Annotated in this window: 45 protein-coding genes (1 of these 45 running past the window's edge); 26 read left to right on the plus strand and 19 right to left on the minus strand. The window is 73.5% G+C overall.

The genetic code is table 11. The features are described from left to right. Positions 1-44 precede the first annotated feature (44 nt). Positions 45-1331 carry an ISL3 family transposase gene (locus tag QOZ88_RS00005; protein ID WP_305997790.1) on the minus strand — a complete coding sequence of 429 codons (1287 nt, stop codon included), beginning with the start codon at positions 1329-1331 and terminating at the stop codon, positions 45-47. Positions 1332-1709: 378 nt separating this feature from the next. Here QOZ88_RS00005 and QOZ88_RS00010 point away from each other — a divergent pair, with 378 nt between their 5' ends. From QOZ88_RS00010 to QOZ88_RS00020, 3 genes are all read left to right on the plus strand, one after another. Further along, the gene (locus QOZ88_RS00010) at positions 1710-3266 is read left to right on the plus strand and encodes a methyl-accepting chemotaxis protein (RefSeq protein ID WP_319946861.1); all 1557 of its coding nucleotides are present in this window, start codon (positions 1710-1712) and stop codon (positions 3264-3266) included. Positions 3267-3586: 320 nt separating this feature from the next. Continuing rightward, positions 3587-5188, plus strand: a complete 1602-nt coding sequence (locus tag QOZ88_RS00015; protein WP_305997792.1) for a methyl-accepting chemotaxis protein — start codon at positions 3587-3589, stop codon at positions 5186-5188. A 178-nt stretch (positions 5189-5366) separates the two neighbouring features. Further along, the gene (locus tag QOZ88_RS00020) at positions 5367-7616 is read left to right on the plus strand and encodes an EAL domain-containing protein (protein WP_305998274.1); all 2250 of its coding nucleotides are present in this window, start codon (positions 5367-5369) and stop codon (positions 7614-7616) included. 140 nt (positions 7617-7756) lie between these two features. Here QOZ88_RS00020 and QOZ88_RS00025 read toward each other — a convergent pair whose 3' ends face one another. Continuing rightward, a complete protein-coding gene (locus tag QOZ88_RS00025) occupies positions 7757-9547 on the minus strand; it encodes a putative bifunctional diguanylate cyclase/phosphodiesterase (RefSeq protein WP_305997793.1) in 1791 nt (596 codons plus the stop codon). 291 nt (positions 9548-9838) lie between these two features. Here QOZ88_RS00025 and QOZ88_RS00030 point away from each other — a divergent pair, with 291 nt between their 5' ends. From QOZ88_RS00030 to QOZ88_RS00085, 12 genes are all read left to right on the plus strand, one after another. Beyond that, complete coding sequence (locus QOZ88_RS00030) at positions 9839-10024, plus strand: hypothetical protein (protein WP_319946862.1); 186 nt, start codon at positions 9839-9841, stop codon at positions 10022-10024. 287 nt (positions 10025-10311) lie between these two features. Beyond that, entirely contained in the window at positions 10312-11973 is a 1662-nt protein-coding gene (locus QOZ88_RS00035; protein ID WP_305997794.1) for a methyl-accepting chemotaxis protein, read from the plus strand. Between the two features lie 299 nt (positions 11974-12272). Beyond that, positions 12273-13886, plus strand: coding sequence for a methyl-accepting chemotaxis protein (locus tag QOZ88_RS00040; RefSeq protein ID WP_305997795.1), 1614 nt, complete (start codon positions 12273-12275; stop codon positions 13884-13886). 239 nt (positions 13887-14125) lie between these two features. Then, a complete protein-coding gene (locus tag QOZ88_RS00045; RefSeq protein ID WP_305997796.1) occupies positions 14126-16600 on the plus strand; it encodes a chemotaxis protein CheW in 2475 nt (824 codons plus the stop codon). Between the two features lies 1 nt (position 16601). Continuing rightward, positions 16602-17054: a chemotaxis protein CheW gene (locus tag QOZ88_RS00050; RefSeq protein ID WP_305997797.1), complete on the plus strand. Its 453-nt coding sequence runs from the start codon at positions 16602-16604 to the stop codon at positions 17052-17054. 464 nt (positions 17055-17518) lie between these two features. Continuing rightward, positions 17519-18421, plus strand: coding sequence for a hypothetical protein (locus tag QOZ88_RS00055; RefSeq protein ID WP_305997798.1), 903 nt, complete (start codon positions 17519-17521; stop codon positions 18419-18421). 484 nt (positions 18422-18905) lie between these two features. Beyond that, positions 18906-20018, plus strand: a complete 1113-nt coding sequence (locus QOZ88_RS00060) for a protein-glutamate methylesterase/protein-glutamine glutaminase (protein ID WP_305997799.1) — start codon at positions 18906-18908, stop codon at positions 20016-20018. After that, positions 20015-20839: a CheR family methyltransferase gene (locus tag QOZ88_RS00065; RefSeq protein WP_305997800.1), complete on the plus strand. Its 825-nt coding sequence runs from the start codon at positions 20015-20017 to the stop codon at positions 20837-20839. Before QOZ88_RS00060 ends, QOZ88_RS00065 begins: the two co-directional genes overlap by 4 nt. A 1-nt stretch (position 20840) precedes the next feature. Further along, positions 20841-21224, plus strand: a complete 384-nt coding sequence (locus tag QOZ88_RS00070; protein WP_305997801.1) for a response regulator — start codon at positions 20841-20843, stop codon at positions 21222-21224. Beyond that, positions 21221-21760, plus strand: a complete 540-nt coding sequence (locus tag QOZ88_RS00075) for a chemotaxis protein CheX (RefSeq protein ID WP_305997802.1) — start codon at positions 21221-21223, stop codon at positions 21758-21760. The genes QOZ88_RS00070 and QOZ88_RS00075 overlap by 4 nt, the downstream gene beginning before the upstream one ends. Then, complete coding sequence (locus QOZ88_RS00080) at positions 21761-22123, plus strand: response regulator (protein ID WP_305997803.1); 363 nt, start codon at positions 21761-21763, stop codon at positions 22121-22123. Beyond that, positions 22120-22614 carry a hypothetical protein gene (locus QOZ88_RS00085; RefSeq protein WP_305997804.1) on the plus strand — a complete coding sequence of 165 codons (495 nt, stop codon included), beginning with the start codon at positions 22120-22122 and terminating at the stop codon, positions 22612-22614. The genes QOZ88_RS00080 and QOZ88_RS00085 overlap by 4 nt, the downstream gene beginning before the upstream one ends. A 337-nt stretch (positions 22615-22951) precedes the next feature. Here QOZ88_RS00085 and QOZ88_RS00090 read toward each other — a convergent pair whose 3' ends face one another. From QOZ88_RS00090 to QOZ88_RS00100, 3 genes are all read right to left on the minus strand, one after another. Next, a complete protein-coding gene (locus tag QOZ88_RS00090) occupies positions 22952-23407 on the minus strand; it encodes an ATP-binding protein (RefSeq protein WP_305997805.1) in 456 nt (151 codons plus the stop codon). 311 nt (positions 23408-23718) lie between these two features. Continuing rightward, the gene (locus QOZ88_RS00095; protein ID WP_305997806.1) at positions 23719-24912 is read right to left on the minus strand and encodes an ATP-binding protein; all 1194 of its coding nucleotides are present in this window, start codon (positions 24910-24912) and stop codon (positions 23719-23721) included. A gap of 74 nt (positions 24913-24986) precedes the next feature. Continuing rightward, positions 24987-25436: a hypothetical protein gene (locus QOZ88_RS00100; protein WP_305997807.1), complete on the minus strand. Its 450-nt coding sequence runs from the start codon at positions 25434-25436 to the stop codon at positions 24987-24989. 114 nt (positions 25437-25550) lie between these two features. Between QOZ88_RS00100 and QOZ88_RS00105 the strand changes: the two genes are divergently transcribed. The 4 genes from QOZ88_RS00105 to QOZ88_RS00120 all read left to right on the plus strand — a co-directional run bounded on the left by QOZ88_RS00105 (position 25551) and on the right by QOZ88_RS00120 (position 34404). After that, positions 25551-25922 carry a phage holin family protein gene (locus tag QOZ88_RS00105; RefSeq protein WP_091935039.1) on the plus strand — a complete coding sequence of 124 codons (372 nt, stop codon included), beginning with the start codon at positions 25551-25553 and terminating at the stop codon, positions 25920-25922. A gap of 71 nt (positions 25923-25993) precedes the next feature. Further along, complete coding sequence (locus QOZ88_RS00110; RefSeq protein WP_305997808.1) at positions 25994-31024, plus strand: NAD-glutamate dehydrogenase; 5031 nt, start codon at positions 25994-25996, stop codon at positions 31022-31024. A gap of 153 nt (positions 31025-31177) precedes the next feature. After that, on the plus strand, positions 31178-33037 hold the full coding sequence (locus tag QOZ88_RS00115; protein ID WP_305997809.1) for a glycoside hydrolase family 15 protein: 1860 nt from the start codon (positions 31178-31180) through the stop codon (positions 33035-33037). Next, positions 33034-34404 carry a glucose-6-phosphate dehydrogenase gene (locus tag QOZ88_RS00120; RefSeq protein ID WP_305997810.1) on the plus strand — a complete coding sequence of 457 codons (1371 nt, stop codon included), beginning with the start codon at positions 33034-33036 and terminating at the stop codon, positions 34402-34404. The genes QOZ88_RS00115 and QOZ88_RS00120 overlap by 4 nt, the downstream gene beginning before the upstream one ends. 183 nt (positions 34405-34587) lie before the next feature. Here the strand turns inward: QOZ88_RS00120 and QOZ88_RS00125 are convergent, their stop codons facing one another. Further along, positions 34588-36006, minus strand: a complete 1419-nt coding sequence (locus QOZ88_RS00125) for an amidase (protein ID WP_305997811.1) — start codon at positions 36004-36006, stop codon at positions 34588-34590. A gap of 63 nt (positions 36007-36069) precedes the next feature. On the opposite strand from QOZ88_RS00125, the gene QOZ88_RS00130 reads away from it, so the two are divergent. Next, on the plus strand, positions 36070-37797 hold the full coding sequence (locus QOZ88_RS00130) for a DEAD/DEAH box helicase (protein WP_305997812.1): 1728 nt from the start codon (positions 36070-36072) through the stop codon (positions 37795-37797). A gap of 12 nt (positions 37798-37809) precedes the next feature. Here QOZ88_RS00130 and QOZ88_RS00135 read toward each other — a convergent pair whose 3' ends face one another. The 5 genes from QOZ88_RS00135 to QOZ88_RS00155 form a co-directional block, all read right to left on the minus strand. After that, positions 37810-40410: a SpoIIE family protein phosphatase gene (locus QOZ88_RS00135; RefSeq protein WP_305997813.1), complete on the minus strand. Its 2601-nt coding sequence runs from the start codon at positions 40408-40410 to the stop codon at positions 37810-37812. A 141-nt stretch (positions 40411-40551) separates the two neighbouring features. Continuing rightward, the gene (yaaA, locus tag QOZ88_RS00140; protein WP_305997814.1) at positions 40552-41298 is read right to left on the minus strand and encodes a peroxide stress protein YaaA; all 747 of its coding nucleotides are present in this window, start codon (positions 41296-41298) and stop codon (positions 40552-40554) included. A gap of 89 nt (positions 41299-41387) precedes the next feature. Further along, positions 41388-41942, minus strand: a complete 555-nt coding sequence (locus tag QOZ88_RS00145) for a PIN domain-containing protein (protein ID WP_305997815.1) — start codon at positions 41940-41942, stop codon at positions 41388-41390. Between the two features lies 1 nt (position 41943). Beyond that, positions 41944-42402: a helix-turn-helix domain-containing protein gene (locus QOZ88_RS00150; protein ID WP_305997816.1), complete on the minus strand. Its 459-nt coding sequence runs from the start codon at positions 42400-42402 to the stop codon at positions 41944-41946. A gap of 368 nt (positions 42403-42770) precedes the next feature. Beyond that, positions 42771-43559: an exodeoxyribonuclease III gene (locus QOZ88_RS00155; protein WP_305997817.1), complete on the minus strand. Its 789-nt coding sequence runs from the start codon at positions 43557-43559 to the stop codon at positions 42771-42773. Positions 43560-43721: 162 nt separating this feature from the next. Here QOZ88_RS00155 and QOZ88_RS00160 point away from each other — a divergent pair, with 162 nt between their 5' ends. Then, positions 43722-45260 carry an LCP family protein gene (locus QOZ88_RS00160; protein ID WP_305997818.1) on the plus strand — a complete coding sequence of 513 codons (1539 nt, stop codon included), beginning with the start codon at positions 43722-43724 and terminating at the stop codon, positions 45258-45260. A gap of 44 nt (positions 45261-45304) precedes the next feature. After that, on the plus strand, positions 45305-45823 hold the full coding sequence (locus tag QOZ88_RS00165) for a GNAT family N-acetyltransferase (RefSeq protein ID WP_305997819.1): 519 nt from the start codon (positions 45305-45307) through the stop codon (positions 45821-45823). Positions 45824-45857: 34 nt separating this feature from the next. Here the strand turns inward: QOZ88_RS00165 and QOZ88_RS00170 are convergent, their stop codons facing one another. Next, entirely contained in the window at positions 45858-46808 is a 951-nt protein-coding gene (locus QOZ88_RS00170; RefSeq protein ID WP_305997820.1) for an acyl-ACP desaturase, read from the minus strand. A gap of 132 nt (positions 46809-46940) precedes the next feature. Here QOZ88_RS00170 and QOZ88_RS00175 point away from each other — a divergent pair, with 132 nt between their 5' ends. Next, positions 46941-47156, plus strand: a complete 216-nt coding sequence (locus QOZ88_RS00175) for a hypothetical protein (RefSeq protein ID WP_305997821.1) — start codon at positions 46941-46943, stop codon at positions 47154-47156. Positions 47157-47242: 86 nt separating this feature from the next. On the opposite strand, the gene QOZ88_RS00180 is transcribed toward QOZ88_RS00175, so the two are convergent. Together QOZ88_RS00180 and QOZ88_RS00185 are read right to left on the minus strand one after the other, a co-directional pair. Then, the gene (locus tag QOZ88_RS00180) at positions 47243-48661 is read right to left on the minus strand and encodes a hypothetical protein (RefSeq protein WP_305997822.1); all 1419 of its coding nucleotides are present in this window, start codon (positions 48659-48661) and stop codon (positions 47243-47245) included. Between the two features lies 1 nt (position 48662). After that, a complete protein-coding gene (locus QOZ88_RS00185; RefSeq protein ID WP_305997823.1) occupies positions 48663-49199 on the minus strand; it encodes a SigE family RNA polymerase sigma factor in 537 nt (178 codons plus the stop codon). A 165-nt stretch (positions 49200-49364) separates the two neighbouring features. Between QOZ88_RS00185 and QOZ88_RS00190 the strand changes: the two genes are divergently transcribed. Then, positions 49365-49565, plus strand: coding sequence for a hypothetical protein (locus tag QOZ88_RS00190; protein WP_091935101.1), 201 nt, complete (start codon positions 49365-49367; stop codon positions 49563-49565). Positions 49566-49693: 128 nt separating this feature from the next. Here QOZ88_RS00190 and QOZ88_RS00195 read toward each other — a convergent pair whose 3' ends face one another. The 5 genes from QOZ88_RS00195 to QOZ88_RS00215 all read right to left on the minus strand — a co-directional run bounded on the left by QOZ88_RS00195 (position 49694) and on the right by QOZ88_RS00215 (position 56503). Next, the gene (locus QOZ88_RS00195) at positions 49694-50905 is read right to left on the minus strand and encodes an acyl-CoA dehydrogenase family protein (protein ID WP_305997824.1); all 1212 of its coding nucleotides are present in this window, start codon (positions 50903-50905) and stop codon (positions 49694-49696) included. Between the two features lie 149 nt (positions 50906-51054). After that, positions 51055-51498, minus strand: a complete 444-nt coding sequence (locus QOZ88_RS00200; RefSeq protein WP_305997825.1) for a DUF4383 domain-containing protein — start codon at positions 51496-51498, stop codon at positions 51055-51057. 145 nt (positions 51499-51643) lie between these two features. Beyond that, complete coding sequence (locus QOZ88_RS00205) at positions 51644-53299, minus strand: carbamoyltransferase family protein (protein ID WP_305997826.1); 1656 nt, start codon at positions 53297-53299, stop codon at positions 51644-51646. 117 nt (positions 53300-53416) lie between these two features. Then, entirely contained in the window at positions 53417-55129 is a 1713-nt protein-coding gene (locus QOZ88_RS00210; protein ID WP_305997827.1) for a RecQ family ATP-dependent DNA helicase, read from the minus strand. A gap of 150 nt (positions 55130-55279) precedes the next feature. Further along, complete coding sequence (locus tag QOZ88_RS00215) at positions 55280-56503, minus strand: DUF2786 domain-containing protein (RefSeq protein ID WP_305997828.1); 1224 nt, start codon at positions 56501-56503, stop codon at positions 55280-55282. An 89-nt stretch (positions 56504-56592) separates the two neighbouring features. Between QOZ88_RS00215 and QOZ88_RS00220 the strand changes: the two genes are divergently transcribed. Further along, positions 56593-56985, plus strand: a complete 393-nt coding sequence (locus QOZ88_RS00220) for a TOBE domain-containing protein (protein ID WP_305997829.1) — start codon at positions 56593-56595, stop codon at positions 56983-56985. 103 nt (positions 56986-57088) lie between these two features. Further along, positions 57089-57671, plus strand: the 5' portion of a protein-coding gene (modA, locus tag QOZ88_RS00225) for a molybdate ABC transporter substrate-binding protein (protein ID WP_305997830.1). 188 nt of this gene lie beyond the right edge of the window; 583 of the gene's 771 nt are visible here — the first part of the coding sequence; it begins with the start codon at positions 57089-57091; its stop codon lies beyond the right edge, outside the window.

Consider the following 57671-nt stretch of genomic DNA (forward strand, 5'->3'; position numbering starts at 1 on the left):
GGCTTTTCCCGGTTCCTGGTGAACGGTGTCGCTGAGAAGGGTGTTCACGCTGCCGTCCGGGCGGCGCTGGCGAGCAGGATACGAGTGCGGTAGTTGGCAGCGTTCCGGTAGCCGCGCCCGGTGCGCTTGATCTGCTTGATGCCGGTGTTCGCAGCCTCGGTGCGGGCGTTGGTGACGCCGGTGACGACGAGCACCTCGATGGCGTCCCACCAGGCGTCGATGGTCGCCCAGAGCCGGTCGGTCTCGGGCATGTTGGCGGCGAGCACGAAGACGCCGAGCCGCATCTTGTGCTCGTGGGCTTCGGCCAGGGAGCCGCTGGTCAGCAGCCGGCGCAGGGCCTCCTTGACGCCCCAGGCAGCGCCGATCTCATCGGTCGGGTCATCGGTGCGCAAGGTCGCCTTCAGCCGGGCCAGCGCCCGCGGGCCGAGCGTGTCGCCGGCGCGCAGCAGCAGCCGTCGGTTGGCCCAGGCCGGGTCGATGCCGCGGCCGCGGCGGCCCTTGCGGTCGCGGACGACCCGCTGCCGCACGGCGGTGACCATGTCGTTGGCCAGCTTGACCAGGTGGAACGGGTCGACGCTGACCGCCGCGTGCGGCAGCTGCTCGCGCAGCGCCTTACGGAACGCCGCTGACGGATCGATCGCCACCACCTCCACGGCATCCCGCCAGGCGCAGCTGCGGGCGGCCAGCCAGGCGCCGACGCCGGCGGAGTCGCGGCCGTCGACCACGCCGAGCACCCGGCCGGTGTCGGCATCGACCAGGGTGGTCATCCACGGCTCGTAGCGCCGCCAGCCACCGTCGGGGTCACGGAAGAAGCGGACCGAGCGGTAGCGGTGCTCATCGACCCCGAGCCGGCGCACCAGCACGTCATCGGGGTCGCCGATCAGGTCGGCGGCCGCGGTGAGCATCGACTGCACCAGCCACCACGACACCCGATGCGCGCGGGCGACCTCGCTGGCCGCCCGGCCGGAGACCACGACCGCGGCGACCAGCGCCTGACACAGTCGGGCGGTCGAGCGGGCGAACGCCGGCACCTGGTCGGTGACCTCGCTGAACGTCCCCCGCGGACATCGGGCCTGGTCGCAGAACCAGCGACGCTTGAGCCACACCACCTCGGTCGGGCCGGCGACCGGCAGGTCCCGCAACGCCTGCCGGCGGCGCGAGTGCACCCGGACCGCGAGCACCCCGCAGACCGGGCAGCCGGGTGGATCGCTGGACTCCACCTCGACCCGGCGCACGCCGTCGCCCACGTCGGCGGCGCTCAGGACGCGGTAGTCGGGCAGGTTGAAGATCGCGCTCGCAGCATCACGCTGCGAGCCCGTAGGCTCGAACACGGCTCGTGGACCTCACTGGTGCGGATGTCTAGGCAACACCCATCCCAGCAGGACCACGGGCCCTCAACGTCTCCGGCCCAGCCTCACGATCTCCGGCTCACGCCTCGCCATCACCAGGAACCGCGAAGAGCCCGCATGGGCCGGTCGACATGTCGGCCGGCCCAAGAATGGCGACCAGCCAAATTTGACCGATGTCAGCGACACGTACTTCCTCAGCGCTAAGGAATGCTCGCAGCAGGACACGATCCTGGTGTCCGAGCACCATTCCGGAAAGCACGGGCCGGACCATCGGCCCACCCGCTCGAGAACGGGGAACACCGCATGTCCGCACCACGGCTCTGGTATCGCGATCGCGGGATCGGAACACGCATCTTCGCGGTGAGCGCCGCCCTCCTCATGGGGATCGTGGCCGCCACGGTCACCGGCATCAACGGCACCCAGCGCGTCGCCGAACTGCACGCCGAGGCCCGGGACGCCGTCGCCGCCCAGCGCGCCGTGGAGGCGGCCCGCTACGACCTGCTCTGGGCCGCTAACTGGCAGAACATCACCGCCTGGAAGGCCCGTGTCGAGGGCGGGGCCACCGCTGCCGCGCCCGACGGGGACAACGTGGCCGCCTACCGCGACGGCGCCGCCGGCTTCGAGGCGCTGTTCGACATCGACCGCAGCCTGCTCGACGCCGGTGCGCGGGAGAGCCTCGACGTCATCCAGCAGAACTGGACCGTCATGAGCGACTACAACGAGGAGATCTTCCAGCTGTGGGCGCAGGGCCGGCTCGACGAGGGCGACGCGCTCTCCACCGGTGAGAAGTGGGACGTCTTCTACGTCCTGGACCAGGCCGTGGTCGAGCTCGTGGAGTCGGTCGACGCCCGCGTCGCCGCCACGGAGGCGGCGGTCGCCGACGCCCGCAGCGAGACCCGCCTCGTGTCGGTGCTCGTCGCGCTCGCCGCGGCGCTGCTGGGCGCCGGCCTTGCTTTCCTGGTCTCCCGCGGCATCGTCCGCGGCATCCGCGAGGTGCAGGGTGCGCTTCAGCGGCTGGCGGACAACGACCTCACCGTCCGACTGCCCGTCCGCGGGCGGGACGAGGTGGGCCAGATGGCCGAGGCGCTGAACACGGCGGCGGGCGGCATGGCCGACACCGTGGCCCAGATCGTGGGTTCGGCCGGTGCCGTGGCGGCGTCGGCGGAGGAGCTGAGCGCCTCCTCGGCGCAGATCGCGACGTCGGCGGAGGAGACCAGCGCGCAGTCCGGCGTGGTGTCCTCGGCGGCCGACGAGGTCTCGCGCAGCGTCGCGACGGTCGCGGCGGGTGCGGAGCAGATGGGTGCCTCGATCCGGGAGATCTCGCAGAATGCGGCCGAGGCCTCCGAGGTGGCCGCCCGCGCGGTGACCGCCGCGGAGACCACGACGGCCACGGTGGCGAAGCTGGGGGAGTCCTCGGCGGAGATCGGCAACGTCGTCAAGGTCATCACCAGCATCGCCGAGCAGACCAACCTGCTGGCGCTGAACGCCACGATCGAGGCCGCGCGTGCCGGTGAGGCCGGCAAGGGCTTCGCCGTCGTCGCCAACGAGGTGAAGGAGTTGGCGCAGGAGACGGCGAAGGCGACCGAGGACATCGCCAAGCGCGTCCTGGCCATCCAGGGCGACACCACCGCCGCCGTCTCGGCGATCGAGGAGATCAGCTCGATCGTCGCGCAGATCTCCGACCGGCAGACCACCATCGCCAGCGCGGTGGAGGAGCAGACGGCGACCACCAGCGAGATGTCCCGCTCCGTGCAGGAGGCCGCGGGTGGTACCACGCAGATCGCGGAGAACATCACCAGCGTCTCCACGGCGGCCGGCACGACGACCGAGGTGCTGACCCAGACCCGCACCGCCGTCGACGAGCTCTCCCGGATGGCCGCCGACCTGCGCACCACCGTCGGGAGGTTCAGCTACTGACGACCGCGCGCCCGGGCGCACGGACGGGGCGTCCGACCTGCTGGTCGGGCGCCCCTGCCGTCTCCACCCCGCGGCGGTGAATGCCGTTGTCGACATGCAGCGGTAGGCGACCGCCATTCCGTCGTCGACACGTCAACTCGGTTTCCAAATTGTTGTCCTGAGCCATTCCGCGACACTCCGGAGAAGGTCGACAGGGCCCCGGCGGGCCCTTAGGTTCAGCGCCGGCGCCGGCGCCGGGTTCACGACACCGGTGGCAGAAACTGCGACGACCCGTTGCTATCGGGCACGCACACATTCCTCTTCGAGAACGGACTCCACCAGTGGCACTCAGCGCGCGGCGCGCGATCGGCGGGATGTCGGTATCCGGCAAGATCCTCAGCTCTGTCTCCGTGGCGGTCCTCGCCGGCGTCGCGGTCGGCACCGTGGGCGCGGTTTCGCTCGGCGACGCCGCCGGGAAGGCCGATGCCAGCTACCGGCAGAGCACCCAGGCGCTGGTGCAGGCCGAGGAGATGCGGTCCCAGCTGCTCACCATCCAGCTCAACCAGACCGCAGGACTGCTGTCCAACACCAGTGCCGAGAACCGCGCAGCGTGGGCGGCCGGCGCAACGGAGGCCGCGGAGGCGTTCAGCGCCGCGGGCGAGGCCTACCTGGCGACCGAGCCCACGGCCGGGCAGGAGCGGCTCGCCGAGCAGGCGCTCGCCAGCTACGAGTCCTGGACCGAGGTCTACGGCGAGACCACCCGGGCGTTCGCCGCCGGCGACATCGCCACGGCCGGCGCTGCGTACGTCGAGTCGCAGAAGATCATGGAGACGTTGACCGGCGAGATCAGCCAGCTCCTCGACTCGGAGATGACCGAGGCCCGTACCTCCGCCGAGGACGTCAGCACCACCAACGACCGGGGGCGCACGCTGCTCATCGCGCTGCTGGCCATCGGCTCCGCCGTCGCCCTGACCGTGGGGTACCTGGTGGCGCGCAACATCCGGCGCAATCTGCAGAAGGTGCAGCACGTCGTCCAGGGGCTCGCCGAGGGCGACCTCACCCGGCAGACCGGTATCGAGCAGGACGACGAGATCGGCGCCATGGCCACGGCCCTGGACGCCGCGCAGGAGAGCCTGCGCACCGTGATGGCCTCGGTCGTCGCCTCGGCGGACGCGGTGGCGGCCTCCTCGGAGGAGCTGAGCGCGTCGTCGGCCGAGATCTCCTCGTCGGCGCAGGAGACCTCGGCGCAGTCCGGGGTCGTCGCCTCGGCGGCCGACGAGGTGTCGCGCAACGTGCAGACCGTCGCGGCCGGTGCGGAGCAGATGGGTGCCTCGATCCGGGAGATCGCGAGCAACGCCGCGGAGGCCAGCGAGGTGGCGGCGCGTGCGGTGACGGCGGCGGAGACGACGACGGCGACGGTGGCGAAGCTGGGGGAGTCCAGCGCGGAGATCGGCAACGTGGTGAAGGTGATCACGAGCATCGCGGAGCAGACGAACCTGCTGGCGTTGAACGCCACGATCGAGGCGGCGCGGGCCGGTGAGGCGGGGAAGGGTTTCGCGGTGGTGGCCAACGAGGTCAAGGAGCTGGCGCAGGAGACGGCGAAGGCCACCGAGGACATCGCCAAGCGCGTCCTGGCCATCCAGGGCGACACCACCGCCGCCGTCTCGGCGATCGAGGAGATCAGCACGATCGTCGCGCAGATCTCCGACCGCCAGACCACCATCGCCTCGGCGGTCGAGGAGCAGACGGCGACCACCAACGAGATGAGCCGATCGGTGCAGGAGGCCGCGGACGGGACCGGCCAGATCGCGGCCAACATCTCCAACGTGTCGGGTGCGGCGGACTCGACCACGCAGTCGCTGACCCAGACCCGCCAGGCCGTGGACGAGCTGTCGCGGATGGCCGCCGACCTGCGCACCACCGTGGGCAGGTTCAGCTACTGACCGATCCGCGGCTCGGGCAGCCGCGTACCCGACCGAGAGCGCACGGCTGCCAGCCGTGCGCTCTCGGCGTCTCCCCCTCCGGCCCGCCACGTACCGGTTCCGTCCGCAGGCGGCCTGCCCTCACGACCGATCCTGATCCCGCGCGGGCTGCTGAGGCCCGTGACAGGCTCTCGGCGTGATGCCGCCGGATGCGCGCGTGCCTTCCGTGCGATCGGTCTACCAGCCGATCGTCGATCTGTGGGACGGCTCGCTCGTGGCTGTGGAGGCGTTGTCCCGAGGTGGGCCTGGCGGGGGCGGGGCGCCGGCGGAGTTGTTCGCGCGCGCGGCCGAGACCGGGACGGTGGACCTGCTGGACGTGGCATGCCTGCGCGCGGCACTGCGCGGAGTGCACCAGGTGAGCGATCCCCTCACGCTGTTCCTGAACATCGAACCGGGAACGCTCTCGGGATGGAGTTCCCACGGGCTGCGTGAGCTGAGCGAACTGGCACCTGACCACGTGCAGGTCGTGCTCGAGGTCACCGAACGGGACCTGCTCGAACGACCGGCAGATCTGGTCCGTGGCCTGCGCGGCGTCCGGGAGATGGGATGGGGTGTCGCCCTGGACGACGTCGGCGCGGCACCGGCTGGTGTCGCGCTGATGTCGTTCGTGCAGCCGGACGTGATCAAGCTGGACCTCGCGCTGGTGCGCGAGCACACGACGCTGCAGGCCGCGGCCGTCATCAACGCGGTGCGGGCAGAGGCGGAACGCTCCGGCGCCGTCATCCTCGCGGAGGGCATCGAGACCGATCAGCACCTCGAGCGTGCGCTGGCCATGGGAGCGCAGCTCGGCCAAGGATGGATGTTCGGTGGCCCCGGCGCTCTCGTCGCCACCGGTATGCGCGCTTTCCGGTGTCCACCGCGCCCCCCGGGCAACTCCGGGAAGCCGCCTCTCACGCCGTTCGAAGCGCTCAGCGCAGCATCGCCGGTGCGACGCGCGGCCGTGCCGCTGCTCGCCTCGATGACCCGTCAGCTGGAGCGTCAGGCGCTGCTGCTGGACGAGCAGACCGTCGTACTGGCGAACTTCCAGCACGTGCAGGTGATGAGTTCCCGGACGAGACGCCGGTACGAGTCACTGGCAGCCGTCACCGCACTCACCGCTGTGACCGGCGTCGGGATGCCCGACGAGCCGGCGCCCGGAGTCCACGGGACGGCTCTGAGCGCCGACGATCCGATGACCGAGGAGTGGGTGGTCACCGTCATCAGCCCCCACTTCGCTGCCGCACTGGCCGCGCGCGATGTCGTGGACGACCGCGACCGTGATCGAGGAGGAGCTGCCGGGCCGGTGAGCGCCGGCGCCCGGCGACTGGACTACGTGCTGACCTACGACCGGGCTCGTGTGCTGGACGCCGCGGGCCTGCTGCTGGAGAAGGTCCGCGCGCAGTCGCCTCCCCTTCCCCCTCCCCCGCCCCCGGTGGTCGCCGGGGACTCGTCGGTGCGAGCGCTCGAGGGTCTTCCCGTCGACGACCTGCCGGATCTCCTCCTGCGCGCCATCGCGACCGCGAGCAACGGCATCGTGATCGCGGACGCGCGGCGCCCCGACCTGCCGCTCGTCTACGCGAACACGGCGTTCCTGCGCATCACCGGATACCCCCGGGAAGAGGTTCTGGGCCGCAACTGCCGCTTCTTGCAGGGGCCCGGTACGGACGCGAGCTCGGTGCAACCGATCCGGCGGCGGATCCTCGCCGGCCGGGACGTCCACACGGTGCTGCGCAACTACCGGCGCGACGGCACACCGTTCTGGAACGAGCTCCACATCAGCGCCGTACGGAACGACCTCGGCGAGATCACCCACTACATCGGCAACCAGGTGGACGTCACGAGGCGTGTCGAACGCGAGCGACGAACGCTGCATCTCGCCTACAACGACGAGCTGACCGCACTGCCGAACAGAGCGCACATCTTCGACCACCTCGATCTGGAACTGCGTCGAGCCGAGCGGAGCGGCATGAGTGTCGCCACGATCCTGCTCGACCTCGATGGCTTCAAGGCCGTGAACGACCGATTCGGTCACGCGACCGGCGACTCCGCGCTCGCGTGGACCGCGCACCGACTGCGATCCGCGATCCGCGCGGGGGACCTGCTGGGCCGTCTGGGTGGCGACGAGTTCCTCGTCGTCCTCGCCGCACTCCCCCCTACCTCCAGGGCGCGAGCAGCGGTCGATCCGGAAGCGGCCGGTGAGCCCACGGCCGCGGAGGAGATCGTCCGTCGGGTGCAAGAGCACCTGCGATCGGCGTTGGACGAGCCCTACCTCGTCAACGGCAGCCGCGTCACGATCCGCGCCAGCTCCGGCGCAGCCATATTCCCTCGTGATGCCGGCGGGCCGGCGGAACTCGTCGCCCGCGCCGACGCCGCCATGTATCTCCAGAAGAGGCGCGTGGGCCGATCATGACGACGGTGTCGCAGGTGGGCTCCTGCAGGTAGCCGGTGGGCGCCGGGTGCACGAGGCGACCCCGGCGGTGGGCATCGGCTCGCCACCTCGCCGCCGGGCCGCGGGGCTGCGGGGCTGCGTCCCGGCCCCGACCGCCCGGCTCAGGCGCGCAGCAGCTCAGCGGTCGGCAGCCTCGTCGGGGCGGGGCCCGGCCGGGCGAAGAGGTACCCCTGGGCGTACCTGCAGCCGAGCTGCCGCAGCACGTCGGCCTGCTCCACCCGCTCGACGCCCTCGACCACCACGTCGAGCCCGAGATCGCGGCCCAGGGCCAGCAGCGCGCGCATGAACCGTTCCGTGACCGGGTTGGTGTCCAGGTCACCCGTGAAGCCGCGGTCGATCTTCAGGTACTGCAGGGGGATCTGGCGCAGGTGCACCAGCGAGGAGTACCCGGTGCCGAAGTCGTCCAGCGCCAGGCCCGCACCCAGGCTCCGGAGGCGGCCGGCCACCGCCCGGGCGACGGTCAGGTCCGCCAGCAGCGAGTCCTCCGTGATCTCCAGGACCAGCTGTTCCGGGGCGAGCGCGTACCGGGAGATGACGCCGGCCACGGCGTCGGGGAAGGTCGGATCGGCGATGATCGCCGGCGAGATGTTGACGCTCATCCTCAGCGAGCGGTGGCCGACCTCCACCGACCAGCGGGCCAGCTGGGCGGCTGCGACCTCCAGCACGTGGGCCGTGAGCGCGGGCAGCAGATCGGCTCGGGCCGCCATGGGCACGAACACGTCCGGAGGGATGTCCTCGCCATCGTACCGCCACCGGGCGAGCGCTTCGAAGGCGACGGGCGCACCGCTGCGCAGATCGATGATCGGCTGGTAGACCACGCCGATCTCGCCGGCGCCGATGGCTCGCTGGAGCGGGGTGCGCAGCGCCAGGTCCCGCGCGCCGGGCAACGTCATGACCGGGTCGTAGCGCGCGATGCGGTGCTTGCCCGCCCCCTTCGCGGAGTACATGGCGATGTCGGCGTGGCTGAGCAGCACCTCGGCGGCAACGGGTTCGTCGTGGCCGGCCAGGTCCGCGATGCCCATGCTCACCGCGGCGGCGATCTGCGCACTGCCCTGGGCGATCACGAACGGCTCACGCATGCTGTCCAGGATCCGCCGGCCGGTGGCCAGCGGATCGCCGCCGTCCTCGAGCAGCACGGCGAACTCGTCCCCGCTGAGCCGAGCCAGGGTGTCCCCCGAACGCAGGGCGCCCAGGACGCGTCCTCCCACGCTCGCGAGCAGGTCGTCACCCGCGGCGTGGCCCAGGCGGTCGTTCACCGCCTTGAAATCGTCCAGGTCGAACAGCAGGACGGCCACCGGCCGGTGGTCCCGTCGGTGCAGCTCCACCGCATGCTGCAGGCGGTCCAGGAACATCGCCCGGTTGGGCAGGCCCGTGAGCTGGTCGTGCAGGGCGAGCCGGCGCAGCTCGAACGACCGGTCCTCGGCTTCCGCCCGGAGGGTCTGGGCCTCCAGCACCCGGCCGAGCAGATCAGCGAGGAGCCGGAGCACGGGCGCGTGATCGACCAGGCTCGCGGGCTGGATCTCCGGGTCCAGCCCGCAGATGGTGCCGAAGAGGCTGCCGTCGCCCGCGCGGATGGGGACGCCGATGTAGGCCCCGATCTGCAGCTCGCGCGTGACGCCGGCGGCCGCGAACCGGGGGACGGCCATCGCGTCGGGTGCGATCTGGGGCGCCTCCCCGGTCACCATGAACTGGCAGTAGGAGTCGGACCAGCTGTGCGAATCGCCGACCGTCCGGCCGTACACGTCGTCCTGCACCGAGACGTAGACCTGCCGTCCGTCCTCCTGCCGGCTGACCGACCAGAACCCGAGCGGGATGTTCGCCTTGAGGTAGCGGACGACCTCCGCGGACGCTTCGTCGAAGTCCATCAGCGGCAGTGACGCTTCCAGCCGCACGGCGCTCTCCCCTGTCATCGGGATCCGGGGACATCCCGCCTCCGGAACGGATTCGTCCTCGAGGGGTGACCTCTTGAGCGTGACCACCCCGGGAGAGGGAGCCGCGCAGACGGACTGTTCCGAGTGGTCGCCGTCCCGTGCGCCGCCACGAGGCCGTGGTGAACCTGCGGTCGGTGCTGGCGACGGTGGTGTCCTCGGCGGATGCGGTGGCGGCCTCGTCGGAGGAGCTGTCGGCGTCCTCGGCGCAGATCTCGGCGGGTGCGGAGGAGACCGCGGCGCAGTCGGGTGTGGTTGAGCTGTCGCGGTCGGTGCAGGAAGCGGCTCCTGGGCAGCGGGCAGATCGCCGAGAACATCACGGGGGTCTCTGCCGCGGCGGACTCCACCACCCAGGCGTTGACGCAGACCCGCGTGGCCGTCGACGAACTGTCGCGGATGGCCGCCGACCTGCACGCCTCGGTCGGGAAGTTCACCTACTGATCCGCCGCGGCCACCGGGCCGCACGCGAGGAGAGCGCACGGCCGCACCGGCCGTGCGCTCTCCTGCATTCCGGCCCCGGCACGGTCATCGCCATTTCGTGAGCGCCATGTCGACATTCCTCGAGCGGTCATCGATTCTTTCTCGGGACCCTGCGCAACACGCGCGAAGAGCGGTGTGATAGCGGCTCCCCTCCGTGCATATTTCCCCCGGATGCAGCTGTTGCTCCTGAGCTGCCGTGGCCGTGTCGGTCGACGGTGTGCGACCAGACGAAAGGAAAGGGGGCCGTCATGAAGCGGCCGATCAAGCAGTCGACGGTCACGCGCATCAGCGCCGCGGGCCTGTTCGTCCTCGCCCTGGGCACCTTCGGGAGCGTCCAGTTCAGCCAGGGAGCCACCAGCGACCTCCAGGACGCCGTGGCGAAGGCCGACATCTCGAAGGAGGCCGGAGCCCAGGTCTCGGCGTCGTCCGCCCTGCTCTCCGACCGCGTGCGGGAGTACGCGATCACGCTCGACCCGGCCGACCTCGATGCGTACTGGACCGAGGTCCTCGAGACCAAGTCGCAGGCCGCGGCCATCGAGGCCCTCGAGGCGGTCGGGACACCGGCCGAGGAACTCGCCCTTGTCGAGGAGAGCGTGGCCCTGTCGGCGTCGCTGGCCGCGATCGAGACGCGCGCGATGCGGCTGCTGGTGGAGGCGCAGGGATTGCCGGTCCAGGCGATGCCCGGGCCGGTGGCACAGCTGGCGCTGCCCGAAGCGGAGGCCGCCCTCGATGCCCCGGCGAAGCGCGCGCTCGCGACCGATCTGGTCTTCGACGCCGCCTACGAGGCGGAGGTCGCGAAGATCATGGCCCCGATCGGCGAGTTCCAGGAACGGCTCAACGAACGGGTCGACGAGCAGGTGGCCGACGCCAGCAGTCAGGCCGAGCTCGCAGGCATGCTCCAGATCGTTCTCGCGGTGCTCGTCGTCGTCTCGACGGTGACCCTGCTCTGGGTGTTCCACTCCAAGCTCGGAGCGGTCGTCGCCGGATACACCCGGGCGTTGCGCGAGCGTGACCCCAACGACCTGCGGTTCCGCCTCGAGGCGCGGGGCGTCCGAGAGCTTCACGAGCTCGCCGGCGCCTTCAACACGCAGAACGAGCAGCTCGCGCAGACCATGGTGACCGTGGCGGCCAACGCCGACGCGGTGGCCGCCTCGTCGGAGGAGCTGTCGGCGTCCTCGGCGCAGATCTCGGCGGGTGCGGAGGAGACCGCGGCGCAGTCGGGTGTGGTGTCCGGTGCGGCGGAGGAGGTCAGCCGCAGCGTGCAGACGGTGGCCGCGGGTGCCGAGCAGATGGGTGCCTCGATCCGGGAGATCGCCACGAACGCCGCGGAGGCCTCGGAGGTGGCGGCGCGTGCGGTGACGGCGGCCGAGACGACGACGGCGACGGTGGCGAAGCTGGGGGAGTCCAGCGCCGAGATCGGCAACGTGGTGAAGGTGATCACGAGCATCGCGGAGCAGACGAACCTGCTGGCGTTGAACGCCACGATCGAGGCGGCGCGGGCCGGTGAGGCGGGGAAGGGCTTCGCGGTGGTGGCCAACGAGGTGAAGGAGTTGGCGCAGGAGACGGCGAAGGCGACCGAGGACATCGCCAAGCGCGTGCTGGCGATTCAGGGTGACACGACGGCGGCGGTGGCCGCGATCGGGGAGATCTCCCAGATCGTCGCGCAGATCTCCGACCGGCAGACCACCATCGCCAGCGCGGTGGAGGAGCAGACGGCGACGACGAACGAGATGTCGCGGTCGGTGCAGGAGGCCGCGGGTGGCACGACGCAGATCGCGGAGAACATCTCCGGGGTGTCCACCGCCGCGGACTCCACCACCCAGGCGCTGACCCAGACCCGCACCGCCGTGGACGAGTTGTCCCGGATGGCCGCGGAGCTGCGCACCACGGTGGGCCGCTTCACCTACTGATCACCCCCAGCGCCACCGCGACGCCGGTGGTGACCGTTCCCCGGTCACCATCGGCGTTCGCATTTCTGCAGGTGGAGTCACCCGGAATGGCGGCATGTCGACACGAGAAAATGCGGTCGCCGACACTTCTTTCCCGCAGGCGCCGACACGCCGCCATTTCGGACGGTTCCGGCCCATTCGCCTTCTAAGTTTCTGCCCGTCGCGCCCGACGTGCGCGATGAGGCAGGAGTGACAGGCGTCATCGCGGACGCACCCGAAACCGATCCACCTCGTACGAATCCATTCCCTGGAGAACCACCATGACCGTCCCCGCACACACCACCCGCTCCGGGCGGGCAGGCTGGTTCGCCGATCGCCCGGTCGGTGTGAAGATCGGCGCCGCGGTCGCGGTGCTGGCCATCGTCGCGATCGGCCTCACCGGGCTGGCCGTCCAGCGGATCGGCACCCTCGCCGACGCCGGTGACACGCTGTACGAGGACTCCATCGTCCCGCTCGAGCGGCTGGGTGAGGCCCAGCGCACGTTCCAGGGCATCCGTGCGCGCAACAACGTGTACGGGCTGTCCGACGCCGCGACCCAGCAGAGCCTGCGGGCCGACCTGGCGGCCCGTCAGGAGCAGTTCGCCGCCGAGGTGCAGGTCTACGTCGACACGCTGGGCAACCCGAGCGACTTCGCGCCGGTCCAGGAGGCCGCCGACGCCTACTTCGCCGTGGTGGAGGGGCAGCTGTACCCGGTCACCGCCACCGGCGACGCCGCTGCTGCCCTGCAGGTGGTCAGCGGTCCGCTCGCCGACACCGGGCGGGCTCTCTCGGACGCCTTCGGTGCCGAGCAGGCCCGCCAGGGGGAGGACGCCAAGGCAGACGCCGCGGCCGGCCAGGACCTCGCCTCGACGGCGCGGTTCACCCTCTGGATCGCGCTCGCGGCGGGCATCGGTGCGGCCGCGGCGCTGGCGCTGCTCGTGATCCGCGGGATCGTCACCACGGTGCGGTCGGTGCAGACGTCCGTGGACGCCCTGGCCGCCGGTGACCTGACCATCACGCCCGAGGTTCGCTCGAACGACGAGCTGGGCCGCATGGCTGCCTCCCTCGGCACGGCGCAGAAGAACCTGCGGACGGTCCTCGGGACGGTCGCGTCCTCGGCGGATGCGGTGGCGGCCAGCAGCGAGGAGCTGTCGGCTTCGTCGGCGCAGATCTCGGCGGGTGCGGAGGAGACCGCGGCGCAGTCGGGTGTGGTCTCGGGTGCCGCGGAGGAGGTCAGCCGGAGCGTGCAGACGGTGGCCGCGGGTGCCGAGCAGATGGGTGCCTCGATCCGGGAGATCGCCAGCAACGCTGCGGAGGCCTCCGAGGTGGCCGCCCGTGCCGTGACCGCCGCGGAGACCACGACGGCGACGGTGGCGAAGCTGGGGGAGTCCTCGGCGGAGATCGGCAACGTGGTGAAGGTGATCACGAGCATCGCGGAGCAGACGAACCTGCTGGCGTTGAACGCCACGATCGAGGCCGCCCGGGCCGGTGAGGCGGGGAAGGGTTTCGCGGTGGTGGCCAACGAGGTCAAGGAGTTGGCGCAGGAGACGGCGAAGGCGACCGAGGACATCGCCAAGCGGGTCCAGGCGATCCAGGGCGACACCACCGCGGCGGTGGCCGCGATCGGGGAGATCTCCCAGATCGTCGCGCAGATCTCCGACCGGCAGACCACCATCGCCTCGGCGGTGGAGGAGCAGACGGCGACGACGAACGAGATGTCGCGGTCGGTGCAGGAGGCCGCGGGTGGCACGACGCAGATCGCGGAGAACATCTCCGGGGTCTCCACCGCCGCGGACTCCACGACCCAGGCGCTGACCCAGACCCGCACCGCCGTCGACGAGCTGTCCCGGATGGCCGCCGACCTGCGCACCACCGTCGGCAACTTCACGTACTAGGAGGACGCCCGTCCCCTCACCCCTCGCAATCCCGGGGTGACCCTCTGGACGGGGGCTTGCGCCGGGCCGGCCACCGCGCCGGCCCGGCGCCGCCCCCGACCGGGGGTCGGTTGCGGACGGCGGACTGCCGATAACACGGCCGACGGGCGTCCGCGCGGATTCACCTTGACTCCGGCGACCACCCGCCGATGACCCAACGGGGCCACCTGTGCCCCGTCGCGATGAGAGAGAAGGCAGCAGTGGACGGTCTGGACGACATCGTCGAGGAGTTCCTCGTCGAGAGCCACGAGAACCTGGATCAGCTCGACACCGACCTGGTCGCGCTCGAGCAGGAGCCCAACTCCCGCGAGCGGCTGTCCAGCATCTTCCGGACCATCCACACCATCAAGGGCACCAGCGGCTTCCTGGCGTTCAACCGCCTGGAGGAGGTTACCCACGTCGGCGAGAACATGCTGTCCCGCCTGCGCGACGGCGAGCTCGCCCTGACCCCGCACCGCACCAGCGTGCTGCTGCAGATGGTGGACACGGTGCGCTCGCTGCTCACCTCCATCGAGGCCTCCGGTGGTGAGGGGTCGGTCGACGTCTCCGCCGTCGTCGCCGAGATCAGCGCCGCCATGGAGGACGGCCCGGCACCGGTGGCCGAGGCCCCCGTGGCCGAGGAGGCCGCGCCCGCGGCACCCGCGCAGGAGGCCCCCGCGCAGGAGGCTCCTGCGAGGAAGGCTCCTGCGAGGAAGGCTCCTGCGAGGAAGGCTCCGGCGAAGAAGGCCCCCGTGAAGAAGGCTCCCGTGACGAGGGCCCCCGCCAAGCGCGCGCCGCGCGCCGAGGCCGTCCCCGCTCCCGTCGTCGAGGAGCTGCCCGAGACCCCGCAGGAGGACCTGCGGGCCGACCTGCCCGAGGAGCCGGTCGCCCCGGCTCCCGTCGCCGAGGAGCACCCGGTGCCCGAGCCCGCCGTCGCCGACCACCCCGAGGGAGACGTCGTCGCGAGCGACGCCGCCGGTGGTCAGGTCCGCCGAGCCGTCGCCGACAGCACGATCCGGGTCGACGTCGACCTGCTCGACGAGCTCATGCTGCTCGTCGGCGAACTGGTGCTCACCCGCAACCAGATCGTGCAGAACGTCGCGCGCCAGACCGACACCGACCTCATCCGCGCCTCCCAGCGGCTCAACCTGATCGCCAGCGAGCTGCAGGAGGGCGTCATGAAGACGCGCATGCAGCCGATCGACCACATCTGGTCCAAGCTGCCGCGCGTCGTCCGCGACCTCGGCCTCCAGCTGAAGAAGTCGATCCGCCTGGAGATGGAGGGCCGCGACACCGAGCTGGACAAGACCCTGCTCGAGGCGGTCAAGGACCCGCTGACCCACCTGGTCCGCAACTCCGTCGACCACGGCATCGAGGCCCCTGAGGACCGGAAGAAGGCCGGCAAGCCGGCCGAGGGCGTCCTCACCCTGCGCGCCCGGCACGAGAGCGGGCAGGTCGTGGTCGAGGTCGCCGACGACGGCGCCGGGATCGACCCGGCCAAGCTCGGCGCCAAGGCCGTGCAGCGCGGGCTGCTCACGCAGGAGGCGCTGAACCGGATGAGCCCGGCCGACGTCCTGCAGCTGATCTTCCTGCCCGGCTTCTCCACCGCCGCCGCGGTCACCAACGTCTCCGGCCGGGGCGTCGGGATGGACGTCGTCAAGACGAACATCGAGTCGATCGGCGGCACCATCGAGGTCGAGTCCGACGCGGGCGTGGGCACCGTCTGCCGGCTCCGCATCCCGCTGACCCTGGCGATCGTCCCTGCGCTGACCGTCGAGTGCGCCTCCGACCGGTACGCGATCCCGCAGATCAGCCTGCAGGAGCTGGTCAGCCTGGACGCCGAGAAGGCCGTGAACGCGGTCGAGGAGGTCGGCGGGGCGCAGGTCTACCGCCTGCGCGGCGAGCTGCTCCCGCTGGTCCGGCTCACCGACGTCCTGGGCCTGACCTCCGAGCGGCACGACGGCCACGTCGTCATCGCCGTCCTGCGGTCGGAGGGCCGGCGCTTCGGCCTGGTCGTCGACCGGGTGATCAACACCGAGGAGATCGTCGTCAAGGCGGTCGGCGGCCAGCTGAAGGCGATCGGCCTCTACTCCGGGGCCACCGTCCTGGGTGACGGGACCGTCGCGCTGATCCTCGACGTGCAGGCGCTCGCCCGGCGGGCCCTGCGCACCGAGACGACCGACCGCCAGGAGGCCCGCGCCGGCTCGCTGCAGGCCGTGGCCGCCGAGACCGACCGGCAGCGCATGCTGCTGGCCGCCATCGGTGGTGGCCGCCGGGTCGCCATCCCGCTGGACACCGTCACCCGCCTCGAGCAGGTGCGCACCGAGGCGGTCGAGAAGGTCGGCAACCGCGAGGTCGTGCAGTACCGCGGCGCGATCCTGCCGATGGTCCGGCTCGACCGGCACCTCGGCGCCTACGGCGAGAGCGAGCGCGAGGTGCTCGAGGTCATCGTCTACAGCGACCACGGCCGCAGCGTCGCCATCGTGGTCGAGGAGATCCTCGACATCGTCGACGGCGAGGCCGCGGTGCGCAGCGACATCGACGACATGGGCCTGCTCGGCTCCGCCGTCCTCGGCGACAAGGTGACCGAGCTGCTCGACGTCCGGGCCGCGATCCTCGCCGCCGACCCGGCGTTCTACTCCGCTCCCGCCGCCACAACGCCCGTTGGCGTCCCCGACTCACTGCTGGAGGTCTGACGTGACCGCTCCGACCCGCGCCCTGGCGCCCGCGACCAGCGGGCAGCTGGCCACCTTCCGGCTGGACGGTGACCTGTACGGCATCGAGGTCGAGCACGTGCAGGAGGTGCTGCGCAGCCAGCAGCTCACCCGCGTGCCGCTCGCCCCGACCGCCGTCGCCGGCCTGATCAACCTCCGCGGCCAGGTGGTCACCGCCATCGAGCTGCGCGAGCGGCTCGGCCGGCCGGCCCGCCCGGAGGGCACCGACCCCGTCGTCATCGTCGTCCGGCTGCACGGCGAGGCCGTCAGCATGCTGGTCGACTCCATCGCCGATGTGGTCGACGTCGACGCCGGCGACTTCGAGGCGCCGCCGGACACCCTGGAGGGCCAGGCCCGCGACCTCATCCGCGGCGCCTACAAGCTCGACGGGAAACTGCTCCTGGCCCTCGACGTCCAGAAGGCCGTCAGCGCGTAGCACTCTGTCGTCCTCCGGACGACACCGCGGCCAGGTGCCGTCCCCAGGTAAGCGGAGCGTGTCCGTCGCGCCTGCGCGGACCCTTCGGGCCCACTCGGCACGACCGGGCGAGCTGTGACGACGAGCGGCGGGGAAGACCACCTCCCCGCCGCTCGTGCGTTCGCAGCAGCTCCGCCGTCCTCACCGCGCGGTCGCCGTCCTCGCGCTGCACCGCGAGGACGGCGGTTCCCCGGTGCGGATCGCGGCACCCAGCAGGCGACCGGTGACGAGGGCGACGGGACGACCGAGCCAGCACCTCCGAGTAGCGATCGGTGACGCACGGTGATCAATCGCTGACCGCGCACGGTGCGACACGCGCTGTAGGCGTACAGGCGCTCCTGCGATGGGGTGACGGGCGCATGGTGCTGCTCCGCCCGGGCAGCCAGCATGGGTCCGTCCCGTTCCCGGAGCCCTGGAGGCGCGCCGTGCCCTACTCCCTGGTGAGTGCCGCCACCCTCGGCTTCGACCTGGTCCGCCTGCCCGCCGGCCGGCAGGTCGCCGAGGTCCTGCTCGCCGGCCTGGGGGCCGACGAGCCGGCGCTCACCCGCCTCGCCGGCGTCCACCCCGCCCGCGGGCTGGACCGCGAGCAGCGCGGCGTGCGGGCGGTCCGGTCCCGCCGGGCGCGGGAGATGGCGGCCGCCGTGCCGCACGTGCGCACCGCGGCCGACGCCGCCGAGGGCGCCGGAGACCGAACCGCCCTGCTGGTCCGCCAGCTCGAGCTCGGCACCATCGGCGACGCCCCGACGCTGGAGCGGCTGCTCCGCGAGGACGTCCTCGGCCACGAGCACCCGCTCGCGGGCCGGCTCGACGCCGACACCTGGGAGCACACCGCCGACGTGCTGGCCGACGCCGCCGTCGGGTTCTGGGCCGCCGGCGTGCTCCCGCCGCTGGTGCGTCGCGAGCTGACCGCGGCCTTCGACCGGGCGCTGGACGCCGGCCCGCTGGCCGGGCCCGCCGGCTGGGGGCTGGAGCACACCGAGGAGCTGACCGGCTTCCTCGCCGCCGTCCGTGACCTGGACGACGCCGGCCGATCGCGCTGGCGGGTGGCCGTCGACGAGGGGCGTGCCGCGCACCGGCCCTGGGCCACCGCGATGCACGAGGCCTCGTGGGGCGCGCACGTCTCCGGGCGCACCCGGGCGCTGGCCGCGGCGCAGCTGCTGGCCGTCCAGGCCTTCCTCGACGGCGGCTTCGACCTGCACGACGGCGCGGCCGGCGTCTGGAACGCCGTGGCCGGGTGCGTCCAGGCGGTCGTGCTCGACGACCTGCTCGCCACCGAGAGCTCCGCCGTGCTCCGTGCGCCCGGCCGCCGGGTCGCCGCTCTCTCCTGACCGGCCCGCGGCGGCCCGCGCCGCACCCCGCCCGTCCCGGTCGGTGACCATTTCCGGGGCACTTGTCGACAATTGCTGCGGTGGTCGTCGCACGCGCCGTTGTCGACTCGAATTGACGGCGAAAAGATAGCGCCACACCTTCTGCGTGTCGGCTGTATTCAGCCCGTCCGCCGCCGAGAATCCCAGGCAGCACCAGCCCGCCCCGGCCGCGATTCCGCGCGCCCGTGCGGCGCTGGGGCGTCCCAGGAAGCGCGGCGCGCCCGCACCCGAGACAGACCCCCGACCATTCTGCGAAATGTCGATCATGGTCACGGGGCCGGTGCTTCTGTCGCTTTCTGCCGCCGTGCCGCGGAATCCCGTCGTCGATCGCCCGAGCATTCCGGGGACGGCGGGTCCGCTCCGCCGAACGGCTCAAGCCGGAGGCGGAGATGCCGATACAGACAACGAGCCCGCCGGTCGGCGCGGGCAGGGGCCAGGAGGACGTGTGAACCCGATCCGGGTGATGGTGGTCGACGACTCGGTCGTCGTCCGCAAGATCGTCACCGACGTGCTCTCCGCGGACCCGGGGATCGAGGTCGTCGGCACCGCCGTCAACGGCAAGGTGGCCCTCGGCAAGCTCGAGCAGCTCAAGCCCGACCTGGTCACGATGGACATCGAGATGCCGGAGATGAACGGCATCGAGGCGGTCCGGGCGGTCCGTGGGACGCGCAACCGCGTGCCGATCATCATGTTCAGCACGCTCACCGAGCGCGGCGCCACCGCGACCCTGGACGCGCTGTCGGCCGGGGCGAACGACTACGTCACCAAGCCGGCCAACGTCGGCAGCGTGGCGCAGTCGATGGAGAGCGTCCGTGAGCAGCTGATCCCGAAGATCAAGGCGCTCACCGGCCGTCCGGTGACGTCCGTGCGTGCGGCCGCCGCCCCGGTGGTCCCGCCGCCGCGCCCGGCCGCACCGCGCACGGGCCCCGGCAAGAAGCCCGCCGTGCTGGTCATCGGGTCCTCCACCGGGGGGCCGGAGGCGCTCGCGCGCGTGCTGCCCGCGCTCCCGGTGAACCTCCCGGTCCCGGTGCTGCTGGCCCAGCACATGCCCCCGGTCTTCACCCGGCAGTTCGCCCAGCGGCTCGACCGGCTCTCCCCGCTGCGCGTCGTCGAGGCGGTCGACGGCACCCCACTGGCCCCCGGCACCGTGCACCTGGCCCCCGGCGACCACCACCTGGTCGTCCGCGCCAACGGCCGCGCCGGCTTCACCACGGCGCTCAACCAGAGCCCGCCGGAGAACTTCTGCCGGCCCGCGGTCGACCCCCTCTTCCGCTCCGCGGTGGCCGCCTACGACGGCGCCGTCCTCGGGGTCGTGCTCACCGGCATGGGTGCCGACGGGCGCAACGGCTGCGGCGAGATCCGCAACGCCGGCGGCACCGTCGTCGTGCAGGACCAGGCGACCTCGGTCGTCTGGGGCATGCCCGGGGCCGTCGCCCAGGCCGGCTACGCCGACGAGGTGCTGCCGCTCGACCGGATCGCCGAGGCGATCCAGCGCCACCTCGCCGGTGCCGCCCCCCTGAGCACCGGAACAGCTATGGCCGTGGGAGGTCGTCGATGAGTCTGACCGCGACCAGTTTCGACTGGGTCCGTGACCTCGTCCGCAAGGAGAGCGCCATCGTCCTCCAGCCGGGCAAGGAGTACCTGGTGGAGGCCCGCCTCCTGCCGATCGCCCGGCAGATGGGCCTGACCGACGTCACCAAGCTGGTGGAGACGGTGCGGACCCGGCCGAGCGCCGACGACACGAGGAAGATCGTCGAGGCGCTGACCACGAACGAGACGTCGTGGTTCCGGGACGGCGACCCGTTCACGGCGCTGACCTCGACGGTGCTGCCGGCGCTCGTGTCGGCCCGCGCCGCGAACGAGCGCCTGCAGATCTGGTCGGCGGCCAGCTCCAGCGGCCAGGAGCCGTACACGATCGCCATGCTCCTGGACGACGCCCTGCCCAACGCCGCGTCCCGGGTGTCGATCACCGCGACCGACCTGTCCCGCGAGATGGTGCAGCGGACCCGCGCCGGCCGGTTCAGCCAGCTGGAGGTCAACCGCGGCCTCCCGGCGCCCATGCTGGTGCGGCACTTCACCCGGGCCGGCAACGAGTGGGAGGTGGCGGCGAACCTCCGCCGGATGGTCAACGCCAGCGAGTGCAACCTCGCCGCACCGCTGCCCCGGATGGGGCCGTTCGACGTCGTCTACCTGCGCAACGTGCTCATCTACTTCGACCTGCCGACCAAGCAGTCGATCCTCCGCCGTGTGCGGGACCTCATGCGGCCCGACGGGTGGCTGTTCCTCGGCGCCGCCGAGACCACTCTCGGCGTCGACGACTCCTGGGAGCGGGTCGTCATCGGCCGCAGCTCCGCCTACCGCCCACTGAAGGGGGCCTGACATGCGTGCCTTGGTGATCGATGACTCCCGGGCCATGCGCCGGATCGTCACCGGGATCCTGACCGGCTTCGGCTACGAGGTCCGGGACGCCGAGCACGGTCGCGCCGCGCTCGACGTGCTGGACGAGGGCTGGCTCCCCGACCTGGCCACCATCGACTGGAACATGCCGGTGATGGACGGGCTGCAGTTCGTCTCCGTCGTCCGCGCCAACCCGGCGTGGCGCGCGATGACCATGATGATGGTCACCTCGGAGAGCGAGCACACCCAGATCGTCCGCGCTCTCGCCGCCGGCGCGCACGAGTACGTGATCAAGCCGTTCACCGCCGACGCGATCCGCGACAAGCTCGCGCTGCTCGGCCTGCTCCCGCAGGAGGTTTCCCTGTGACGACGACGGACACCGGCGAGCGGCGTCGTGCCAGCGACACGCGCCCGGTCATCACCGACCTGATCGACGAGGCGACCGTCGAGTCGATCGCCGCGGAGGCGTGGGTCGCCCTCGTCGGCGAGGACGAGGTCCTCGTCCCGCTGCCGGGTGACCTGCCCGCCGACATCCTCTCCAGCTGGGTCGACGTCGTCGGCCCGTGGACCGGCAGCGTCGTCCTGACCACCGGTCGTGCCACCGCCGAGGAGCTCTCCCGGGCGCTGCTCCGGGAGCACGCTCCCGAGGTGCTCGACGACGAGGACGTCGCCGACGCGTTCGGTGAGCTCGCCAACGTGGTCGGCGGCAACGTGAAGGCAGCGCTGCCGGGTCCCTCGGCGCTCAGCCTGCCGCAGGTGGGCAACGCACCGCTGGTCCGCAACCAGGCGGACGTGTGCCGCCTGGATGTGCTGTGGCGCGGCGAGCCCGTCGCCATCTCGGTGCAGGGCGCTCTCCCGCCCCTGCCCGGTTCCACCCCTACCCGCAAGAACGAGGTGTCCTGAGTGAAGATCCTGATCGCCGACGACAGCCGCGTCATGCGGCAGATCGTCATCCGCACGCTGCGCCAGGCCGGCTACGACGACCACGACATCGTCGAGGCCGAGGACGGCGCCGACGCGCTGGCCAAGGTCTCGTCCGAGCAGCCCGACCTGGTGCTGTCGGACTGGAACATGCCGAACATGACCGGCATCGAGTGCCTGCAGGCGCTGCGGGCCTCCGGCTCGGCCGTCCCGTTCGGCTTCGTCACCTCCGAGGGTTCCCCGGAGATGCGGGAGAAGGCGGCCAACGCCGGCGCGCTCTTCCTCATCGCCAAGCCGTTCACCGAGGACACCTTCAAGGAGCACCTGGACGGGGTGATCGCATGACCGCCCCCACCACGGGTGTGCAGCTGCCCGCCGCCAAGGACATCCGCGACATGCTGACCGGCCTGGTCGGCAAGCCGGTCAACGTCTCCCCCGGCGCGCCGGTCACCCCGACGCCGGAGAAGCCGGTGGCGGTCGCCGTCTACGTCGACCCGCAGATGGCCGTCAACGCCCTGTGCCTGATGGATCTCGGCGCTGCGGCCTACACCGGCTCTGCCCTGGCCCTGCTGCCGCCCGGCGGTGCCCAGGACGCCGTGGAGGAGGACGGCGAGCTGACCTCCATGCAGGTCGAGGCGCTGCACGAGGTGGTGAACGTGCTCTCCGCGCTGTTCAACACCCCGGGCGCCCCGCACTCCAAGCTGCACAAGCTCTACGCCCCGGGCGAAGAGCTCCCCGGCGACATCGTCGGCATGCTCGCGGCCTTCAACCGGGTGGACCTCGCCATCGAGGTGCCCACCTACGGCAAGGGAGCCCTCTCCTTCGTCGTGCCGTGACATTGCGGTCCTCCGGACCGCACCGCGGCGGTGACACTGTCGTCCTCCGGACGACACCGCGGCCAGGTGCCGTTCCCGACCGCCGCTGAGCCGCTTCGTCGTTCCTGCGCGGACCCCTCCGGGGCCCACTCGGGACGACCGGGCACAGCACCGCGGCCGTGTCACTGCGGTCCTCCGGACCGCACCGCGGCCAGGTGCCGTTCCCGACCGCCGCTGAGCCGCTTCGTCGTCCCTGCGCAGACCCCTCCGGGGCCCACTCGGGACGACCGTGCACAGCCCTGGACCCCCGTCGCCCTCGGGCGGCGGGGGTCTCGTGCGTGTTGCACGTGGAACCGGCCTATGCGAGCGCGGGCGCGCGGTCGCCCTCCCCGGTCGGCAGGCAGGCCCAGACGTGCTTGCGGTCCTCGTCGACGTACCAGCCGTGGGCCACCGACAGGCGGGCCACCAGCTGCAGCCCCATGCCGCCCTTCGCCGGGTCCCGGTCGACCGTGGGCGCGGGCATGGCCTGCGGGGCCCGGTCGCTCACATCGAGCAGCCAGCCCCCGCTGCCGGCGACGACGGTGGCGACGACGGGGCGCTCGCCGTGGCGGAGGGCGTTGGAGGCGAGCTCGTCGAAGGCCAGCACGAGCTGCTCGCCCGAGACCTCGTCGGCGGGCAGGTGCTCGACGTCGCGCACCAGCGACCGCAGGGCCGCCCGGGCGGCCGGGAGCTCCGCGAGGGACCCGAGCTGCCAGCGCCACACCTCGCCGCGCCCGTCCGGTAGCGGGCGGACCGGCCACGCGAGTCGCCCCATGCCTCCCCCTCGACTCGGGTCATCGACCGTCCCGAGGTTCCCCGGACCGTCTCGTGTCAATCCCCTGGCGCGGGTCGGCGGGAATCTGTGGGCGGTGTCACGCGTCCACACGGCGCGGCCGAGCGGGTGGCTAGGGCCGCGTCACGCGACCTTCGACTGGTTCAAGCTGGGCCGGCTAACGCTTCGCGTCAGGACAATGTGCGCAGACGCGCCATCCCGTGCCGAGAACTGACCATCTGCGCACTCCATCGCCATCAGCGGCGGCCTCGGGAAGGCAGCCGCCAGGCAGGCGAACGTCGACGGCCGCAGTGCTAGTCGGGGTGGCGCAGCAGGTAGCGGCCGAAGTGCGGCACCGTGAAGGCGATCTGGCCGCGCTCGGCGGAGTAGACGAGCCCCTTCTTGATCAGCGAGTCGCGCGCGGGGGAGAGGGACGCGGGCTTGCGGCCCAGCGAGACCGCGACCTCCGACGTCGCCACCGCCGCCCCGGCGTCCCCGCCCAGCTCGGCCATCGCGTGCATGTACTCCCGCTCGGCGGGGGTGGCCCGGTCGTAGCGCGACCCGAAGAAGCCCACGGCGAGCTCGGCCTCGGCGACCGGAGCCGCCATCGCGACGTCCGCGGCGGTGATGGGGGAGGAGGCCGCGACGTCCCAGGTGACCTTGCCGTAGGCCTGCACGAAGTACGGGTAGCCGTCGGCGGCCGCGTAGAGGGCGTCGAGGGCGGCCGGCTCGAAGGTGACGTCCTCCCGCTCGGCCGGGGCGAGCAGCGCCCGGTCCGCGGCCGAGCGCTCCAGCCGGTCGATGCGCAGATAGCGGAACAGCCGCTCCGAGTAGCTCTTGGACGCCGACAGGACGGCGGGCAGGTGGGGGAGCCCGGCGCCCACGACGATGAGCGGCGCGCCCTGCTGGGAGAGCTCGTGGCAGGCGGCGCAGATCGCCGAGACGTCGTCGGCCTGGACGTCCTGCATCTCGTCGATGAACAGGGCGATCCCGCTGCCGATGTCGGCGGCCACCCCGGCGGCGTCGCTGAGCAGCTCCACCAGGTCGATCTCCATGTCGCCGGAGTCGGCCCGCCCGGTCGCGGCGGGGACGTCGATGCCCGGCTGCCAGCGGTCGCGCACCTTGGCCTCGGCCGCGTTCACCCGCTGGGCGAAGGCCTTGACCACGCCCAGCACCTCGGCGACCGATTCCTGGTCGCCGTGCCGTGGCCCCAGCTCGCGCAGCGCCATGTGCAGCGCGGAGGAGATCGGCCGGCGCAGCGACTGCTCGGGCCGGGCCTCGATCTTGCCGGTGCCCCAGCCCCGCGAGATGGCGGCCGAACGCAGCTGGTTGAGCAACACGGTCTTGCCCACACCGCGCAGGCCGGTGAGCACCAGGGACCGCTCCGGGCGGCCGCGGGCGATCCGCTCGAGGACCACGTCGAACGCCTGCAGCTCGTCGTCACGGCCGGCCAGCTCGGGCGGGCGCTGGCCGGCGCCGGGGGCGTAGGGGTTCCGCACGGGATCCATGCCTCGCACCGTATGGGCATGTCTAGCGCGCGCCGTAGAGATCCGTAGAACTCCCGATGGCGTGTCGCGCGGGGTCAGAGGTGCGCGTGCGGCCGGCCGGTCAGCCACGCGTGCACCTCGGCGGCCTGCCGATCGAGCGTCCCCTGGAACGGTCCGAGGAACGGCGCTTCCGTCACGTCCAGCCGGTGGCGCTCGCCGTCGGCCAGCCGGATCCACACCGCCCATCCACGGCCGCGGACCCGGTCGACCTCCACACCGTCGATCTCGTCCCGGGTGAAGGTCCGGGTCGACCGGACGTTGCGCACCGTGAGCCGCCCGTCGGCCGTGCCGATGGCGCTGGAGAGGAACAGCCGGACGACGACCGCGCCGGCGAGGACCGCGATGAGCAGCCCCGGCACGAAGGCTCCGTCGGGCGCCCGCTCCCCGAAGAAGGACACCGCCACCCAGACGAGGAGGAGGACGGGCCCGAGCACGCGGGCCCAGCCCGGCGGGCGGATGTCCAGCGACTCCCCGGCCCTCGTCACGACGGCAGTCTGCGGCCGCCGACCGCCGTCTGCCAATCTCTAGCCCCGTCGCTAGACGACGGCAGACGCCGTGAGATCCCACGATCGGCCCGGCGTCGGCGCTAGCGTCGGGACGTGATCAAGTTCCTGCTCAAGGTCGTCGTCTTCGCGGCGGCCTTCTACGGGCTGACCTACTTCGACGTGCTCCCGGGCCTGGAGGTCCTGCCCAACCCCGACGGGCCGCTGGGGGAGTACGGCAGCTACCTGTGGATCGGGCTGATCTTCGGCGTCGTTAACGCCCTGGTCGGACCGGTCCTGCGGCTGCTGTCCCTCCCGTTCGTGCTGCTCACCCTCGGGCTCTTCCTGCTGGTGATCAACGCGGCGCTCCTCGGGCTCACGGCGGCGATCACCGACCGGCTCACCATCGACGGGTTCGGCACCGCCGTGATCGGCGGGCTCATCCTCGCCGTCGTCGGCTGGGCCGCCGACCAGCTCCTCGACCGCTGAACCCGCCGCACGGCGGCGCGCTCACCGCGTCGCCGTGACGACGGTCTCACGGGGCAGTAGCGTGGCCTGACATGGCCAGTGACACCGGCGTCGCCCCGGAGACCCCGGTGCGCGACCGGGACGGCGGTCCCTCGAGCGGCTCCCTCACCGAGCTCGCCGCCCTCGAGGCCGGCCGCGACGAGAAGAAGCAGCTGCTGCGGAAGGCGGCCGGTCTGGCCGTCGCCGAGGCCGAGCGCGGGGGGTCGGGGCTCCCACCGGGGTGCACTCCCGACACCCTCCCGGCGTTCTTCCTGCGCTACTACTGGAGCGAACCCGCCGAGGAGGTGCTCGGCACCACCCCCGCCGACCTCGCCGCGCTCGCCCTGGGGCACCTCTCCCTCGCGCAGGTGCGGCCGCCCGGCGCCGCAGCCGTCGACGTCCAGCGCGTCCCGCGAGGGCACCGGACCGGCCGAGCGGTGATCCGGCTGGTCACCGACGACATGCCGTACCTGGTCGACTCGGTCACCGCCGAGGTCGTCCGGCAGGGGTTCCGGCTGGAGCACGTCGTCCACCCGCTGCTGGTCGTCCGCCGCGATCTCCGCGGCGCGATCACCGGCCTGTGCGACAGCCTGGACGTCGCTGCCTGCGGGGAGGGCGCCGTCGCCGAATCGTGGATGGCCGTCGTGCTCGACGGACCGCTGGACGGCGAGGCGGCTGCCGACTTGGTGACCGGCCTGCGCACCGTCCTCGACGACGTGCGCGCCGTCCACGAGGACGGCGACCGGATGCGCGCCCGCATGGTCGACCTCGCCGCCGAGCTCGACGAGCTCGCCGGCCGGGACGGGGCCCCGCCCGACCCGGCTGACGACCCGGCTGACGACCCGGCCGACGACCCGGCCGAGGCCGCCGCCCTGCTGCGCTGGCTGGCCGACGGCAACTTCGTGCTCCTCGGCGCCCGCGACGTCGAGATCGCCCCGGACCGGGAGGTGACCGTCGCCCGTCCGGTGCCCGGGACGGGCCTCGGGGTGCTCCGCAGCGACACCGACATCGCCCGTTCGGCTACCGCCCCGCCCGAGGCCGCGGGGGTCACCGGGCGCCACCGGCTCACCGTCACGAAGGCCGACACCCGTTCGTCGGTGCACCGCCGGGCATGGCTGGACCTGGTGGCCGTCACGCTGCCGCACGGCGCCGGCGTGACCCGGCGGCGCCGGTTCGTCGGGCTGTTCCCGACCACCGCCTACGGCACGAGCGTGCTCGACGTCCCGCTCGTGCGCCGCCGCGTCGTCGAGGTGGTCCGCCGCTCCGGCGTCCCCGCCGACAGCCACACCGGCAAGCAGCTGCTCGACGTCCTGGAGACCTATCCCCGCGACGAGCTGATGCAGGTCGGGGCCGACGAGCTGCTGCCGGTGGCGATGGCGGTGCTGCACCTGCAGGAGCGACGGCAGACCCGGCTGTTCCTGCGGCAGGACCCCACCGGCCGGTTCTGGTCGGCGCTGGTCTACCTGCCGCGCGACCGCTACACCACCGAGGTGCGCACGCGCATGCAGCAGCTGCTCCTCAAGCGGCTCGGCGGCACGAGCATCGAGTTCACCGCGCGCTCGACGGAATCGGTGCTGGCCCGGCTGCACTTCGTGGTCCGGCTGCCGGTGAGCCGGCAGGGTGCGACGCCGCTGCTGGACGTCGACGTGGAAGCGCTGCAGGCCGAGCTCGCCGCCGCGGCCCGCAGCTGGACCGACGAGCTCTCCGACGCGCTCGCCGCCCGCTTCGGCGCGGACGCCGAGAAGGTGTTCGCCCGGATCGCCGACGCCTTCCCCGCCGCCTACCAGGAGGACTTCACCGCCCAGCGCGCCGTGGAGGACCTGGTCCGGCTGGACGGGCTGGCGTCCGGTGACCTGGCGCTGCGGCTGTGGACGCCCACGGGTGCGGTGCCGGGGGAGCGCCGGCTCACCGTGTACCGGGTCGGCGAGCGGCTGCTGCTCTCGCAGATCCTGCCGATGCTGCAGAACATGGGCGTCGACGTCGTCGACGAGCGCCCGTACGAGATCGACCGCATCGGGGCGCCGCCCACCTGGATCTACGACTTCGGCGTCGCCGTCCCGCCGGTCGAGCTGCCGCTGCTGCGCTCGCTGCCGGAGCGGTTCACCGAGGCCGTGAGCGCGGTGTGGCGGGGCGAGGCCGAGGACGACGGCCTGGGTGCGCTGGTCATGCTCGCCGGGCTCAACTGGCGCCAGGTCACCGTCGTGCGCGCCTACGTGCAGTGGCTGCGCCAGGCCGGGCTGCCGTTCAGCCAGGCCTACGTCGAGCAGACCCTGGCCGCCCACCCCGGCGTGGTGGCGCGGCTGGTCGCGCTGTTCGAGACCCGCTTCTCGCCGGGCCGGGTCACCGGGCGGGACGCCCGGCAGGCCGACCTGGTCGCGGCGCTGGAGCGGTCGATCGGCGAGGTCGCCTCCCTCGACGCCGACCGCGTCCTGAGCTCCCTGCTGGCCGCGGTGACCGCCACCCAGCGGACGACGTACTACGCCTCGACGCCGGAGCGGCCCACCCCGCTGGCGCTCAAGATCGCCCCGGCCGACGTGCCCGACCTGCCCGAGCCGCGCCCAGCGCACGAGGTGTGGGTCAGCTCGCCCCGGGTGATGGGTGTGCACCTGCGGTTCGGCAAGGTGGCGCGCGGCGGGCTGCGCTGGTCCGACCGCCGGGAGGACCTGCGCACCGAGGTGCTGGGCCTGGTGAAGGCGCAGATGGTCAAGAACACCGTCATCGTCCCCACCGGCGCCAAGGGCGGCTTCGTCGTGAAGCGACCGCCGGCGGACGCCGCCTCCCGCGAGGAGGTGCTCGCCGAGGGGCAGGCCTGCTACCGGCTGTTCGTCGGCGCGCTGCTGTCGCTCACCGACAACCTCGTCGAGGGCAGCGTGGTCCCGCCGCCGAAGGTGGTGCGGCACGACGGCGACGACAGCTACCTGGTCGTCGCCGCCGACAAGGGGACGGCGACCTTCTCCGACCTGGCCAACTCGGTGGCGCTCGAGCGCGGGTACTGGCTGGGCGACGCGTTCGCCTCGGGCGGCTCGGTGGGCTACGACCACAAGGCGATGGGCATCACCGCCCGCGGCGCCTGGGAGTCGGTGACCCGCCACTTCCGCGAGCTCGACCTCGACGTCCAGCGCGACGATTTCACCGTCGTCGGCGTCGGCGACATGTCCGGTGACGTCTTCGGCAACGGCATGCTGCTCAGCGAGCACATCCGGCTGGTGGCCGCGTTCGACCACCGGCACGTGTTCGTCGACCCCACCCCCGACGCCGCGACGTCGTTCGCCGAGCGCCGGCGGCTGTTCGAGCTGCCCCGCTCCTCCTGGGCCGACTACGACGCGTCGCTGATCAGCGAGGGCGGCGGCGTCTGGCCGCGGACGGCCAAGACCGTGCCGGTGTCGGAGCAGGTGCGGGCCGCCCTCGGGCTGCCCGGAGGTGTCACGGCGCTGAGCCCGGTGGAGCTGATCCGCGCGGTGCTGCTCGCGCCGGTCGACCTCCTGTTCAACGGCGGTATCGGCACCTACGTCAAGGCTGCCGGCGAGAGCCACCTGGAGGTCGGCGACAAGGCCAACGACGCGGTGCGGGTCGATGGCCGGCAGCTGCGGGCTCGGGTCGTGGGCGAGGGCGGCAACCTCGGCCTGACCCAGCGCGGCCGGGTCGAGTACGCGCTGGCCGGTGGGCGGGTGAACACCGACGCCATCGACAACTCGGCGGGCGTGGACACCTCCGACCACGAGGTCAACATCAAGATCGCGCTGAACCGCGTGGTCGACGAGGGGCGGATCGACGCGGAGGGGCGCGCGGCGCTGCTCGGCGAGATGGCCGACGACGTCGCCGCCGCCGTCCTGACCCACAACCACGCGCAGAACGCGACCCTCGCCGGTGAGGCCGCGGCCGCGCGCAGCCTGATGGACTCCCACGAGCGGTTCATCCGGTCGCTGGAGCGCTCGGGGCGGCTCAACCGCGCGGTCGAGGCGCTGCCCGACGACCGCGCGCTCACCGAGCGGCGCCGCGACGGGCACGCGCTGACCAGCCCGGAGCTGTCGGTGCTGCTGGCCTACGCCAAGCTGCAGACCGGAGACGCGGTGCTGGCCTCCCCGCTGCCGGACGACCCGGCGCTGGAGGAGCTGCTGGTCGACTACTTCCCCGGCCCGTTGCGCAGCCGGTTCCCCGCGGCGGTCACCAGCCACCCGCTGCGCCGCGAGATCATCGGGACGGTGCTGACCAACCGCGCGGTCGACATCGCCGGCGTCACCGGGCTGTTCCGGCTCGGGGAAGAGACCGGGGTGCCGCTGCCGTCGGTCGTCCGGGCGCACGCGGTGGCCCGGGCGGTGTTCGGCGTCGACCGGATGTGGGACGCCGTCCGCCCCCTGGACAACCAGGTGTCGGCCGCCGTGCAGGCCGAGTCGCGCACGGAGGCCACGCGGCTGGCCGAGCGGGCGGCGCGCTGGCTGCTGCGCCAGCCCGACCTCACCGCCGAGGACCCGCCCCCGCTGGCGGAGGTGGTCGACCGGTTCGCGCCCGCCGTCACGGCGGTGGAGGCGGGGCTCCCGGGCTGGCTGCTCGGTGGCGAGGCGGAAGCCTTCGCCTCGCGGGCCGCCCGGCTGCAGGAGGCCGGCCTGCCCGCGGAGCTGGCCGCCCGCGTGGCGTCGGCGCCGTTGCTGCCGGCCGCGCTGGACCTGGCGGTGGTCGCCGAGCGGACCGGCGCGCCGGTGACCCTGGCCGGCCGGGTCATGCAGGGGCTGGCCGAGCGGCTGGGGCTGGTGGCCCTGCGCGAGCAGGTGATCGCGCTGCCCCGCGACCGGCGCTGGCCCTCCATGGCCCGGGCCTCTCTGCGCGACGACCTCGCCATGGAGCAGTCCTCGCTGACCGAGGACGTGCTGACCCTGCGCACCGGGGACGCCGAGGAGCCCGACGAGCTGGTCGGCCGGTGGGCGGAGGGCTGGGACGCCGCGCAACGCCGGGCGGCCGCCCAGCTGGCCGACATCACGGCGGGCGAACGCCACGAGCTCGCCGAGCTGCTGGTCGCCGTCCGGACCCTCCGCGGGCTGCGCAAGCGCCGCCAGGCCCGGCGCCTCCCCCGGCCCGAGGGGACCTGACCGGGGCGCTCTCGCGGCGTCTCGGCGCGTCTACCCGAGGCCCTAGAGAGCCGTAGAAGGCCCGAGTCACGGGACCGTCATCCGCGGGAGGGTTGGCCGGCCCGTCCGCGGGCAGGGTGCGACGGACCGCTGCCCCCGACGCGAGGACCGCCCGTGCCGCTGCGCCCGCTGACCCGCACCGACGGCTACCTGCCGATCGAGGACCACGGACTGATCGGGGATGGCGTCACCTGTGCGCTCGTCGCCCGGGACGGCTCGATCCCGTGGCTGTGCCTGCCGACGTTCGACGGCGAGCCGTTCGTCGCGGGGCTGCTCGACGCCCGCCGGGGCGGCACCTTCGCCGTCACCCCCGTCGGGCTCCGGGAGGCGGCGCAGCGCTACCTGCCCGACACCGGCGTGCTCGTCACCGAGCTGCACACCGCCGACGGCGTCCTGGAGCTCACCGACTGCCTGCCGCTGCGGTCGGGCGCCGACCTCTCCGAACCGGTGCCCGCCGGGCGCGGCGAGATCCTGCGCACCGCCCGGGTGCTGTCGGGCTCGGTCGAGGTGGAGGTGCGGCTGGCGCCGAAGGACGGCGTGCAGGTGCGCTCGGAGCTCGAGGCCTGGCGGATCCGCTGGCCGGCCCGCCCCGACCTGGACCTGATGCTGTGGTGCTCGCACCCGCTGACGCTCAGCGGCGACGGCGCGATCACCGGCCGGGCGCGGCTCGCGGCCGGCGAGCGGCTGACCGTCACCCTCCAGTGGTCGGGGCAGACCCACACCCGCGCCCGCCGCGACCCGCAGCGGCTGGTCGACCAGACCGTCGCGTCGTGGCGGGCCTGGGCGGGCTGCCTGACCTACTCGGGCCCGCAGCGCGACCTCGTGCGGCGCTCGGCGCTGACCCTGAAGCTGCTCGACCACGTGCCCACCGGGGCGGTGATGGCCGCCGCCACCTCCTCGCTGCCCGAGGGCATCGGCGGGGAGCGCAACTGGGATTACCGCTACACCTGGGTGCGCGACGCCGCCTTCACCGGCTACGCGCTCAACCGCATCGGCATGGGGGAGGAGTCGCACGCCTTCCTGGCCTGGACGCTGCGCAACGTCGAGCGGCGCGGCGGGGTCGACATCATGTATGCCCTCGACGGCGAGCCGCCGGCGACCGAGTGGCTGGACGCCACGCTGTCGGGCTACCGCGGGTCCTCCCCGGTCCGCTGGGGGAACGGCGCGGCCCGGCAGGTGCAGAACGACGTCTACGGTGAACTGCTCGACGTCGCCTACCAGTGGGTGCGCGGCGGCGGTGAGGTGAGCGGGCCGCTGTGGATCTCGCTGCGGACGCTCGCCGAGCAGGCCATCGCCCAGTGGGGGACGCCGGACAACGGCATCTGGGAGATCCGCGACGCCGGGCGGCCGTTCACCTACTCGGTCGCGATGTGCCACGTCGCCGTCGACCGGGCGCTGCGGATCGCCGACCTGCTGGGGCTCCCGCACCCCCGGGAGCGCTGGCGCGCCGAGGCCGACCGGATCCACCGCACCCTGCTGGAGCAGGCGTGGGACCCCGACCGCGGCACGTTCACCGAGCACCTGACCCCGCCCGGCGGCGGCGACCGCGGTGGCCTGGACGGCTCGCTGCTGAGCCTGCCGCTGCGCCGGATCGTCCCGGCCGACGACCCCCGCATGGTCGCCACCACCGAGGCGGTGCGCCGCCACCTCGACGCCGGGGACGGGCTGCTCTACCGCTACCTGCACGAGGAGTCGCCCGACGGCCTGCAGGGCACCGAGGGCGCCTTCCTGCTCTGCAGCTTCTGGCTGGTCGACAACCTGGCCGGGCAGGGGCGCCTCGACGAGGCGCACGCGCTGTACGACTCGCTCTGCGGCCGGGCGACCGGGCTCGGCCTGCTCGCCGAGGAGGTCGACCCGTCGACCGGGGCCTTCCTGGGCAACTTCCCGCAGGCGTTCAGTCACGTGGGTGTGATCGCCAGCGGCTGGAACCTGGCCCGGGCCTCGGCCGCCGCGGACGGAGGAGGTGCGCGATGACCCGGACGCTGGTGGTCCTCGGCGGGACCGGTGACCTGACCGGCCGGCTGCTCCTGCCCGGGCTCGCCGAGCTCGTGGCCGCGGGCGTGCTCGCCGAGCCGGCCGGGCTGGTGGCGGTCAGCCGGGAGGAGTGGACCGACGAGGAGTACCGCGGCTGGGCCCGGGACCGGCTGGCCGAGCACGCGGCGCACGTGCCCGAGCAGGCCCGCGAGCGGCTGGTCCGCGGCCTGGGGTACCGGCAGGGTGACGTCACCGTCCCCGCCGACCTCCGGGCCGGCCTGGAGCGGGCGGGCGGCGTGCCGGTGGTCTACCTGGCGCTGCCGAACACCGTCTTCCTGCCCACGCTCGAGGCGCTGACCGAGGTGGGGCTGCCCGAGGGGGCGGTCGTCGCCGTCGAGAAGCCCTTCGGCCGCAACCTGGCGGACGCCCGGAAGCTCAACGAGGTGCTGCACCGGCTGGTGCCGGAGGAGCAGGTGTTCCGCACCGACCACTTCCTGGCGATGCAGACGGTGCTGAACATCCTCGGCCTGCGGTTCGCCAACCGGCTGTTCGAGCCGGTGTGGAACGCCCAGCACGTCGAGCGGGTGGAGATCGTCTTCGACGAGACCCTGGGGCTGGAGGGGCGGGCCGGCTACTACGACACCGCGGGCGCCCTGCGCGACATGCTGCAGAACCACCTGCTGCAGGTGCTGGCCGTGGTGGCCATGGAGCCGCCGGCCGCCCTGGACGCGCGCAGCCTCGCCGCCCGCAAGGCCGACGTGCTGCGCGCCGTCCGGTCGCCGGAGGACCCGCGGCAGGACACCGTCCGCGCCCGGTACACCGCGGGCCGGGTGGGGGAGCGGGAGCTGCCCGACTACACCGCCGAACCCGGCGTGCACCCCGACCGCGGCACCGAGACCTACGCCGAGTACACCGTCGGCATCGACAACTGGCGGTGGGCGGGCGTGCCCTTTCGGCTGCGGTCGGGCAAGGCGCTGGGCGCCGACCGGCACGAGATCGTGCTGCGGTTCCGGCCGGTGCCGCACCTGCCGTTCGGGCGGGACGAGGGGGCGGCGCAGCCGGAGCCCGACGTGCTGCGGCTGCGGCTGGACCCCGACGCGATCAGCCTCGAGGTGAACCTCAACGGCGCAGGGGACCCGTTCGACCTGGAGCGGCGGACGCTGGGCGCGGAGCTCCCGCCGCCGGCGCTGTCGGCCTACGGGCTGTTGCTGAAGGGGCTGTTCGCCGGCGAGGCGGCGCTGGCCATCAGCGACGTCGAGGCCGAGGAGTCCTGGCGGATCGTCGAGCCGATCCTCGCCGCGTGGTCCGCGGGCGAGGTGCCGCTGCAGGAGTACCCGGCCGGCTCCGACGGCCCCGAGGCGGGCTGACCGGGGGTGCGCCGCCTCGTCGGCCGCTGCGCGGTCGTCCTGGTCCCCGCCCGCCGCGCGAGTGCGACGAACTCGTGGCCATCAGCGGCTGATCGCCACGACGTCGTCGCGCTCGGCATGCGTTCCGCCGTCTCGTCGCGTGTAGCGTTCTCTAGCAAGGGAGCTAGAGAGCGGTAGAGCGGTTCAGAGAGCCGGGCGGCGCTCGCCGAACCGGGTCGCCCGCTCGAAGGCGTGCCCCACCTCGAGCACCCGGCGATCGGCCCGAGGCGCCCCGATGACCTGCAGGCCCACCGGCAACCCGTCGGGGGTGAAGCCGCCCGGCACCGACAGCGCCGGGCACCCGGTCGCCGAGATGACCGTGCAGGAACGCATCCACTCCAGGTAGTTCTCCTGGTGGACGCCGGCGATCTCGGTCGGGTACTCCAGCTCCACGGGGAAGGGGAGCACCTGCGTCGTCGGCGCGAGCAGCACGTCGTACCGCTCGAAGAAGGCGACCACCCGCTCGTACAGCGCCGTGTGCAGCCGCTCGGCGCGGGCCAGGTCGGAGCCGGTGAGCTTCGCGCCCAGCTCGGCGTTCCAGCGGATCGACTCCTTGACCTGGTCCGGGTGCCGCCGCGCCAGCTCGGAGAAGTTCGCGTCGAACAGCCACGCCCGGAGGGTCCCGAAGACCTCGTCCGCGCCCGTGAGGTCGGGGCAGGCCTCCTCCACCGACGCGCCCAGGGACTCGAACACGGCGACCGACGGCGCCAGGACGGCGGTGATCGCCGGGTCCACGGTCACCTGACCGCCCAGATCCGGTGCCCAGGCCACGCGGAGGCCGTCGAGGCGCTCGGGCAGGGGGGCGGCGAACCCGGACGGATCGTCCGCGAGCGCGATCGGCACGCGCGGGTCGGGCCCGGCGAGCACCGACAGCTGCAGCGCCACGTCCGCGACCGTGCGACCCATCGGGCCCTGCACCGACAGCTGCGACCACGCCATCGGCGCGGGCCACGTCGGCACCCGCCCCGGGGTGGGCCGCAGCCCGACGACGTTGCAGAACGCCGCGGGGTTGCGCAGCGAGCCGCCCATGTCGCTGCCGTCGGCGATCGGCACGAACCCCGCCGCCAGCGCGGCCGCCGCCCCACCGCTCGACCCGCCCGCCGAGAGGCCGTGCCAGTAGGGGTTGTGCGTCACGCCGAACACCGGGTTGAAGGTGTGCGAGCCGGCCGCGAACTCGGGCACGTTGGTCTTCCCGACCCGGACCGCCCCGGCGCCGACCAGGCGTGCCACCACAAGCTCGTCGGCGGCCGGCACGGTGTCGGCGTGCAGCGGCGAGCCCCACGTCGTGCGCATGCCGCCGGTGGCGTGGGTGTCCTTGTGCGCGACCGGGAGCCCGTGCAGGGGGCCGAGCGGCCGGCCCGCGGCCTGGGCGGCGTCGGCGGCGTCGGCGGCGGCGCGGGCGCCCTCGGCGTCCACGGTGACGACGGCGTTGACCTGCGGGTCCAGCCGCTCGATGCGGCGGAGGTGGGCCTCCAGCAGCTCGCGCGCCGACACCTCGCGGTCGCGGACCAGCGCGGCCAGCTCGGTCGCGGGGCGGGTGCAGAGGTCGTCGTCGGCGGTCACCCGGGCAGCCTGCCAGAAGCCCGGCCGCGCGTCGTCGCCGACCAGGGGGAACGATGGGCGGCGATGACCGACGAACTCCACCCTGCCGGCGACCCCACCGTCGAGGGCCCCACCTTCGAGGGCCACACCTTCGAGGGCCTGGGCCTGCGCCCGGAGCTGCTGCAGGCGCTGTCCGCCCTCGGTTACGAGGAACCGACGCCCATCCAGCAGCAGGCGATCCCGCCGCTGGCCGGGGGCCGCGACCTGCTCGGCCAGGCCGCGACCGGCACCGGCAAGACCGCCGCCTTCTCGCTGCCCGTGCTGCAGCGGATGCCGGCCCACCGCACCGACCGCACCCCGGTCGCGCTGGTGCTGGTGCCCACCCGCGAGCTCGCCGTCCAGGTGTCGGAGGCGCTGCACCGCTACGGCAAGGACCTCGGCGCCCGCGTGCTGCCGGTCTACGGCGGCGCCCCGATCGTGCGGCAGCTGCGCTCGCTGGAGTCGGGCGTGGACGTCGTCGTCGCCACCCCCGGGCGCGCCCTCGACCTGCTCAACCGCGGGGCGCTGCGCCTCGACGAGATCGCCACCGTCGTGCTCGACGAGGCCGACGAGATGCTCGACATGGGCTTCGCCGAGGACCTGGAGGCGATCCTCGACGCGACGCCGGAGGAGCGGCAGACGGTGCTGTTCTCGGCCACCATGCCGCGCCGCCTCGACGCGCTGGCCCGCCGCCACCTGTCCGACCCGGTGCGGATCACCATCGCCCGCGAGCGGGCGGCGCCCGGGACCGCGCCCCGCATCCGCCAGACCGCCTACGTGGTGCCCCGCGGGGCCAAGCCGGCCGCCCTGGGCCGGATCCTCGACGTCGAGGCGCCGGCCGCGGCGATCGTCTTCTGCCGCACTCGCGAGGAGGTCGACAGCCTCACCGAGACCCTCAACGGCCGCGGCTACCGCGCCGAGGCCTTGCACGGCGGCATGAGCCAGGAGCAGCGCGACCGGGTGATGGGGCGGCTGCGCGGGGGGACGGCGGAGCTGCTGGTGGCCACCGACGTCGCGGCGCGCGGGCTGGACGTCGAGCAGCTCACCCACGTCGTCAACTACGACGTCCCGTCGGCGCCGGAGTCCTACGTGCACCGCATCGGCCGGGTGGGCCGGGCCGGCCGCGAGGGCGTGGCGATCACCCTCGCCGAGCCCCGGGAGCACCGGATGCTCAAGACGATCGAGCGGGTCGCGGGTGCGCCGATCACCGTCGAGAAGGTGCCCACGGTCGCCGACCTCCGCGCCCGCCGGCTCGACCTCACGCGGGCCGCGCTGCGGGAGAGCCTGCTCACCGACGACCTGGACCGCTTCCGCGTCGTCGTCGAGACGCTCACCGACGAGTTCGACCTCGTCGAGGTCGCCCTCGCCGCGGTCAAGCTCGCGCACGAGGCGACGGGCCCGGTGGACGACGACGAGGAGATCCCGCAGGTCTCCTTCCGCCCCGAGCGCGATGGCGGGCGGGCCGGCGGCGGGCGCGACGGCGGGCGGCGGGACGAGCGACCCGGCCGGCCGGCGGGGCGTCCCGGCGGCGGCCCGGCCGCACGGCTGTTCGTCGGGGTCGGCCGGGACGCCGGCATCCGCCCGGGCGACCTGGTCGGTGCCATCACGGGGGAGACCGGGCTGACCGGGCGCGACGTCGGGTCGATCGAGATCCACCAGCGGTTCGCGCTCGTCGAGGTGCCCGAGGCCGCCGCCGACGAGGTCGTGCAGGCGCTGCGGGCCACGATGATCAAGGGGCGCAAGGCGCAGGTGCGGCGCGACCGCGGTCGCTGACCGGCGCGCGGCTCAGTCCTGGGCCGGGTCCTTCGGCACGGTGGGGGGCACGCGGGTCGGCCCGGCCGCGGCCGGCCGGGGCCGGTCCTGCGGGTGCAGCCGGACGGCGACCAGCGCGACGTCGTCCTCCGGGTGGCCGTCCACCAGCCGGTGCAGCAGTTCGTCGAGCAGGGCCTCCAGCGGCAGGTCGGCGAGCTCCTCCACCGCCGCCCGCAGCCGCTGGATGCCCTCGTCGAGGTCGGAGTCGCGGCGCTCGACGAGACCGTCGGTGTAGAGCAGGACCGTCGAGCCGCGCCGCAGCATGGCGACCGACTCGCGCCGCTGCGTGCCGGGGTCGACCCCCAGCAGCAGGTCGCCGGTCCACTCGCCCAGCTCCGCCACCTGCCCCTCCTCGGTGAGGACCAGTGGCGGCAGGTGGCCGGCGTTGGCCCAGCGCATGCGCGTGACGCCCTGCTCCACCTCGTCGGGCGTCTGCTCGAGCCGGGCGACCGCGGCGGTGGCCATGGTGGGGATCTGCAGGGTCGTCATCGAGGCGTCCAGCCCGCGCAGCACCTCACCCGGGCCGGCGTCGCTGTAGGTGGCGACCCCGCGCAGCAAGCCCCTCAGCTGCCCCATGGCCGCCGCTGCCTCGGTGTCGTGCCCCACGACGTCGCCGATGACCAGCATCGTCGCGCCGCCCGGCTGCAGGAAGGCGTCGTACCAGTCGCCGCCGACCCGGGCCGCCTCCGCGGCGGGGAGGTAGCGCACCGCAATCTCGGCGTGGTCGGGCTCCGGCGGCTCGGTGAGCAGGCTGCGCTGCAGCCCCTCGGCGAGCTGCTGCTGGGCGTTGTAGAGGCGGCCGTTGTCCAGGGCGAGGCCGGCGCGGTCGGCCACCTCCTGCGCGGTGGCCAGGTTCTCGGCCCGGGTCGGGGTCACCCGGGAGTAGTAGACGGTCAGCAGGCCCAGCGTGCGGTTGCGCCCGCGCATCGGCAGCACGACGGCCTCGCGCGGATCGAGGCGGGCCAGCAGGTCGCGGGACTCCCCCGGGGCGAGCAGGTCCAGCACCGCCGAGCCCAGGCTGCGCCGCTGCTCCCCGGTGCGCAGCGCGACGGCGGCGGGGGAGTCCGGCGGCATCGCGTCCAGCCGCACCTCGGTGTAGCGCTCCAGCACCGGGCGCAGCTCGGGATCGGCGTGCCAGCACCCGACGTCGCGGGGGCGGCCGTCTTCGTCGACGACCGTGACGATGCAGAAGTCGGCGAGCGCCGGCACGACGAGCTGGGGCAGGTGCTCCATCGCGCGGTGCTGGTCCAGCGGGCCGGCGAGGTCGGCGCTGACGCTGGCCAGCAGCGCCAGCCGCTGCGCCACCCGCTCGGCCTCCTCCTGCACCCGGCGCCGCTCGGTCACCTCCATGAAGTACACCGACAGACCGTCGGGGCTGGGCCAGGCCCGCAGCTCGAACCAGCCGTCCAGCGGCGCGGGGTAGTAGGCGTCGAAGGCGACCGGCTCACCGGTGCGCACGGCCTCGCGGTAGCGGTCTTCGAAGACGCTGTTCACCGCGTCGGGGAAGGCCTCCCAGAGCTCCCGCCCCAGCAGCTCGTCCCGGGTGGTCTGCAGCAACCGCTCGGCCTCGGCGTTGACGTGCGTGAACCGCCACTCCCGGTCCAGGCTGTAGAAGCCGGCGGGCATGGCCTCGAGGACGCGGGTGACGCGGGTGGCCTCCTCCCGCTCGCCGGTCACGTCGTAGGCGGTGCCCAGGATGCGGGTCGTGCGCCCACCCCCGTCGACCAGCGCCCGGCCGCGGGCGTGGATCCAGCGGGTCTCGCCGTCCGGGCGCACGATGCGGTAGGTGGCGTCGTACTCACCGCCGGTCTCCACGGCCTGCTGGAGCGCCTCGCCGACCCACTCGGCGTCCTCGGGGTGCAGGCGCGCGTTGAACGCGTCGATCGTCCGCCCGAAGTCCTCGCTGCCGTAGCCGAACATCGCGATGAGTTGCTCGTCCCAGGTCAGCTCACCGGTCTCCTGGTCCCAGTCCCAGGTGCCCACGCCGCCGGCCTCGGTGGCCAGCTCCCACCGGATGCGGTCGTCCTCGGACCGGCGCAGCAGCGCCGACAGCTGCAGCTCGGTCATGACCGAGCCGGCGAGCTGGCGCAGCGTCGCGATCTCCGAGCTCGCCCACGGCCGCGGCTCGGGGTCGAAGACGCACAGCGCGCCGACGGGGGCGCCCGTGGGATCGGTGAGCACGGTGCCGAGGTAGGAGCCCACGGTGCCGGACCGCACCGGCGGGAGGTCGCGTACGCGCTCGTCGGACCGTGCGTCGGGGACGACGAGCGCCTCCCCGGCGGGCAGCGACGCCGTGATGGTGCAGAGCGACTCCTCGAGCGGCCCGGTGGTGCCGACGGCCGCGGCGCCGGTCCCGGCGGCGACGTGCTGCACGTCGACGAGCAGCGACACCTGGCTGCCGCTCGTCCCCAGCAACCGGGCGGCGAGCTGCGCGAGCCGGTCGAGCCCGGCGCGGTCCCCGGTCGGGAGGATGCGGCGGGCGGCTGCCACCCGGGTGGGGTCCAGGCGCAGCTCGGCCGCGGAGCGCGCGCCGAGGCCCGGTCCCGCGTCGACCGTGCGGTCCGTCCCGTCCACCGAAGCCTTCCTGCCCGGCGGCCGCCGGATACGAGGTGCCCGTGCGCCGCGTGGTTCGGGCACGCCGGGTCCCCCGCAGTTATGTCACGGCGGGCCGGTTGCGTGCAACCAACCGCAGGGGCGGAGGGCGAGAGATGGGCCTCAGTGCGCGGGCACGACCAGCGTCAGCGCCGTTCCGCCGTCGTGTTCCACGTGCAACCCCGCCCGCCTCAGCAGGGTCCTGAGCCGCACGACGTCGCCCGGCTCGGCCGTGGTGGTGGCGAGCAGGCGGGCCAGCCGTCCCTTGTGCGCCTTGTTGAAGTGGCTGACCACGGCGCGCGTGCCGTCGGGCCGTTCGCTCAGCACGGTCACGGTGACCGCGCCGGGCACGGGTGCGAGCACGGCGTAGGAGCCGCTGCGCAGGTCGACGACCAGCTCGTCGACGCCGGCGAGCACCGGCCCGAGCGCCGGCTTCCACAGGGCGCGGAGGGTGGGCAGGCCGGGCAGCGCGGAGCCGGCCGAGAGGCGGTACGCCGGGATGCGGTCCCCGCCGGCGACCAGTCCGAAGAGGGCCGACCCCACGGCCAGCCGGCGGTCGGCCCGGGCCCGCTGCGCGCGGGTGAGCGAGCGCACGGCGAGCGCGTCGTAGAGCACGCCGGTGTAGCGCTCGAGCGCCGGGAGCGTGCCGGCGGTGAAGAGCGTGGCGTTGCGGGCGATCTCGTCGTCCTGCTTCGGGGAGAGCTCCAGCGCGGCACGGGACGCCGGGACGTCGCCGGCGAGCGCGACCAGCGCCTCGGCGAGCCCGGTCCGCACCGGTGTGAGCTCCGGTGCGGTGAGCGCCCCGAGGTCGAGCGGCGGGCCCTCGCCCCCGGGCGCCTTGGTCTCCGACGGGGGCAGCAGCACGAGCACGGGGCGCCAGCCTAGGCGCCCGTCAGCTCAGGTCGACGACCACCGGCTGGAACGCCTCTCCGACGGAATCAGGGCACCGGCCTGTTGTGTCATGAGCGGAGGGCGGTCACCGTCTCGACGAGGCCCTGGTTGTTCAGGGCGGTGAACACTTCGTCGACGCTCGTCGGCGGGCGGCGCTTGCTGTCGGCGATGCGCTGGATCTCGCCGAAGACGACCTCAGGGTTCAGGTCGACCATCGAGAGCAGGAACTCGTCGGCGCTGCGGGCCTCGATGTCCCACGCGGCGAGCTGCTCAGCCGGGAAGTCCTTCAGGTTGTTGGTGACGATGGTCTGGGCACCGACCTTGATCGCGGCGGCCAGGACGTGCCGGTCGTCGGGGTCCGGGAGGTCGAGGACCTCCTTCACCGGCTCGTAGCCGGTGACGAGGACATCCCGGATGGCCTCGTTCATGAGCGTGCGGGTACGCGCGAGCCGTTCCGGGTTCAGGTCGGGCCGCTCTTCGAGGAGATTGCGGAAGACCTCATCGAGGATCTCGTCGGTCCAGCGGGCGCGGACCAGCCCTGCCTGCGCGACCCGGATCAGCAGGTCGCGCAGGAGGCTGGGGTAGAGCACATTCGCGTCGTAGATGACGGTGACCGAAGTCACGTCAGAGGAGTTCCATCTCCTCGCTGAGCGCGGTCAGTTCGTCGGCGGCAGCGCGCCGCATGCGGTCGTCCTCGCGCATGTATCGCAGTAGAGAGTCGGCCTTGATCCGGCGATGGCTGCCCACCTTGCGATATTCGATCTCACCGCGGTCGAGCAGACCGATCAGGTAGGGACGCGACACGTTGAGCATGTCGGCGGCCTGCTGAGTGGTGAGTTCGGCGTGCGACGGGACCACCGAGACACCTTCGCCAGCAGCCATGTGCGCGAGGACTTGGGCGAGGAGTTCGACCGCCGCGCGGGGGACGACGAGGGTGTCCCGGTGCTCGTCCTCGACGACCAGGCGCACGGCGTCCTTGCGCTTGTGGGTGCGCAGGTAGTTCTTGACACTCTTCACCGCATCGGCCGCGGTCGTCACATCGGTTGCGTCGGGCTGGATCGGTGGGTCAAGCAGCGCCGTCATGATCAGCCTCTTCCTCTTCCTGGTGTGTTGGCGGAGCCGTAGCCGTGTGCTGCATCGTCGCCGGGAGAACACCCCCGACACAGCTGACAGCAGTATCCGCAGCAAACGCAATAAGCGCAACGCTCGTAGCGTCTATCGGCCGGTCCCGGCTGCTCCTCGACCCGACCGGGTGACCGGGCGCACCTGCTGGCCCCGCTACGGGCTTCCTGAGAGATCGGAGCCGATCGACTGCTGGCTGTGGGCCGCCTACGGGCACCTGATGCCGGACTCGGACGACCGGACGCGCAAGCGCCGTCGACGCGGCGTGGGACGCGCTCGGCAGGTCGTGTGCCCCAGATGTGCCCCGGGACGCCCCCTCGGTCCGCTAGTCAGCTCAGGTCGACGACCACCGGGGCGTGGTCGCTGGCGCCCTTGCCCTTGCGCTCCTCGCGGTCGATGAACGCGCCGTCGACCCGGGCCGCCAGGGCGGGGGAGCCCAGCGCGAAGTCGATCCGCATGCCCTCGCGGCGGGGGAAGCGCAGCTGGGTGTAGTCCCAGTACGTGTAGACGCCCGGGCCGGGGGCGTGGGGGCGCACCAGGTCGGCGTACCCGGCGTCGACCACCGCCTGGAAGGCCGCCCGCTCCGGCGCGGAGACGTGCGTGGAGGTGCTGAACACCGACATGTCCCAGACGTCGTCGTCCTGCGGGACGATGTTCCAGTCGCCGACGAGCGCCACCTGGGCGGCGGGGTCGTCGGCCAGCCAGCCCGCCGCGGTGCCGCGCAGCGCGGCGAGCCACTCCAGCTTGTAGGTGTAGTGCGGATCGGCCAGCGTGCGCCCGTTGGGCACGTACAGGCTCCACACCCGCACCCCGGCGCAGGTGGCGGCCAGCGCCCGCGCCTCGCAGCTGGTGTCCTCGCCCCAGCACGGCTGGCCGGGGAAGCCGACGGTGACGTCCTCCAGCCCCACCCGGGACAGGATCGACACCCCGTTCCACTGCGAGTAGCCGACGTGCGCGACCTCGTAGCCCAGCGCGGTGAACCGGGCCTCCGGGAACTGGTCGTCCCGGCACTTGGTCTCCTGCATGGCCAGCACGTCGACGTCGTGGCGCTCAAGGAAGGCGGCGACGCGGTCGGCGCGGGTGCGGATCGAGTTGACGTTCCAGGTGGCCAGTCGCACGCCGCGGAGCTTACGGAGGGCCACCGACGAGACGGTCCCGCGCCTGCGACCCCGGTGTCGCCGGATCGGGCGGTCCTGCGCGGATGGGCACCGTCGGCGCCCCCACCAGGCCGAACGGTGGGAGCATGGCCCGGTGAGCTGGTGCGCCGCAGGAGCCGCGGGATGACGGACGGGACGACACCTCTCTCCCCGCGACCGGGCGCACACCCGCCGGCACGGGTCCCGCGCCGCAGCTTCCGCGCCGCCCTCGGCTGGACCGTCCTCGGGGCGCTCGTGCCAGGGACCGGTCTCCTGGCGGCCGGCCGGCGGCGGCTCGGGGCGGCCGTGCTCACCGTGTTCCTCCTGCTGGTCGCGGGTGGGGTGTGGCTGGCCACCGCGGGCCGGCGGTTCGCCGCCCGGACCCTCGTCGACACCGACGTGCTGCTCTGGACGACGGTCGGCGTCGGCGTGCTGGCCGTGCTGTGGATCGCCGTCGTCGTGGCCGGCTACCGGATGCTGGTGCCGCCGGGCACCTCGCGCGGGCGGCACGTCGTCGGCGGCCTCGTCGTGGCGGTCCTCGTGGTGGCGATCGCCGTCCCGTCGGTCCTCGCCGGCCACCTGGCCAGCACGTCGCGCGACCTCATCGCCGGCGTCTTCGACGACGACCGGCAGTCGGCGACCGTCGACGAGGAGGACGAGGACACCGCCGAGCTGTTCGGTGGGCGGGAGCGGGTGAACGTGCTCCTGCTCGGGGGCGACGGCGGGGAGGGGCGCGAGGGCGTGCGCACCGACACCGTCATCGTGGCCAGCACCGACGTCGAGACCGGTGACACCGTCCTGTTGAGCCTGCCCCGCAACCTGCAGGACCTGCCCTTCCCCGAGGACAGCCCGCTCGGCGAGGTCTACCCCGACGGGTTCGACGCCGGCAGCGAGAGCGAGAGCCTGCTCAACGCCGTGTACCGCAACGGCCCGGCCTGGTACCCCGACGTCCTGGGCCCGACCGACGACCCGGGCGCCGACTTCCTCAAGCTCGGCGTCGGCGAGGCCCTGGGCCTGCGCATCGACTACTTCGTGCTCGTGAACCTCGAGGGCTTCAGCCGGCTGGTCGACGCGCTCGGTGGCGTCACGGTGAACGTGAACTACTACGTGCCGATCAACGGGGACCCGGGCACCGGCGAGCTGCCCGACGACTACATCGCGCCGGGCCGGGACGTCCGCATGGACGGCTTCACCGCGCTGCAGTTCGCCCGGGGCCGGTTCGGGCTCACCGACTACGACCGCATGGCCCGGCAGCGGTGCACGATCTCCGCCATCGTCGACGCCGCCGACCCGGTCACCCTCCTGCAGCGCTACCAGCGGCTGGCGGCGACCACCGAGGACATCGTCAGCACCGACATCCCGCGCACGCGGCTCGACGACTTCGTCGACCTCGCGTTCCGCGTGAAGGACGCCGAGATCCGCAGCGTCGTCCTCGACACCTCGGTGATCGACCCCGCCTACCCGGACTACGACCGGATCCGGGAGCTGGTCGACGAGGCGATCGAGCCGCGCACGCCCGTGCCCGCGGCCGGGACCCAGCCGTCGGGGGACGGCGCGGAGGTCACGGAGGCCCCCGAGCCGTCGGAGGGGCCGGTCACCGACGTCGTCGACGCCTGCGCCTACGACCCGGTGCGCGCGGCGGAGGCCCGCGCCGCGGGCGAGCCGCCGAGCAAGCAGGGCTGAGGGCCGCGTCGAGGGCGGGTCGGGGCGGGGCGGAGAATGCCGGTGTGCCCGCCGCCGTCGTCCGCCCCGTCTCCACCGTCGACGACGCGCTCCGCGCCGTGCTGCTGCGCTGCTGGACCGACGTCACCAACGCCGGCGGGGCGGTCGGCTTCGTGCCGCCGGTCACCGAGGACGACGTCGTGCCGCTGCTGGACAAGCTGCTGGAGGGGGTCCACTCCGGCCGGGACGTGCTCGCCCTGCTCGAGGTGGACGGGGAGACGGCGGGGTTCGCCAGCGTCGTCGGCTCGCTGAGCCCGCTGCGCCGCCACTGGGGCACCGTGCTGCGGGTGCAGGTGCACCCCTCGCGGCAGGGGCAGGGCCTGGGCCGGGTGCTGATGGACGGCGTGCACCGGATCGCCCGCGACCGGGGCTGGGAGTTCCTGCACCTGACCGCCCGCGGGGGCACCGGCGTCGACCGGTTCTACCGGGGCCTGGGCTACGTCGAGGTCGGCCGGCTGCCCGGCGCGATCCGCGTCGCACCCGGCGACGACCGCGACGAGATCGTCATGGCCTGCCGCCTCTGAGCGCCTGCCCCCGCTGAGACGCCGCGCGGCCCTGTCAGACCTGGACGGGAACCTCGCCCCGGGCCGCCATGCGCGCCCGCGTCCGCTCGCGGCTCTCCACGAACCTGGTGGCCTCGGCGTCGAGGCCGGTCAGGAACCCGGCCAGCTGCTCGCGGGCCTGCTCGCCGTCGGGGCCGAGGTCGTCGCGCTCGAAGACCTTCCAGGTGCGCAGGATCGGGCTGACCACCTCGTCGTGGTGGAGGCGCAGGTCGTAGATGCCGGCCTTCGCGATGATCGTCGAGTTCCGCCGGAAGTTCGCCATGTTCGCGCCCGGCATCTCGAAGGTCATGACCTCCTTGGCCACGGCCTTCATCATCTCGTCCGGGTCGATGTCGAACGCCGCCGTCACCAGGTTCCGGTAGAAGATCATGTGCAGGTTCTCGTCGGTGGCGATGCGGGCCAGCAGCTTGTCGGCGATCGGGTCGCCGGTGGCCCGGCCGGTGTTGCGGTGCGAGACCCGCGTGGCCAGCTCCTGGAACGAGACGTAGGCGACGGCCTCGAGGGGGCTCTTGTCGCCGGAGTCGTAGCCGGTGGTCATGTAGTCCATCCGGGCCCGCTCGAGCTCGACCGGGTCGACGCCGCGGGTGACGACGAGGTAGTCGCGCAGCGCGACGCCGTGCCGCCCCTCCTCCGCCGTCCAGCGGCCCACCCACTGCCCCCAGGCGCCGTCCCGGCCGAAGCGCGTGGCGATCTCGCGGTGGTAGCTGGGCAGGTTGTCCTCGGTCAGCAGGTTCACGAACATGGCGGCCTTGGCCGTCGCGTCGAGGCGGGACTGCTCCGGGGACCAGTCCTCCCCGCCGAGGAAGGCGAAGTTCCGCCCCTCGTCCCAGGGGACGTAGTCGTGCGGGTGCCACTCCTTCGCCATCCGGATGTGCCGGTCGAGGTTCTCGGCGACCACCGGCTCGAGCTCGGTCAGCACGGCTGCCTGCGGCGATGTCTGCGGCATGAGGACCTCCGGGTCGGCTCCGAGCTGCGTCGTCGCACCGTACGCCGACGTGGTCTCGGATCGGGCTCGTACGGGAGTTCCCCGTCCGGCCTGCCGCTACCCCTGCACCGACCATCCGGCAGGGTGGTGGGCATGACCGAACCCGCCTCCGGCACCCCCGGCTCGCGCAACGCCCGCCGGGAGCGGCTCGTCGGGCTGCTGGTGCTCGGCGTCGCCGTGGTCCTGCTGGTCTCGACCCCGACCTGGTTCGCCAGCGGCCAGGGCGGCGTGGCGATCGCGCAGCTCGCCGTGGCCGTGGTGCTCGCGGCCGTGGGGGCGTTCCTGGTCCGTCGCGCCGGCCGGGGCTGACCGCCCGGGCAGCCGTGGGGCCGCCCACCGGCGCCGCCGGGCCTCCTCGGCGAGCTGCCGCATCGCGGTGACCGACGCCGGCTCCCTCACCCGTCGAACTCCGACAGCGGGGCCTCGGCGACGACCGCGCCGCGGTCGTCCAGGATCCGCACCCGGTCGGCAACCGGGGGTCCCAGCGGGCCCACCCCGGCGCCGTCCACCAACGGCACCGTGGCGTGCAGGGTGCCGTCCGCGAGGTAGATCTCGGCGAGGACGCCGGACGCCGGGCCGCTGACCGTGATCGACTCCGAGGTGGGCGCCGCGAACACCTGCTCCAGGAGCGGGGTGCCGGCCGGGGCCAGCGTGACGGCGAACGAGCTCTCCTGCGGCATGTCGAACCGGTCCGTCCAGTAGTCGACGAGCGCGGCCCCCGTCGCTCCCGAGGGGAAGGTCAGGCCGACCAGGAGGGTCCGGTTCTCCGAGCCGCCGCCCACGGGGCCGGCCGCGAGCAGGGCCGGGCGGAGGTCGCGCAGCGGCAGCCCGTACTGCCCGGCCAGCTGCGTCGCCGCCTGCTGCAGCACGTCCTCGTGGACGAGCCCGCGCAGCCCGCGGGGGTCGGCGACCTCCACCGGCTCGTTCCATGCCCGGACCAGGTCGTCCCCGGTGGTGTTGGCCCGGTTGAGGGGCCGGTTCTGGCCGGGCCGGGACAGCTCCACGGGGATGCCGGTCGACCAGTCGGAGGAGTCACCGAGCGCCAGCGCGCCGGCGCCGTCCTCCATCGGCACCGCTTCCCACTGTTCGACGACGTCGGCCGCGGCCGTCACCGTCCGGCCGGTCAGCACCCGGGCCTCGTCCCCGGGCGCGCCGACGACCACCACCATGCGCTGCTCGGGCGCCCCGTACGGGGCGGCGAACAGCTCCGCGGCCTCCAGATGGGGGGCCGGCCCGGGAAAGCCGACCGGCGCCATCTCGCCCGGCGCGGCGTCGCGGGGACCGGTGAACCAGGCCTGGATCACGCCCTCCTGTCCGGTCGGGCCGAGGACCTCCTGCTCGGCCTGGCCGAGGACGAGCGCCACCCGGCTGCCGGCCACCTCGCCCGCCCAGGCGACCCGGCGGGTCTCGACCGGTGGATCGGGCAGCTCGACGCCCGGCGGCAGCTGGGCCGCGAGCTCCGGGGACATCCAGTCGAGCTCCCGGACCCCGGCCAGCCACTCCTCGTCCCCGGCGAGCGAGCCGCGCGTCGGCAGGTCGTAGAGGGCGGGCGCCGGAGCCCGGGTCGCGATGCTCGGCACCGCGACCTCGCCGCCCCGGTCGCCGCTCAGCAGGCCGGAGGTCGCGACGGGCACCCCGGCGAAGACCGCGATGGCCACCAGGCCGCCGGCGGCCATCGCCGTCCGGGACCGCCGCTGGGCGCGGTACCGCGCGCGGGTGCGCTCGGCCAGGTCGGCAGGGGGAGGCGCGAGGACGTCGGCGCGGTAGCGCAGGTCGCGCAGGCCGGCCTCCAGCTCGCCGTCGGAGATCGTCACGTCAGCACTCCTCGCCGGGGTGGTGGGACGGGTGGGAAACGAAGACGGTGGCGGGTGCGGTGGCGCCGAGGGCGGTGCGGAGCCGGGCGAGGCCCCGGACGGTCTGGCTCCGCACGGTGTGGACCGAGCAGCCGAGCAGCTCGGCGGTGGCCGCCTCGCTGAGGTCCTCCGTGTAGCGGAGGGCGAGCACCGCCCGCATGCGCGGCGGAAGGGTGCCCAGCGCCTGGGCCATCCGCTCCCGCTCGGCGAAGGCGTCGGTCGCGTCGGGGGCGGCCGGGTCGTGCGCGGGCAGCGACACGATCTCCTGGGTGCTGCGCAACCGCCACCAGCTCGCCGCGCTGGTGACCAGCACCCGGCGGACGTAGGGATAGGGGTCGCCGGAGATCCGGCCCCAGCGGCGGTAGGCCTTGAGCAGCGCGGTCTGCAGCAGGTCCTCCGCGTGACCGCGGTCCCTCGTCAGCAGCACGGCGGTGCGCAGCAGCTCCCCGGACCGTGCCGCGACGAACTCCTCGAAGGCGGATTCGTCCGTTCGTCCCACCGGGCCTCCCTCCGTCGTCACTGGCTACGACGTCCGAGGACGGGCCGGATGAACGCCGCCGTGACCGGATCGTGATCTGGAGGGTTCAGCAGACCACCGTTGCGGACCTGCGGTGACCGGCACCACACTCGCCACGACGCCCGACGGGCGGTGGACGGAGGACCGGTGAAGCTGGACAAGCAGGAGCTGGTGCGGATGCTGCGCACCGAGGGTGACAACGACACGGCCGAGAAGGTGGAGGGGCGGTTCGGCGACCAGGTCGACACCGACCGGGATGGCGACGCCCTGGCGGAGATGGGGCTGGACCGCACCCAGCTCATGGCGAAGCTGGCCGGCGGGGGGTTCGGGAGCACGCTGACCCCCTGACGGCGGCCCCCGCGGGCAGGCGCAGAGGGGTCGACCTCGCCGCACGGTCGCCGTCCTCGCGGTACGGCACGAGGACGGCGACGCGACGGTGAGGTCGGCGGACGGCGGCGGAGAGGCCGCCACATCGCTCAGCCGGAGAAGGGGCGCTCCCGGGCCAGCTCCTCCTTGGCCACGCCGCGGATGTGCACCGCGTCGGGGCCGTCGACGATGCGCAGCGTGCGGGCGCTGGCGTAGAAGCGGGCGAGCACCGTGTCGTTGCTGACGCCGGCGCCGCCGTGCACCTGGATCGCGCGGTCGATGACGTCGAGGGCGACCTTCGGCGCGGCGACCTTGATGGCCGAGATCTCGGTGCGGGCCCCCTTCGCGCCGTACCTGTCGATCAGGTCGGCGGTCTTCAGCACGTAGAGGCGCGCCTGGTCGATCTCGATGCGGGACAGGGCGATCGCCTCGCGCACGGTGCCCTGCTCGGCCAGCGGCCGGCCGAACGCCACCCGGTTCTTGGTCCGCTCCACCATGAGCGCCAGCGCCCGCTCGGCCATGCCGATGGCACGCATGCAGTGGTGGATGCGGCCGGGGCCCAGCCGGGCCTGGGCGATCATGAAGCCGTCGCCCTCGCCGGAGAGGATGTTGCTGACCGGCACGCGGACGTCGGTGAAGCGCAGCTCGGAGTGACCGTGCTGGTCCTGGTACCCGAACACGGGCAGGTGCCGGATGATCTCCAGGCCCGGGGTGTCGCGGGGGACGAGCACCATCGACTGCTGGCGGTGCGGCGGCCCGTCGGGGTCGGTCTTGCCCATGACGATGAAGATCTGGCAGCGCGGGTCGGCGGCGCCGGAGGTCCACCACTTGCGGCCGTTGATCACGTACTCGTCGCCGTCGCGGACGATCGAGGTCTGGATGTTGCGGGCGTCGGAGCTGGCGACGTCGGGCTCGGTCATCGCGAAGCCGGAGCGGATCTCGCCCTCCAGCAGCGGGTTGAGCCAGCGCTCCTTGTGCTCCGGCGTGCCGAAGAGCATGAGCGTCTCCATGTTGCCGGTGTCCGGCGCGCCCACGTTCATCGACTCGGGGGCGATGGTCGGCGACCAGCCGGTGATCTCGGCGACGGAGGCGTACTCGAGGTTGGTCAGGCCACCCAGCTCGTGGTGGAAGAGGTTCCACAGGCCGCGCTTGCGCGCCTCGGCCTTGAGCTCCTCGAGGACCGGCGGGTGCTCGTGGTTGTCGTAGCCGCGCTCGGCGCGCCAGGCCTCGTAGACGGGCTCGGCGGGGAACACGTGCTCCCGCATGAAGTCCCACGCGCGTGCGCAGACGTCCTCGGCCTTGGCGGAGAGAGCGAAGTCCATGCCCGGCAACGTAGCGCCGGACGTGACGGCCGTCGCATCGGGGGTGCGCCGGTGCTCGGGAAGCCGAGGAGCCGGGCCCCGCCGTCCCTGGGGACGACGCGACCCGGCTCCTCGCCGCCGGCCCGTGCCGTGCGGGTCGAACGCCTGTCTCAGGCGCGGGTGCGACCCTCGACGGCGTTGCGCACCGGGCCCAGGGCGATGACCAGGCCGGCCAGGGCGCTGACCAGGTGCAGCCAGTTGTCGGCCCAGTTGAGGCTCAGGAAGTCCCACTCGGCGTTGACGGCGAACAGCCCGTAGACGAAGGCGGCGCCGTACCCGATGGCCAGCAGCCAGCCGTACGTGCGGGCACCGGTCAGCGTGCGCGACAGCGCGAGGCCGGCGGCACCGATGACGATGTGCACGACGTTGTGCAACGGGTTGATCTCGAACCCGACGATGTACTCGTCGGTGTCGTGCGCGAACCAGTTGTCGAACCCGGTGATGAAGAATCCGACGATCCCCACCAGCAGGTAGACGGCCCCGATGGCCAGCCCCAGGATCTGCGGCCAGGTCATGCCCCGGTCCGCGCCGGTGTTGCCGCGGGTTGCAGACATCGTGTCCTCCCATAGGTCATCCGACCTGCCAGGTTCTTGACAGGGAACTGCCAGGAGCGCGTACCCCTGCCTGAGCACGAGTAACGACCCGTCGCCTGTGCGGGGGACGGTGTTGCCGAACTGATACCCGGGCGTGGCCGCCGGTTCAGCCGCGGCCGGGGCGGGGGGTGGCCTTCGACCGGCGGACGACGAACGGACCGATGGCGAGCAGGTCGACCGGGGCGGAGCCGAAGCACTCCAGGGCGTCCCGCGGGTCGTCGACCATCGGGCGGCCGGCGGTGTTCAGGCTGGTGTTGACCACCACCGGCAGGCCGGTGCGGCGCTCGAACGCCGAGATCATGCGGTGCACCAGCGGTTCGGTCGCCGGGTCGATGGTCTGGATCCGGGCCGTGCCGTCGACGTGGGTGACCGTGGGGATGCGGTCGCGCCACTCCTCGGCGACGTCGTGGACGAACAGCATGTACGGCGAGGGGATCGGCCCGCGGCTGAAGATCTCCGGCGCGCGCTCCAGCAGCACCATCGGGGCGACGGGGCGGAACTGCTCGCGGCCCTTGACGTCGTTCATCCGCTCCAGGTTGGCCTCGAAGCCGGGGTGGGCGAGCAGCGAGCGGTGGCCCAGCGCGCGGGGGCCGTACTCGCTGCGGCCCTGGAACCAGGCGACGATGCCGTTGTCGGCGAGCACCTCGGCGACGGCCTCGGCGACGTCGTCCGGGCGCTCGTAGACGATCGCGGCCGTCTGCAGCACCCGCTCGATCCCGTCGTCGCTCCAGGCGCGGCCCAGGTCGGCACCGGCCATCGGCTCGGTGCGCTCGCCGAGCTCGGCGGCGACGTGCAGGGCCGCGCCCAGCGCCGTGCCGGCGTCGCCGGCGGCCGGCTGCACCCACACCTGCTCGAACGGGCTCTCGGCCAGGACGCGGGTGTTGGCGACGCAGTTGAGCGCGGTGCCGCCGGCCATGGTGAGCGTCTTCTCGCCGGTCTGCTCGTGCACCCAGCGGGCGAGGTCGACCAGCACCTCCTCCAGGCGGGTCTGCACGCTGGCGGCGAGGTCGGCGTGCGCCTCGGTCCAGTCGTCGCCCTTGCGCAGGCGGGGCGCGAACTCGGCGAAGTCGATCCGCTCGGTGCGGAAACCGCCGTCGTCGGTGGCGCGGATCAGCTCGGACAGCTCGCCGAGGAAGCGGGGCTTTCCGTAGGAGGCCATCGCCATGACCTTGAACTCGTCGGAGCTGCGCAGGAAGCCGAGGTGGTCGGTGAGCTCCTCGTACATGAGGCCGAGGGAGTGGGGGAGCGCCTGGCCGGCGAGCACCTCCAGCTGCCCGTCGACGTAGCGGCCGGCGAGGTGGCTGTGCGCCTCGCCGCGGCCGTCGAGGACGAGCACCGCGTTGTCCCGCTGCCGGGCGGCCTTCCCGGCGGAGGCGGCGTGCGCGACGTGGTGCTTCACGTACCGGACCTTCGCCGGGTCCAGGCCGGGCAGGGCGTGGGCGAGGAAGTCCGGCGCCATCTCGGCGTACTTCTTGCGCATGGTGTCGCCGTCGTCGAACAGGCCGGAGTCCTCGGGCGTGCCCATGAGCGCGGGGTCGAAGGAGTAGGCGACGGCGTCGAGCTCCTCGGGCCGGATGCCGGCGTGCTCCAGGCACCAGGCGGCCGAGAGCTCGGGCAGCTCCCAGGCGCTCCACGGCAGGGGGCGCTTGCCGTGCTTCCGGCGGCTGAACCGCTCTTCCTCCGCGGCGGCCACGATCCGGCCGTCGACGACCAGCGCCGCAGCGGGGTCGTGGTAGATCGCGTTGATGCCGAGGACCTTCACGCGTGCACTCCTTCTCCCGGGTCCGTGCCCTGTCTGCTCCGGGCGCGTCGACCCGCTGTCCTGCTGATGATCATGGGTGGGATGGGCCGGTCCCGCAGGTCGAGGCGGGCGGTGCGTTCAGCTGCGGGGGTGGAGCAGGTCGTGCTCGACGACGGCGGCCAGGCCGAGGGTCTTGTAGCCGACCTCGTCGAACAGCACGGTCAGCCGGTCGTCTTCGACCCGCATCACGACGCCGGGCCCCCACTCGGTGTGCTCGACAGGTGTCTCCACCGGGAACGGGGTGTCCTCGGGCTCGGCGGCGACGTGCTCGTGGGCGGTGCCGGCGGAGCAGGTGTCGCAGTTGCCGCAGGGTTCGTCGAGCTGCTCGCCGAAGTAGCCGAGCAGGAACTGGCGGCGGCACTCGGTGGTCTCGGCGTAGCCGCGCATCATCTCCACGCGCGACTGGTCGACCTTCTCGTGGTGCTCGGCGAGCTCCCGCGCCTGCTCGGCCGCCTCCCCGGGCGGTGGGGCGCCCTCGGCCGGGTGGGCGGCGCCGTCCTCGTCGAGGACGACGGCCGAGACCTGCTCCAGCAGGTTGAGGTCGCGCACCAGCGGGGTGGCGGCGCGGCCGGTCTCCTCCCGCAGCGCCTTGACGTCGACGCCGTCGTCGATGCCCGCCGCGGCGGCGGCCTGCACCAGGCCCGCGACCTGCTGCAGCTCCTCCTCGGCGGGGGCGCCGGCGGCGAAGAACCGGCGCAGCCCGAGGTCCTCCTGGCGGTAGACCAGGACGGCGAGGGCCGGGTCGCCGTCGCGACCGGCCCGGCCGATCTCCTGGTAGTAGCTGTCCACGGAGTCGGCCGGCTCGGCGTGGACGACGAAGCGGGTGCCGGGCTTGTCGATGCCCATGCCGAACGCGGTGGTGGCGACGACGACGTCCAGCTCGTCGTCCATCCAGGCCCGCTGGGTCTCCTCGCGGTCGGACTTCTTCAGCCCTGCGTGGTAGGCGTGGGTGCGCAGCCCCCTGCCGGCGAGGGCGGTGGCGATCTCCTCGGTGCCCTTGCGGGTCGCGCTGTAGACGATGCCGGGGCCACGCCCCTCGCCGACCTCGGTGAGCACCCGGTCGAGGACGCCCTCCTGCTTGCCCCGGGCGTCGGCGTGGTGGTCGACCTCCAGGCGGATCTCCGGCCGGTCGAAGCCGGCGACGACGACCTCGGGCTCGCGCATGCCGAGCTGTTCGAGGATCTCCGCGCGCACCGGAGGGGCGGCCGTGGCGGTGAGCGCCAGCACCGTGGGGTGGCCCAGCTGCTCGATGACGGTGCCGAGGCGCAGGTAGTCGGGGCGGAAGTCGTGGCCCCAGGCGGAGACGCAGTGGGCCTCGTCGACGACGAACAGGGCGGGCCGGGCCTTCGCGATCACGTCGACGACCTCGGGCTTGGCCAGCTGCTCGGGGGCGAGGAAGAGGAAGCGGACCGATCCGTCACCGAGACCGTCGAGGGCCTCCTGCTGGTCGCCGGCGGAGAGCGTGGAGTTCAGCTGCGCGGCGCGGCCGGACTGGTCGGCCAGCTCGGTGAGCCGCTCGACCTGGTCGCGCTGCAGGGCGATGAGCGGGGAGACGACGAGCACCGGGCCGTCGAGGAGCTGGCCGGCGACCTGGTAGATCGCGGTCTTCCCGGCGCCCGACGGGAGGACGGCCAGGGTGTCGCGGCCGCCGACGACGGCTTGCATGGCCCGTTCCTGCCCCGGGCGGAAATCCTCGTAGCCGAGCGCCTCGCGGGCGAACCCGCGGATGCGGCGGGTGCGGACGGACGCGCTGGCGCCGGCGGGGTTGTCCCGCTCGGGGGAGGGAGGCACCGGCTGCCTCTCCCCGGCGGGGGTGGGCGGCAAACGGTGCGCTGGCCCACGCCACGTTCCCGCCCCCTGCGGCCGCTCCGGGGGACGGCACGTTCCCGCGGGAACGTGGGTGCGAGGACGCGGCGACGCGGTCGCGGCGCGTGGCGCGCGTCAGCGGAGGGGTGAGCGCCGCGGGGCGACGTCGGCGCGCTCGGCGGCGGCCCGGCCGGCGTACCAGCCGCCCGCATCGACGGAGGACCGGCTGCGGCTGGACCGGACCCTCGGGAAGAGCTCCTGCGTGCGGGCCTCCACGGCCTCCTGCCGCGACCGCAGCACCGGGAGCAGGTCCGCGCCCCGTTCCGCCGCCGCCTCCTCGGTCACCCGCCGGCGCGCCGCGGCCAGCCGCTCGCCGATGCGGTGCGCGTAGCCCAGCAGGAACGCGCGGCGGAACGACCGCGAGGCCGAGCGGCGGCCCTCCTGCCGTTCCGCGGCGGCGAGCGCCTGGGCGACCTGGAGCAGCAGCGAGGTGAACAGCAGCTCCACCGCGTCCAGATCGCTCCGGATGCCGACCAGGGTGGCGATGCCCAGGCCCTGGTACCAGACCAGCCGCACGTCGTTGGCCTCCGCGACGGCGCCCAGCAGTTGCGTCTTGGCCCTCGCGTACGGGTCGGCGAGGTGCACCCGGCGGGTGTCGACGTCGACGCCGGCCGGTGCGCCGCCGTCGAGCAGGGCCGCATCCACCGCGTGCCGGGTCATGAGCTCCTGCGCCTTGGCCGTCAGCGCCTCGGCCTCCTCGGGGAACCCGGTCGCCTCCGCCTTCGCCAGCAGGCCGCGGATGCGCCGCAACGCCCGGTCGTCGTCGGCCGCGACCGGCCCCTCGGCGCGGGTCCGCGCGGGGCCCCACCGCGACGGCGGGGGCACGAGGACCTCGATGCGCGCCGTGGTGCGCAGCATCCCGGTCAGCTGCAGCACGATGCGCCACGCCTCGGCCGGCGCCCGCCGCTCGGCCCGGTGCCAGGAGGTGACCGCCGTGCCGGGGGCAGGAGCGTGATCGGTGTCCAGCGCCCCGAGCTCGCGCAGCTGCGCCACCCAGCCCTCCGGTGCCCGCGACACCGCATCGGTGCGGCGGGCGTGCTCGGCGAGCAGCGCCACGAGCAGTGGCACCGATCCCGCGCCGACCTGCCGACGGGCGGCGTGGGCGACGTCGGCCGGCTGCCAGCCCCGCTCCCAGGTCCCGTCCAGCGCGTCCTGCAGCGTCCGCGAGAGCAGGCCGCCCCCGTCGAGGGCGAACCCCTGCGCGCTGAGCGTGGCCGCCACCTCGGCGGCGGCCCCGGCGTCGGTGAGGACCGGGGCCCGGTGCTGGAGGAGGTCCGCGAGCCAGACGTCGTCGATCACGCCCGGCATGCTGCCCGCCGGAGCAGACGCCCCGAGCGGGCGGCCTGTGGAGGACGCCGGTCGTCCACAGGCGCGGCTAGGGTCTTGCCGTGGCCGCCACCTACCGCATCGCCGAGGCGGCGGCGCTGCTCGGCGTCAGCGACGACACGGTCCGGCGCTGGGTGGACGGCGGCCGCCTGCCGGCGCACCGGGACGGCGGGGGCCCGGCGGTCATCGAGGGCGCCGACCTGGCACGCCTGGCCACGCAGCTGCGCGAGGCCCCCGAGCCCGGGACCACGCCGTCGTCGGCCCGGAACCGGCTGACCGGCATCGTCACCAACGTCGTCCGCGACGGCGTCATGGCGCAGGTGGAGATCCAGGCCGGGCCCTTCCGCCTCGTCTCCCTCATGTCCCGCGAGGCGGCCGACGAGCTGGGGCTCGTGGTGGGCGTCCGGGCGGTCGCGACGGTGAAGGCGACCCAGGTCAGCGTCGACGTGCCCTAGCTCCCGCAACTGCGGGACCCGCAGCCTTCAGCACTTGCGCAGATGCGGAGCGGTCTGGTGTGGTCTCCCGCAGGAGCGGTCGACCCCGGGAGGTTCCGTGCGCGTGCGTGCCCTGCTCGTGGCGACGGTGCTCGCCCTCGCCGGCTGCGGCGGCTCCGCCCCGAGCGGCGGCCCCGGAGCGCCGGGGGACGGCGGGCTCACCGGCACCCTCACCGTGTTCGCCGCCGCCTCGCTCACCGACGTCTTCACCGAGCTCGGCGAGCGGCTGGAGGACGCGCACCCCCGCCTGGAGGTGCGGTTCAGCTTCGCCGGCAGCTCGGCGCTGGCCACGCAGCTCACGCAGGGCGCTCCGGCGGACGTCTTCGCCTCGGCCGACGAGGCGCAGATATCGGTCGTGACCGACGCCGGCCTCGCCGACGGCGAGCCGCAGGTCCTCGCCACCAACGTGCTGGAGATCGCCGTGCCCAGGGGCAACCCGGCCGGGATCACCGGCCTGGCCGACTTCGCCCGCGAGGAGCTCGCCCTGGCCGTCTGCGCCACGGAGGTGCCGTGCGGGCTCGCGGCCGAGCAGGTGTTCACCGCCGCCGGTGTCGCGGCCCGGCCCGACACCCTCGAGGAGGACGTGCGGGCCGCGTTGACGAAGGTGGAGCTAAATGAGGTCGACGCCGCGCTCGTCTACGCCTCCG

The sequence above is a fragment of the Blastococcus carthaginiensis genome (assembly GCF_030731085.1).
Lineage (GTDB): Bacteria > Actinomycetota > Actinomycetes > Mycobacteriales > Geodermatophilaceae > Blastococcus > Blastococcus carthaginiensis.

Excerpts from the sequence above, each read along its gene's own strand:
- QOZ88_RS00020 (WP_305998274.1), top strand. The coding sequence starts at position 5,367 with ATGCCGCCGGATGCGCGCGTGCCTTCCGTGCGATCGGTCTACCAGCCG.
- QOZ88_RS00035 (WP_305997794.1), top strand. The coding sequence starts at position 10,312 with ATGAAGCGGCCGATCAAGCAGTCGACGGTCACGCGCATCAGCGCCGCG.
- QOZ88_RS00040 (WP_305997795.1), top strand. The coding sequence starts at position 12,273 with ATGACCGTCCCCGCACACACCACCCGCTCCGGGCGGGCAGGCTGGTTC.
- QOZ88_RS00065 (WP_305997800.1), top strand. The coding sequence starts at position 20,015 with ATGAGTCTGACCGCGACCAGTTTCGACTGGGTCCGTGACCTCGTCCGC.
- QOZ88_RS00070 (WP_305997801.1), top strand. The coding sequence starts at position 20,841 with ATGCGTGCCTTGGTGATCGATGACTCCCGGGCCATGCGCCGGATCGTC.
- QOZ88_RS00085 (WP_305997804.1), top strand. The coding sequence starts at position 22,120 with ATGACCGCCCCCACCACGGGTGTGCAGCTGCCCGCCGCCAAGGACATC.
- QOZ88_RS00090 (WP_305997805.1), bottom strand. The coding sequence starts at position 23,407 with ATGGGGCGACTCGCGTGGCCGGTCCGCCCGCTACCGGACGGGCGCGGC.
- QOZ88_RS00095 (WP_305997806.1), bottom strand. The coding sequence starts at position 24,912 with ATGGATCCCGTGCGGAACCCCTACGCCCCCGGCGCCGGCCAGCGCCCG.
- QOZ88_RS00110 (WP_305997808.1), top strand. The coding sequence starts at position 25,994 with ATGGCCAGTGACACCGGCGTCGCCCCGGAGACCCCGGTGCGCGACCGG.
- QOZ88_RS00120 (WP_305997810.1), top strand. The coding sequence starts at position 33,034 with ATGACCCGGACGCTGGTGGTCCTCGGCGGGACCGGTGACCTGACCGGC.
- QOZ88_RS00130 (WP_305997812.1), top strand. The coding sequence starts at position 36,070 with ATGACCGACGAACTCCACCCTGCCGGCGACCCCACCGTCGAGGGCCCC.
- QOZ88_RS00150 (WP_305997816.1), bottom strand. The coding sequence starts at position 42,402 with ATGACGGCGCTGCTTGACCCACCGATCCAGCCCGACGCAACCGATGTG.
- QOZ88_RS00160 (WP_305997818.1), top strand. The coding sequence starts at position 43,722 with ATGACGGACGGGACGACACCTCTCTCCCCGCGACCGGGCGCACACCCG.
- QOZ88_RS00170 (WP_305997820.1), bottom strand. The coding sequence starts at position 46,808 with ATGCCGCAGACATCGCCGCAGGCAGCCGTGCTGACCGAGCTCGAGCCG.
- QOZ88_RS00175 (WP_305997821.1), top strand. The coding sequence starts at position 46,941 with ATGACCGAACCCGCCTCCGGCACCCCCGGCTCGCGCAACGCCCGCCGG.
- QOZ88_RS00195 (WP_305997824.1), bottom strand. The coding sequence starts at position 50,905 with ATGGACTTCGCTCTCTCCGCCAAGGCCGAGGACGTCTGCGCACGCGCG.
- QOZ88_RS00200 (WP_305997825.1), bottom strand. The coding sequence starts at position 51,498 with ATGTCTGCAACCCGCGGCAACACCGGCGCGGACCGGGGCATGACCTGG.